This is a genomic window from Mycobacterium parmense, assembly GCF_010730575.1.
Taxonomy (GTDB): domain Bacteria; phylum Actinomycetota; class Actinomycetes; order Mycobacteriales; family Mycobacteriaceae; genus Mycobacterium; species Mycobacterium parmense.
Window position 1 is genome coordinate 342449 of the sequence record NZ_AP022614.1, and the last position, 56954, is coordinate 399402.

Here is a 56954-nt window from a genome sequence, read left to right on the forward strand (position 1 = left end):
GCGGCCATCGGATATCCACTGGTGACCGGCCCGGCCAATCACGCGGGCCCGGTCAACCACGTGCTGCCCGCCTGGGATGTCTGCTGCGGCCTGTATGCGGCCCTCGCCGTTGTCTCGTCGGTGCACCGGCGCGATCGGTCGGGGGAGGGCGCGCGGGTTACCCTCGCGCTCGAGGACGTCGCGCTGGCCACGGCCGGAAACCTCGGGTTGCTGACGGAACCGCAGGTGACCGGAACCCAGCGGGAGCGCCTGGGCAACGCGATTTACGGCCAGTATGGGCAGGACTTCACCAGCTCCGACGGCACACGTTTCATGGTGGTCATCCTGACTCCCAGGCACTTTCGCGACATGGTCAAGGTGACGGGCACCGGACCCGCGGTGGCCGCACTGGCCGAGGCACTGGGCGTGGACTTCCATGTCGAGGGCGACCGGTACCGATACCGCGACGTGCTCTCCGGCTTGTTCGCCGACTGGTTCGCCAACCACACGTCCCAAGAAGTCACCGCGGCGCTGTCCCGCACCACCGTGTTGTTCGAGCGGTACCGCACCTTCGCGGAGGTCGTGCGGGACCCGAAAGTGACTGACAATCCGTTGTTTTCCCCGTTGGACCAACCGGGTATCGGCAGCTACCTGGCCGCCGGCCTGCCGGCCGCGTTCGACGGAGTCCATCCCACCAGCCAGGCCGCGCCCACGCTCGGCCAGGACACAGCCGACGTCCTGAGCGAAAACCTCGGGTTGACCGCCGCGGACATCGCGCGTTTAGCGGACGCCAAAACGATCGCCTGAAGGGACCCAACAGCGCATGACCAGACTCGCCCAGACCCTCGGCCTGACGGAATTCCAGACCGACATCATCGCGACCGTAAGGCAATTCGTCGAGAAGGAAGTCATCCCCAACGCCGTGGAGCTCGAGCGCGGTGACACCTACCCGCAAGCACTCGTCGACCAGATGAAGGACATGGGGCTTTTCGGGCTGATGATCCCGCAGGAGTATGGCGGCCTGGGGGAGTCGCTGCTGACCTACGCGCTGTGTGTCGAGGAGCTGGCGCGGGGCTGGATGAGCGTGTCCGGGGTGCTCAACACCCACTTCATCGTGGCGTACATGCTGCGCCAGCACGGCACCGACGCCCAGCGGCAACGCTTCCTGCCGCGGATGGCGACCGGGGAGTGCCGCGGCGCCTTCTCGATGTCGGAGCCGGAGCTGGGTTCCGACGTGGCGGCGATCCGCACCCGCGCCAAGCGGAACGCCGACGGCAACTACACCATCGACGGCCAGAAGATGTGGCTGACCAACGGCGGCAGCTCGACGCTGATCGCGGTGCTGGTGCGCACCGACGAGGGCGCCGACAAGCCGCACCGCAACCTGACGGCCTTCCTGGTGGAGAAGCCGACCGGCTTCGGGGAAGTGTTGCCGGGCTTGGTGATTCCCGGCAAGATCGACAAGCTGGGCTACAAGGGCATCGACACCACCGAGCTCGTCTTCGACGGCTACCAGGCCGGCGCCGACGATGTCCTGGGCGGCGCGCCGGGGCAGGGTTTTTTCCAGATGATGGACGGCATCGAGGTCGGCCGTGTCAATGTGGCGGCCCGCGCCGTCGGCGTCGGTATCCGCGCCTTCGAGCTCGCCGTGCGTTACTCGCAGCAGCGTCACACGTTCGGCAAGCCGATCGCCGAGCATCAGGCCATCGCCTTCCAGCTCGCCGAGATGGCCACCAAAGTCGAGGCCGCGCATCTGATGATGGTCAACGCGGCGCGGTTGAAGGACTCGGGGGAGCGCAACGACGTCGCGGCCGGGATGGCCAAATACCTGTGCAGCGAGTTTTGTTCCGAGGTCACCCAGCAGAGCTTCCGCATCCATGGCGGTTACGGCTACTCGAAGGAATACGAAATCGAGCGCCTGATGCGCGACGCGCCGTTTCTGCTCATCGGTGAAGGCACCAGCGAGATCCAGAAGAACATCATCAGCAAGCGGCTGCTCGCCGAGTATCAGGTGTGATGTGATGACCGCGCCGGATTTCGCCGCACGGCCCCAACTCTCCGACGACGTCGCGCGCCTGATCCGCCAGAGGATCTTCAACGGCAGATACGTCGCGGGCTCCTACATCCGCCTGGACCAATTGGCCGCGGAGCTGGGAATCAGTGTGACGCCCGTGCGGGAAGCGCTCTTCGCGCTGCGCGCCGAAGGATTGATCAGCCAGCAGCCCCGCCGCGGCTTCGTCGTGTTGCCGGTGACGGGGCGCGACGTCACCGACGTCGCCAACGTGCAGGCGCACGTCGGCGGCGAGCTCGCGGCACGGGCGGCGGTCAACATCACCGACGAGCAGTTGCGCGAACTCAAGCAGATCCAGGCCGAACTCGAGGACGCCTACGCGGGCGACGACAACGAACGGACGGTCCTGCTCAACCATCAGTTCCACCGGGCCATCAACGTTGCCGCCGACTCGCCGAAGCTCGCCCAGCTGATGCTGCAAATCACCCGTTACGCACCGGAATCGGTATTCCCCGCCATCGAAGGCTGGCCGGAGCAGTCGATCAGGGATCACCGCCGGATTCTCTCGGCGCTCAAGAGGCACGACGACGGGCTTGCGCGGGCCGCGATGTCGCAACACCTCGCCGCGGGCGCGGTGCCGCTGATCGATCACCTCACCGCCCGCGGCGTGGTGGTGGACGCCGACCGTCCGGAGCCCCGCTGAGCCCGGCTGCATGTTGTCGCGCGGTCGCACCTGGGCCTACGCTGCCAGTGCGGGGGCGAGAAGGTGAAGGCGAAAGTCATGTCCCGAACGCTTGGCGCATCGGCCGTTTTCGTCGCAACTGTGGCGGCCGTGTCCCTCGCGCCGCCGGCCGGCGCCGACGCCCTGGACCCGATCCCCGGCAACGGAGTGTTCCAGGTGGGCACCGACGTGGCGCCGGGCCTCTACCGCACGGCCGGGTCGGCGTCGACCTTCGGGGTGTGGATCAACAATGTGCCGACACCGGAATCGATGTGCTCGTGGTTCACCTACAGCACCCCCGATGCGAACAAGGAGCACGTCGTTCAGGCGAATACCTCTGTCGGCCCGATGTTCGCGAGCATCCCCGCGACGGTCAAGGCCTTCGAGTCGCAAAACTGCCAGCCCTGGACGCGGGTGCCCTGATCGGCCGCCCGCGGTGGGCCTGTCCATACGATGTCGAGGTGACTGTCTTAGTCTTTTCATCGCACTTGGTCTCTGCATCGCGCCACAAGCGATGACCACAGCGCTGCTGGCGTCGCTTGCCGCCGTGGAACTCGGCGGCGTCATCACCCTCGGAGTGCTCCTGATCGTGTCGCGACGCCAGCTCAAGCGGGCGAGAAGCGAACTCAGGAGAAGCCGCGCACCCGAGATCGGCCGCCGACGGCGACGCCTCGGGCCGGCCCCGCTGGCGATCAGGACCGCCTGGAGGACGGCCGATTCGCTGATGACGAAAGGCATTGGCGCAACGGTCCGCAACTCGATCGAGGATCTCGCGGGATGGGCGCAGGTCGAGCGTCCGGATCTCGCCAGATTGACCGCCGACGGCGACGTCGTGATCGCGTTCTCCGATATCGAGGATTCCACCGCCCGCAACGAGGCGCTGGGCGACCGCGGATGGGTGAAGGTGCTCGAGCGGCACAATCGGCTGATCGAGAAGCAGGTGGGCGACCACAACGGCCACGTGGTCAAGAACCAGGGCGACGGGTTCATGATCGCCTTCGCCGACGCCGGCGAAGCCGTGCTGTGTGGGATCGGTGTGCAGCGGGCTCTGGCCGCCGACGCCGACAGGTGGGAAGGCGTTCGCGTGCGCATCGGCATTCATCTGGGGAGCTCGGTCAGACGCGGCGACGACCTCTTCGGACGCAACGTGGCCCTGGCCGCCCGGGTTGCCGCACAGGCCGTCGGCGGCCAGATCCTGGTCAGTGAATCGGTCCGCGATGCCGTCGACGGCCTGCCCGGCATCGAACTCTGCCCTGCCCGCGAGGTCGAACTCAAAGGTTTTCAGGGACGGCACAATCTGTATGCGGTCAGCCTATCCACTCGACAAGAAGCGAGGTTGCAATGACAACAGCGGTCGACCCGTCGGTGCCGCCCAGCGGTGCCGGCTGTGTGGAGTGTGAGGATGCGGGCGGCTGGTGGGTGCACCTGCGCAGATGTGCGGCCTGCGGCCACATCGGTTGCTGCGACGACTCGCTGTCCCGGCACGCCACCGAGCACTGGCGGCAGACCGGGCACACGATAATTCGCACGTTCGAGCCGGGCGAGGACTGGTTCTGGAATTACGAAACCCGGGACTATTACGAGGGGCCCGAACTCGCCCCGCCGCAGTGCCATCCCGAGGGCCAGACCGTGCCCGGCCCACGGGATCGGGTGCCCGCCGACTGGGCCGACCTACTCCGCCGGCGACGCGACTGAGTCCACGTGGTCGTGTGGTCGCCTACGGCGACGCGCGCCGGTCGGCGTCGGTCAGCATCTCGCGCAGTCGGCGGGTGTCGACCTTGCCGGTGCCGCCGCGCGGGACGTCGTCGTCAGTGGTCAGCAACAACCAGACCGTCGGCACCTTGAACGCGCTGAGAGACGTTCGGGCACGGCGCCTCAGCTGCTCCTCGGTGAGGCCTTCGCCGGCCACGACCGCCGCGCCCACCCGCGTCCCCGCGGCGCCGGGCACGTCGGTCACGAATGCGTTCCGAACCCCGTCGACGGTTCGCAGCGCCCGCTCCACCTCCGACGGGTAGACGGTGGCGCCGCTGACCTTGAACATGTCGTCGGACCGGCCGTGGTAGAACAGGAACCCGTCCCGGCTCAGGAGTCCGAGGTCGCCGGTGGGGTAGAAGCCGTCGTCGGTGAACACTTCCTCACGGCTGCGGCGGCAGATCCCGCGCAGGATATGCGGACCGCGGATCTGGATCATACCGGCGGTGTCCGCCGCGACCGGGTCTCCCGTGTCGGGGTCGACGATACGTATCTGGATGCCCGGGAAGGGCTTTCCGCAACTTCCCCAGGCGGCGCGCGGCATGTCGGTGTCAGCCGGATAGCCGCAGTAGGGCCCGAACGCCTCGGTCATCCCGAACAACGTGGCCCGGGCGCCGGGCTGCGCGCGATGCTCGGGCGGTAGCAGGGCGGGCAGGCTCCCCGGCCGCAACGCCGTCAGGTCGGCGCCGGCCGCGTCCGCGTGCTTCGCCAGTGCCTCGGCCTGGTCCGGCCAGCCGCGAAACAGGGTGACCCGCTCCGTCTCCAGCAGCCGCAGTGTGGTTTCGGGCCTCGGGATCTGCTCGGTGACCAGGGTGGCGCCCGACAACAGCGTCGAGAGTATCCCCGCGCCGAACCCGCCTACCCAGAAGAACGGCATCGGAAGGTACAGGCGGGTTTCGGCCGTGATGCACCGCGCCGCAAGGCCGGACCGCACGGCGCCCAACGCATTGCCGTGGGAGTGCAGGACTCCCTTGGGAGCACCGCTGCTGCCCGACGTGAACATGATCACCAGCGGGTCGGCGGCGGTGACCGTCTCGGCCATCGCGCCGACCACCCGCCGAGCCCGCTCACCCGTCATGTCGTCGAGCCGGTCGACCGTCCACACCTCGCGCAGCGCGGGCAATCCGGGTTGCGGAACGGTTCCGAGTTCGTCCAGGTACCGATGGCCGCGGAACTCCTCGACGCTCACCAGATACCGCACCGCCGCGGCCCGCAATTGCGCGGTGAGTTCGCGTGCCGTCAGCAGCGTGCTCAGCGGGACGAGCACCGCGCCGACGCGGGTGAGCGCGATGGCCACCTGGACCCAGCGGACGCCGTTGGGCATGATCAGCCCCACCGGGGTGCCTTTGCCCACGCCGGCCTCGACGAAGCGGGCGGCCAGATCCCTTGTGGTCGAGTCGAGTTCACGATAGCTGAGTCGCGACGCGGGATCGATCACCATCGGCTTGGAATGGTGCCGCGCCGCTTGCAGTGTCACCAGGCGGTCGATCGTGTCAGGCATCGAAGAGCCTCTTCAGCCGTGCTGTGTCGACCTTCCCGCTGGACAGCAGCGGGATGTCGGCGCGGCCGACGGTGAGAACCCGCCTGGGGATCTTGAATGCCGACAACTCCGTCTTGAGCCGGTCCCGCAACGTCGCTTCGTCGATGGGTGCGGCGCCGTCGGACGCGATGAGGACCGCGGCCACCGACTGCCCGCGTTCGGCGTCGTCGAGGCCGACCACGTATGCCTGGGCCCCCGTGACGCGCGTGATCGCGTCCTCGACCTCGGCGGCCGAGACGTTGGCGCCCGCGGTCTTGATGGTCGACGACAGCCGGCCGACGAAGTAGTGCAGGCCGTCGCGGTCGGCGCGCACCAGATCGCCGGTGTGGAACCAGCCGTCGGCGTCGAAGCACTCTTCGCGGCTGCGTTTGTAATAGCGCTGCATGACGAACGGCCCCCGGATGCACAGCTCCCCGGCGTCACCGACGGCCACGGGCGCTCCCGTGTCCGGATCGACGATCCGGGTTTGGAATCCGGGCGCCGGTTTGCCGAACGACCCGCGACGCTTCTCCGGTTGGTCTTCCTCGTCGTCGCCGATCAGGACCACGCCGCCACCCTCGGTCATGCCCAGCATGTTGTGGCGCAGCTGCGGGTCGGCCGGCCGGACGCCGGGCGCCATGATCGGGTACAGGTTGCCCCGTCGCATCGACGACAGGTCGCGGCGCGCGAAGCTGGGGTGCTCGGCCAGATGAGTGATGCCGGCCACGAAACCATTGGTGATGGTGGGCCTTTCGGCCTCGAGCAGATCGAGCGTCTTGCCGGCGTCGGTGGCGTTGGAGCACACCAGGGTCGAACCGGCGACCAACGTCGCCAGCAGTCCGAACGCGAAGCCGCCGATCCAGAAGAACGGCGAATTGCAGAACAGCCGGTCGTCGGGCGTCAAAGCCCGGATCCGGTTGAGATTGCGCTGGTGCCCAAGCAGCGCGGCGTGCGTGTGCACGACTCCCTTGGGGGCGCTGGTGGAGCCCGACGTATACACGATGGCCAGCGGGTCGCAGCCGTCGACGTCGTCTTCCAGCGCCTCGAGCAACCCGGCGTCAACGGAGTCGGCGAGCCGGTACGCACGGTCGATCCCGGCGCCGATCGCGACGTGACGCAGTTGCGGCGCAACGGTGGCGAAGAGAGGACCGTCGGAGCCCAGATCGACGTCCGGCACCGCGTGTGCGATCCGCGCCGCGTAGTCGTGGGAGCGAAACGACTCAGCGCTCAACAGGATCTGGGTGTCGCTGTCGACGAGCTGTTCGCGCAACTCGCGGGCCGTGACGAAGGTGGAGAACGGGATGACGACCGCGCCGAGTCGTGCGGCCGCCAGCATCGCGACGACGAACTCGGGGCCATTCGGGAAGAGAAGACCCACGTGGGTGCCCTTGCCGGCGCCGAGGGCGAGCAGTCCGCCGGCCAGCTGGGCGGACCGGCGCTCGGCGCCGGCGTAGCTGAGGCGCTCGTCGTCGCAGACCAGCAGCGGGTGCTTCCCGCGCGAGCTCGCCCGGTGCCGGATGGCCTGCGCGACGGTGCAGAAGTCAGCGGGCATGGTCGCCGTGGGCAACGGGTTTCTCGAAGAAGCGCCGCACCGCGGCGAGGTCGGCCTTGCCCGACGGCGTCCGCGGGATAGTGTCGACCATCGCTATGGTTGTGGGAATCTCGTATCCCGCCAATCGGTTTCGCAGGAAGGCCGTGAGATTGTCGGCGTCGGTGGAGCCGGGCCGGCGTAGTTCGACCATGGCGACGGGTGTCTCGCCCAGGCGTGTGTCGGGCCGGCCGACCACGGCGGCGCCGGCCACTGCCGGGTGGGCTTCCAGCGCGGCGCGCACGTCGTCGGGCATCACCTTGAACCCGCCGCGGATGATCGCCTGGTCGGCTCTGCCGGTGATCCAGAGGAATCCGTCGGCGTCCATGCGGGCCATGTCCGTGGTTCGCATCCATGGTGCCGACGGTCCCAACTGCGCCGGCCTGACCTCGAGCAGTCCGACGTTGTCGGGCCCCAGTGGCGTGCCGTCGTCGCCGACCACCCGAAGCTGCGCGCCGGGATTGGCCCGTCCGACGCTGCCGCGTTTTGCCTGCCAGTAGGTTTGGTGGTCCGGCAGTGTCCAGCCGGCGACACCACCACCGAATTCGGTTGCGGCGTAGGAGGTCAGGACCGGGATGCCGTACTTCTCGGTGAAGGCGTCGGCGTCGTCGGCCGACAGCGGAGCGGTGCCACAGGTGACGGCGCGGATGCCCGCGAGGTCGTCGCGGGTCAGGTCCGAGTGCAGCACCGTGCGCAGGGCGGCCGGAACCAGCGACACGGCACGGGGCCGGTGCTTGCGTACCGCCGCGGCCCAGGCGTCGAGCTCGAACCGCTCCAGCAGCACAAAGGGTCTCGCCTCGGTGATGCATTGCAGGACCCGGAACACGCCGCCGATGTGGACCAGCGGCGAGTTGACGATCGCGACGCCGCGGCGTATCTGGGCGGGCACCGGCGCGCGCCCGGGATCGGGGCCCATGACGCTGCGCGCCAACATGTCGTACCCCAGGTCGACTCGCTTCGGTGGACCGGTCGTGCCGCTGGTCAGCATGCGCACCGCCACATCGGGCCGGGAATCGGGCCAGCTGGTGTGGCGCGTTGGGCCGCCGACGTCGTCGCGAAGACCCGCAATCGTCAGCGTCGCAGAACCTGCGGGCACCAGCGCCGCGAGATCTTCGGACTCGCCGACGACCAACGGCAACTGTAGCGCGGCGATGTCGGCTTTGATCCGCTCGTCACGGCGCGACGGGTTGATGACGACGACGGTTCCGCCACCGAGCAGCACGCCGAGGAAGGCGGCGACGTGGCCGGGCCGGTTACGCAGCAGCATTCCGGTGCCGCGGCCCTGCTCGGCGCTCAGGGAGGCGACACGCCGCGCGAGCACCCCGACGTCGCTCCACGAAAACCATTGACCGTCATACTCGATGGCGGGCGCGTCCGGTCGCAGGTCAAGTACGTCGTTGATGCGTTGAGCCAGCGGGTGCATCAACGGATCTTCGGTGCAGGTGCGGTGGGCGCTCCGGTGCGTTCGAGGCGCTGTGCGGCGAGTTCGGCTGTGCCGAGCGGATTACCGAGACGCGTGTAGATCAGCCCTTGGTCGAGTGCCACACGATAGGGTTTGTCGAGCGATTCCCAGATCGCCTTGACGGTGCCTTGCGTTGCGGTCGGCGGTTGGGCGGCGATGGTCGCCGCGATCTCGTGGGCGCGGTCCCAGAGCCGCTCGGACGTCACCACTTCTGACACCAGCCCGATACGCAGCGCGGTGTCCGCGCCGACGCGCTCGTCATTGCCCATCAGGGCGATGCGCAGAGCCTCCCCGAGACCGACGCGTCTCATCAGGCCGATCGGCTCCAGCGCGCAGACCAGACCGGCCGACACGTGGGAGTCGAAGAACGTCGCGTCGTCGGCGCAGATGACGATGTCGGATTCGTTGACGAAGTAGAAAGCGCCGGCGGTGCACATGCCCTGGACCGCGCACACCACGGGCTTCCACATCTTCTGCCACTTGGGGCTGAGCGACTCCCCGGGATCTTCGTGGTTCCACACGTTCTCGGGCTGGCCGTAGGGGGTTTTGATGTCCAGTCCGGCGCTGAACGCGCGGGCGCCGGCGGCCCGCAGAACCACCGCGTGCACCGAGTCGTCGAGCTTGACAGTGCGCCAGGCGCGGGCCATCTCCTCGCACATCGTCCGGTTGAACGCGTTGAGCTGCTCCGGCCGGTTCAGCGTGATCGTGGCGACATGATCGGTTTCGTCGACCTCGAGCAGGATGGTCTCGAAAGAGTTCGCCGTACTCACCGGCACTGCCAATCGGGCGTGCGCTTTTCGACGAACGCCTTGGGCCCTTCGGCCGCGTCCTCGGTGCGCAAGACACGCTCGCGGAACGTCTCGGCCATGATCTCGGCCTCGTGCAGCGGCACATTGAGGCCCTTGAGAATGGCCAGGCGGGTTCCCCGGACCGCCAACGGCGCGTTGGAGTTGACGATGCCGGCGATCTCGTGGGCGCGTTCGAGCAGCCGGTCGTGCTCGACGACCTCGCTTATCAGCCCGAGCTCGTAGGCGCGGCCCGCGCTCATCCGCTCGTGCTTGCCCATCAAAGCCATCCGCAGGGCAATGGAGCGGGGCAACACGCGCGACACCCGCACCATCTCGCGCCCGGCCACCAGCCCGATGCTCACGTGCGGATCGAAGAAGGTGGCCTGCTCCGAGGCGATCACGATGTCCGACGTGGTGACCCAGTCCATGCCGGCACCACAGCACAAGCCGTTGACCGCGGTCAGCATCGGCTTGGCCGCCGCGCGAAACGGGGGAGTGCCCTCCTGCGGCGCCTCCCATTGGTCGTAGGTCGACAGGTATGGCCGCTCGTAGATCACCTTGCCGTCTCCGGGAATGGCCTTGACGTCGGCCCCGGTGCAGAACGCACGTCCGGTGCCGGTCACGATGGTCAGCCACACGTCGTCGTCATTCTCGGCTTCGTCGTAGGCGGCACGAAGCTCGGTGATCATGTGCGGACTGAGCGCGTTCAGGGCCTCCGGGCGGTTCAGCGTGATGGTGGCGGTGTGCCCGTCGACGTCGTAGTTGATGGTGTCGAACGAGTCTGTTGCCATCCGTGTTCCCTTCTCGCCGCTGCGCTCAGCGGCCATTGAATTCAGGTGGTCGGCGTTGCCGGAAGGCCTCCATGCCTTCTTTGAAATCATCTGTGCGACAGGATAATTCCAGATTGAACAGCTCCTGGTTCAGTGACTGGCTCAGTGTCGCATGCTGACCGAAACCCAAGGCCTGCTTGGCCAGCCCGATCGCGACCGTCGGGCCGTGGGACAGCCGGTCCAGCAATTTCCCGGCAGCGCCGCTCAGTTCGGGGGCGCCCACCACCTGGTGGATCAAACCCCACTCGGCCGCGTCGATCCCACTCACTTTCTCGCCGAGCAACAGCATCCTCCTGGCCCGAGCCAGGCCGACCAGGCGGGGTGCCAACCAGGTCGACCCGGAATCCGGGCTGAAGCCACGTTCTACGAAGGGTTCCCAGAACACCGCATCGGCGGCGGCCACGGTGAAGTCCGCCGCCAGCGCGAGGTTGCAGCCGAACCCGACGGCCCGTCCCTGCACGCTGCACACCACCGGCAGGTGAATGGTCGAGACGAGCTCTATCACGCGATGGGCGGCATGCGGGATTCGTCGCGTCAGATCGCCGGTCCGCGGACGGCGGCGGCTGTTGGCCCCCACCAGGTCGACGCCGGCGCAGAAGTCGTCGCCGGCGCCCTGGAGGTGAACCGCGCGCAGCGAGTCGTCGGCGGCGGCCTCTGTCAGCGCGTCGACGAGGGCACGGATCATCAATTGCGTCAATGCGTTTCGGTGAGAGGGTCGATCGAGCGTGAGCCGCAGCACCGCGTCATCCCGGTGCACCGTCACCGCGCCGTCGCCGTCCGCGCCGGCCTCCTGACTCACCGTCGCATCCGGCCTCTCTCCGCCGATATGGTTACCCATACAGTAGGCAATACGATTGATACGCTGTATAAGTTAGCAAGGAAACGGTACCGACGGAAATGGCCGGGCGGACCCGGTGCGAAGAAGGGAAGCATGGCCATCGAGGGCACACCCGCGTCGACACGCACCGGTGACGCCCGATTCGGCGAGGCGCCCCTTGCTCAAACGGTCGCCGCGGCCGGCGCGATGCGGCGCCTGAGCTCGCTGTTGCTCTCCCTCGAGCACCCCCACCCCGCGGTGGAGGCCATGTTGGGCAAGTTCGGCGAGTGGGAGGCCGAGCTGGCAGCGTCCGCCCCCCGGGACAATGCCCCGCGAATCGGCGAGATCCACGACGATCCCCGGCGGGTGTACCTCAACCACGCCACCGACATCGGCGCGTACAACCCCTGCTTTCCCGAGTACTCTTTCGATGACCTCGATCCCGACCAGGCGACCGGACGCGTATCCTTTCCCCTGGTCTACGAAGGACCGCCGGGCCTGGTGCACGGCGGTTTTCTCGGGGTGTTCTTCGACTGCGTGATCCAGCACCACAATTGCCGCACGGGGCTGTCCGGCAAGACGCGATCGCTGACGGTCAAATTCCGCCGTCCGACGCCGCTGCTGACCGAGCTACGATTCGACATCACCCGGTCACAGGTCGAGCGGGGCATCACGTCCACGGCGCGATTGCTGCTCGACGACGAAGTGCTGTGCGCCGGCGAGGTCACCACCTTGGCTTCGCCACCGGAAAAGCTGGCCGGGACCAAATTCGGCCGGCGACGAAAGGGGTCCGGCTCATGACCGCCTCGGACGATCGGGTGCTCTACGAGGCCGACCGCGACCGCCGCATCGCGACGATCACGCTCAACAACGCCGAACAGCGCAACTCCTACGATGCCGCAATGCGCGAAGAGGTCGCCCGCTGCCTGGATCGCGTCGCCGACGACGACGACCTCACCGTGGTGCTGCTTCGCGGCGCCGGCGGGGTTTTCAGCACCGGGGCCGACATGAACAACGCCTACGCCTGGTACGGCGAGAAGCCAGACGGCGGTCGCGATGAGTCGGCGGCCAGGCGCCGGCCCAGTCAGCGGCGACGACTTACGGTGGACCGCAAGTCGTTTGGGTTCTATCACAATTTCATGGGCTTTCCGAAGGTGACGGTGGGCGAGATCGCCGGATATGCCCTCGGCGGCGGTTTCGAGATGGCCCTGATGACCGACATCTCCGTGATCGCACGCGACACCAGGATCGGCATGCCTGCCACCCGTTTCCTCGGGCCGGCGCTCGGCAGCCTGCACATGTTCTTCCACCGGCTGGGACCGGTGTTGGCCAGGCGGCTGCTGCTCACCGGAGACATCGTCGACGCGGGAGAGCTCGAACACCTCGGAATATTCACCGAAACGTGCGATTCCGGCTCGGTCACCGCCCGCGCTCGATACTGGGCCGAGAAGGCGGCCAAGATGCCGGCCGACGGGGTGGTGATCGCCAAGGAGGCCTTCCGCCTCGTTGAACAAACCCAGGCGTATAACGGTGAAGAAGTCGCGAGCTATCTGTTCCACGCGTTCGGCACCAACTTGCAGTTCGGGCCGGGGGAGTTCAACTTCGTCAAAGCGCGCGCTCAGCACGGCACCAAGGAAGCGTTTCGGCTACGCGACGCGCACTTTCACGTGCCGGATCCCGACGCGTGACAAGATGTTCGCGATGCCGGTCAGCGGGTGACCGTGGTCCCGGTCCGCGCGCGCTGACCGGATGATTTGACCGCCTTGCTCTGCCGCGACGGTGTCGCCTTGTCGCCCTTGGCCTCCGCGCCTTGCTCGATCAGCCGGCCGGCGTGGTCGAGGATGCAGGTGAGGCCGTACTCGAAGTTGGTCTCGTCGGGCGCCCCGATCCGGTGACCAATCCCCGTCACTTGCGCCAGCAGCGGAGTCATCTCGGGATCGATGGCGACGGCGTCCTCGATGGCGCGGGGCCCGACGTCCGACGATTGGTTCTTCTCGTAAAGCCGTTGCAGCACCACTGAACCGCGTACGTGAACCGAAACCGCGGAATACGTATCGAAGGCGTCCTCCGGAGACAGGCCGGCCTCCACCAGGTTGGCGATCGCGCGCTCCATCTCCTGAGCGCCCATGCGCGCGGCCTTGGGGCTCAGAGCCGCGCGAATCAGGATCAGGTCACACAGAATCGGATTGCCCATGAACGTCTTACGCATCAGGCGCGCGTGGTTGCGCAGCGTCTCCCGCCAGTCGCTGGCTTCGACGTAGGGGGTGGCGAACACATATTTGCTCAACGCCCGGTCGGTCATCGCGTTCAGCAGATCGTCCTTCTTGCGGAAGTACCAGTAGATGCTGGTGACGCCGACGCCGAGATGCTTGCCGAGCAGCGGCATGCTCAGGTTGTCGATCGAGACCTGCTCGGCGAGTTCGAAAGCGCCGCTGATGATGTCGTCAGGATTGATGGAACCGCGTTCGCGTCGTTGACGCTTGTCGGCGGTCGCCTGCTTTGCCACTACGGGCACCTCCATCAAGATCTGTCCTGTGTGCGCGGTCGTTCGGCGGTGACCATCAAGCTTACCGGTGGCCATCCGATCGGTCGGTCAGGCAGTCATTCCGGGCGGCTGTCGTGCGCTTTTCTTCTGCTACTGTAATACCTATCGTAGGCTTTGTGGTAACCGAAGCCGAACGGGTGATGATGACGTAATCGGCCGTGAGGGCGACTCGCCGGCCGGGTCAGGGGCCACGCCATGGACCCAGGGCCGGCGAATTCCGTGGCGGTGCTGGGCCGCAGCCACCGTCAATTCGACGGTGGTTCGGACGTCACCTGAGCAGATCGATGAAAATCCCTGGGCGACAGAAGGAGTGAGCCATGGCCACGGCCGGCGAGGCGCGTGCGTGGGCACGCGAGGCACTGCGGGGAATCGGCGATTCCCTCTACACCCCCTTCTGCGGCCGCGACGGGGACGACATCGACTGGGACGCCTACCGGAGTTTGGTGCGGTACTGCGTCGGCGCCCTCGGACACCAGATGTTGTGGTGCACCAGCGGCATCGCCGAGTTCTGGTCGTTGACGCTCGACGAGCGAAAGCGGTTGCTGGAGGTCGCGATCGAGGAGGGCCGCCGCGCCGATCCGGACGTGGTGATACAAGCATGCACGGCGGCCACCTCGGCCAAGGACTGCGTGGACCTGACCCTGCACGCCCAGCAGGCCGGCGCCGACATCGCCTATATCCAGACGCCCATGATGGAGGCCCACGGGGGCGAAGGCGTGCTGCGCTTCTTCGCCTATGTCGCCTCCCGCACGGACCTCGCCCTGGGCATGTTCAACTCGCCCTCGTCGGGATATGTGCTGACGCCGGCCGAGGGCGCGCGCATCTACGACGAGGTGCCCGCGGTGTGCGCCACCAAGGAGGGTGCGTTCAGGCCCGGCAGCAGCCGGTTGCTGCACCGGCTCGCGCCCGATCTGGTGATCTGGGAATGCGACAAGACGGTGTATCGCGCCGGATGGCTGCGTGACGGGATCGTCTGCCCGGCTCAGCTGGGCACATCCGGTTACCTGTTCGAGACTCCGCAGCGGCGACTGTTCTCCGAGTACTGGGATCTGGTGTACGACGGCAAGCTCGTCGAGGCCATGGAATACGCGCGCCATTCCGGCCTGGACCAGTTCGACCTGGACATCGGGTCGTGGTGGACCTGCTATCCGGGACGATCCGATTACTTCACCCACTGGGGTGGTGCGTTCAAGTACGCCGCGTCGCTGCTCGGTCTGCCGGTGGGCGACCACCCCGATTCCCGGCCTCCCCAAGCGCTATTGCCGCCCGAGGCCAAGGCCCAGATCGAAGAGGCCTACCTCCGCCTCGGCCTGATCGATGCGAGGCGCCCCACCGAACTCGTTGTGCCACAGGCGTAAGGCAGGGTTGCGGACAACGGCAGAAGGCCCGGCCACCCACGGTGACCGGGCCCTCGCTGGGATCGGAGTCGTTACTGCTCGGCCTTCTGGCGAGCCTCCTCGACCTTGGCTTTGCCGCGAGCCTTCTCGGCCTCGGCTTCCTTCTTCGCGGCGCTGCGCTGGGCGTCCGCCTTGTCCTGCTGGGCCTTGCCCTCGTTGACCAGGTCGTTGCGGCCCGTTACCGTGCCGATGACCTCTTTGACGCGGCCCTTGACCTCTTCGACGACGCCCTTGACGGCTTCGGCCACTCCGCTCGGGATGTCAACCATCGCTTTCTCCTCCTACTGGCTCCTACTGGGTGCGTGCTGTAATGGGTTCCCGATCCACGCGGCGAAAGAAACGCGATCGCGACGTGTCGCTCGCCACAGGCCGTTCGCTGAACGCCGCTGCCCCGGCTCGTAAACACGGCGAATGAGTCGGCGCGGGCTTAGCTTCGCTGAGCGGATCAAAGGATTATCCGCATCTCAGCGGGGGCATACCGGACGCAGGCGGCGGCCCGCTTGCTCGGCTGGAAAGCGGCCTGACCGGGAGCCGCAGTGATCGAAGTGATCGAAAGGACGAGCATGCTCACACTCGGCGTCATCGGATGGATCGTCATCGGCGGCCTTGCCGGCTGGATCGGCAGCAAGATCATGGGAACCGACGCGCAGATGGGCGTGGTCCTCAACATCGTCGTCGGAATCCTCGGCGGACTGATCGGCGGCTTCCTGCTCCGGGGCCTGGGCGTCGAGGTGGCCGGCGGCGGGTTGCTGTTCTCGTTTCTGACATGTCTGCTCGGCGCGGTCATCCTCCTGGCGATCGTCAAACTGATCACCCGCGGCCGGGCGTCGCGGTAGGAGACCGAACCGCCCGCTGCGCTGCGCCCAGCGCCCCGAAATTCGCTGTTCCACCACCGTTCCCCCGCCCGTGACGGCAGTTGTGGAATGCAGTACCGATAGGTATACAGTATGCGTACTAAGAGGCTGATTCTCCTCGGACGGGCGTGAGGGAGGTGGCGGGGCGTATGTCCGCCAGCGACGGTGCTTCCGACGATGCGGTGCTGTACGAGGTGACGGCGACCGGCGTCGCGATCATCAGTTTCAATCGCCCGGAGCGCCTCAACGCGTGGGGGCCCGACATCGCCGCCGGGTTCTATGCCGCGGTCGACCGTGCCGAGGAAGACCCCGCCATCCGGGTCATCGTGTTGACGGGCCGGGGACGGGGCTTCTGCGCGGGCGCCTACCTCGGGCCGCCGAGTTCGGCGGCCACCTACGACGAAAAGATGGAGAAGGCCGGTCAAACCGACCTGGCGGACCTGGTCGGGGAGCGCCCCCCGCATTTCGTGACGCAACTGCGCAAGCCGGTGGTCGCGGCCATCAACGGTGCCTGCGTCGGCATCGGATTGACCCAGGCGCTCATGTGCGACGTCCGGTTCGCGGCCTCCGGCGCGAAATTCGCCGCGGTGTTCGCGCGCCGCGGCCTGATCGCTGAGTTCGGCATCTCGTGGATACTTCCGCGCTTGACCACCTGGGGCGTCGCGCTCGATTTGTTGTTGAGCGGCCGCACCTTTCTCGCCGAGGAGGCTGCCCAGCTCGGCCTCGTCAAAGAGGTTGTGGCGCCGCAGGACGTGATGAGGCGTGCCCTGGACTACGCCGAGGACATCGCCCGGAACTGCTCACCGGCCTCGATGGCGGTTATCAAGCAACAGGTGTACGGAGACGCCGCGCGCGACGTCGCCGATGCGACGTCACGCGCCGAGGTGCTGCTGCGCGAGGCGATGCCGCGGCCGGATGTGGTTGAGGGGATCACCAGTTTCCTCGAGAAGCGGCCGCCGCAATTTCCGGCGCTACCTTCCCAGCCTCCAGTTAGTTCGAGTCCCGCGCTGACTTCCACCGACGCTTAGCGTTCGCCGGTGGCACCGGAAAGGATGACCATGGCCGGTTTGGGCTATAAGGCGATTGACGTCGACAACCATTACTACGAACCGCTGGACGCCTTCACCCGCCACCTGGACAAGAAGTTCAGGCGGCGCGGCGTGCAGATGCTCAGCGACGGGAAGCGGACCTGGGCGGTGATCGGGGACCGGGTCAACCACTTCATCCCCAACCCCACCTTCGACCCGATCATCGTGCCCGGGTGCCTGGACCTGTTGTTCCGCGGCGAGATCCCCGAAGGCGTCGACCCGGCCTCGCTGATGAAGGTCGAGCGGCTGGCCGGCCACCCCGAATACCAGAACCGTGACGCGCGGATCGAGGTGATGGACACCCAGGACATCGAGACCGTCTTCATGTTGCCGACCTTCGGATGCGGCGTCGAAGAGGCGCTCAAGCACGACATCGACGCGACGATGGCGTCGGTGCACGCATTCAACCTGTGGCTCGACGAGGACTGGGGCTTCGACCGGCCCGATCACCGAATCATCGCGGCGCCGATCGTCTCGCTGGCCGATCCGGCGAAGGCGGTCGACGAGGTCGAGTTCGTGCTGGGCCGCGGCGCCAAGCTGGTGTTGGTGCGGCCTGCGCCGGTGCCCGGCGTCGTCAAGCCGAGGTCGCTGGGCGATCCCAGTCACGACCCGGTGTGGGCCAGGCTGGCCGAGGCGGGGGTGCCGGTGGGCTTCCATCTCAGCGACAGCGGCTATCTGCACATTGCCGCGCAGTGGGGCGGCAAGGCGACCTTCGAAGGTTTCGGGGAAAAGGATCCATTGGATCAGGTGCTTCTCGACGACCGCGCCATCCACGACACGATGGCCTCGATGATCGTGCACGGTGTCTTCACCCGTCACCCGAAACTCAAGGCGGTCAGCATCGAAAACGGTTCCTACTTCGTGCACCGCCTGGTCAAGCGCCTCAAGAAGGTGGCCAACACCTATCCGCGCCATTTCCCCGAGGACCCGGTGGAGCAGTTACGCAACCACGTGTGGATCGCCCCGTACTACGAGGACGACCTGCCCGAGCTGGCCGCAGTGATCGGCGTCGAGAAGATTCTGTTCGGATCGGACTGGCCGCACGGCGAGGGCCTGGAGTCGCCCGTGTCGTTCACCGAGGAGCTCAGCGGCTTCAGCGAAGCCGACATCCGGAAAGTGATGCGCGACAACGCCCTTGACCTGCTGGGCGTCCAGGTTGGGTCGGCCGCTTGATTATCCGGGCTGGGTTGCGCCAGTGAGCGAATGGACCATAGGCGCGGTTCTCGACGCCATCGCCGACGTCATCCCGGACCGGACGATGACCGTGTGCGGCGGCCGCCGCAGCACCTTCGCCGAATCGGCAGAACGCACCCGGCGCGTCGCGAACTTCCTGTCCGGCAGGGGGTTGGGAGCCTACCAAGAGCGCGCGGCGCTGCAGAATTGGGAGTGCGGGCAGGACCGTGTCGCGCTGTTGATGCACAACGATCTCTATCCCGACATGGTCATCGGCTGTCTGAAGGCCCGGACCGTGCCGGTCAACATCAACTATCACTACACGCCGCGCGAGGTCGGTGAACTCCTCGACTATGTCACGCCGCGGGCGGTCATCTACCACCGGGCGTTGGGCGCGAAGTTCGCCGATGTGCTCACCCGTGACCGCGCCGAGGTGTTGCTGGCGGTCGACGATGACAGCGCGGCCCCGGACCTGCCGGGTGCGGTGTCACTCGATGATGCACTGGCGGAGGGGAGTTCCGACCGGAACGTGGCGGCCTCCCCGGACGACCTGCTGATGATCTGCACCGGCGGGACGACCGGGCGGCCCAAGGGTGTGCTGTGGCGACAGTCCGACATCTACGTGTCGTCGATGGTGGGCGCGGACCACGCCTCCGCCTCGGAGATCCACGACAAGGTCCGCGGCAACTCCGGGGCCCCATGGTTCGCCGTCTCGCCGCTGATGCACGCGGCCGGCATGTGGACCGCGTTCTCGGCGATCATGGCGGGCACCACCGTGGTGCTCTATGACACCGGCAAAAAGCTCGAGCCCCGGTCGGTGTGGGAGACGGCGCAGCGCGAGAAGGTCGGCCTGATGACGATGGTCGGCGACGCGTACGCCGCGCCGTTGGTAGAGGAATTGCAGCGCGGCCGATACGATCTGTCGTCGCTGTACGCTATCGGCACCGGCGGCGCCGCGACGAATCCGAAGTATCAGCGTGCCCTGCTGGAACTGCTGCCGCAGATCACCCTCATCAACGGCTACGGCTCGTCGGAAACCGGGAACATGGGGTTCGGGCACAGTCGTCGGGGCACCCGCAGCGACACGTTCACCCTGCGCGACGGGGGACTGGTGCTCTCCGAGGACTACAGCCACTTCCTGGCCCCCGGCGAGCGCGAGGTGGGATGGGTGGCCCGAGAGGGGCGAATCCCGTTGGGCTACTTGGACGATCGCGACGCCACGCGCAAGACCTTCCCGGAGATCGACGGCAAGCGGGTGGTGATCTCGGGCGACCGTGCCGGACTGGACGAGGACGGCACGTTGCGGCTGTTCGGCCGAGATTCGCTGGTGGTCAACACCGGCGGCGAGAAGGTGTTCGTCGAGGAGGTCGAGGAGGTGCTGCGCGCGCACCCGGTCATCGCCGATGCGCTGGTGGTCGGCCGCCCGAGTGAGCGGTGGGGCGAAGAGCTTGTCGCCCTGGTCGAACTCCGGCACGGTCACCCCGAAGCCGACACCGCTACCCCCGAGGAGTTCCGCGCGCTGTGCACGTCGCGACTGGCACGGTTCAAGGCGCCCAAGGAGTTCATCTTCGTCGACCACGTCCACCGTCTGGGCAACGGCAAGGCCGACTACCGTTGGGCGAAAAGCGAAGCCTCCAGACAAGCCACAGCGAAGGCGCCGATGTCGACATGAAAGCAATCGATTGCCTGGTCAACGTGCACTTCGGCGAAACCGACAAGCAGCCGACGTGGATGCTCAAGGTGCGTGACGACTACTTCAAGGGTCCCGAGTCGATGTTCGCGCCGGTCGACCTGTCGGAGCTGCTCGACGAGATGGACGCCCACGACGTGCGCAGGGCCATCCTGATGGACAACCTCGCCAAGCCGTCGATGACCGCGCGCAAGTTCGTCGAGGAGAAGCCGGAGCGCTTCGCGTTGGCGATCGGCGGTGTGGACCTGCTGCGTCCGATGCCGTCGCTGCGCGAACTCAGCGCCGCCGTCAAGGACCTCCCCGTTGCGTATGCGGCTGTGGGGCCGAGCTTTTGGGGCGATGGCCAATACCCGCCGAGCGACGCCGTCTACTACCCGCTCTACACCAAATGCGCCGAGCTGGAGCTGCCGCTGTGTGTCAACACCGGCATTCCCGGACCGCCGATCCCCGGGGAGGTACAGAACCCGATCCACCTCGACCGGGTCTGCGTGCGCTTCCCCGAACTGAAGCTATGCATGATCCACGGCGCGGACCCCTGGTGGGACGTCGCGGTAAGGCTGTTGATCAAGTACGCCAACCTGCGCCTGATGACGTCGGCGTGGTCGCCGAAGCGGTTGCCGGAAAGCCTGCTGCACTACATGCGAACCCGCGGACCCGACAAGGTGATCTTCGCGTCCGACTGGCCGGTGTTGAAGATGCGCCGCGTCGTGCCCGAAGCCGCGGGACTGGACCTGCCCGCCGGCGTGCTCGAAAACTATCTCTACAACAACGCAAACGAATTCTTCTTCGGTGGCCAGGAGGAACGCTGAGCATGGACCGCTACGAACTGCGCAGGCTCGACTACAGCCTCACTCCGGATCACGAGGCCTTACAGGCCGCCTATCGCGACTTCTTCAAGACGCATTGCCCGATCGAGACCGTGCGAGCGGCAGAGGAAACCGGTTTCGACAAGAACCTATGGGAGCGCCTGTGCGCCATGGGAGCCACGACGATGGCGCTGCCGGAATCGGCGGGCGGGGACGGGGCCACACTGGTCGACCTGACGCTGGTGGCCGAGGAGATCGGGCGCTCGCTCGCGCCGGTGCCGTGGATCGACCAGGTCTGCGCGGCGCGGCTGTTGTCCCGGCTCGGCTCGTCGGAACCCGATGTGGTGCATGGCAAGCGGCTCGCGGCGCTCGACCCCCAGCACGACAGCGTATCCGGGACGCGGCTTGTTCCCGCGGGGTCGATCGCCGATCAGATCACCGTCCGTGACGGCGCCGATGTGGTGCGGCTGACCTTCGACACCCGCCCGACGAAGGTCGACAACATCGGCAGGCTGCCGATGGCGTGGGTGGACCCCGCCGCCGCCGACAGTCGCGTCGTGCTGGCAAGTGGAGCCGATGCCTTGGCGCAATATCAACGGGCGCTGGACGAGTGGCGGGTGCTGACCGCGTCGGCGCTGGTGGGTCTGGTGGAGGAGGCCATGACGATCGCGGCCGAGTTCGCCAAGACCCGTTACACGCTGGGCGTGCCGATCTCGACGCTGCAGGGCATCTCGCATCCGCTGGCCAACATCGCGATCACGGTGCAGGGAGGCCGCAACCTGGCGCGGCGTGCGGCGTGGTTCTTGGACAACGAGCCCGACGAGCGCCCGGAGCTGGCGCCCTCGGCCTTCGTGTTCATGGCGGAGGAGGCGGCGAAGGCCGCGACCATGGCGGTGCATGTGCAAGGCGGTCTTGGTGTTTCGTCGGAGGCGGCCGCGACGGCGTATCTTGTGCGAGCGCGTGGTTGGGCTCTGGCCGGGGGGGACCCCGGCGCCAGCGCCAAATACATCGGCGGGCTGGTCGCCGCGCGCGAAAGTGGAAGGGGCGCTTGAGTGGATTTCTCGCAAGTCACCCTGTCCGGTGACGACCACGCTTTCCTGCAGGAGGCCCGCGAGTTCCTGCGCACGCATGTCACGGATGAGGTCAAGCGCCGCGACCGTGAGACCGGCGACAACTTCGACGAAGGGGTGCACCTGGCGCTGGGCGCCGCCGGCTATCTGGAGCGCGAGTGGAAGTCCGAGTCCGAGGGTGGCTTCAGCCGGGTGCGCCGTCGGATCTGGGAGCTGGAGAAGCGGCGCGCACATGTTCCCTGGGTGACCTGGGGTACCACCGCCATGGTGGCCCGCTCGGTGGCGAGGTTCGGATCGCCGGAACTGCGGGACGAGGTGATGCCGGGCGTCTTCAGCGGACATGTCCGGCTGTGCCTGGGCTACACCGAGCCAGAGGGCGGCTCGGACATCGCCACCTGCAAGACCCGCGCGGTGCGGGAGGCGGACGGATCGAGCTGGGTCGTCAACGGCTCGAAAATGTTCACCACCGGGGCACACAACTGCCAGTACGTCTTTCTGATCACCAACACGGACCCAGGGGCGCCGAAGCACAAGAGCCTGACGATGTTCCTGGTCCCCTTGGACTCACCCGGGATCGAGATCCAGGGCATCCGTACCGTCGACGGCGACCGCACCAACATCGTGTACTACAGCGACGTGCGGGTGGACGACAAATATCGGCTGGGCGATGTCAATGCCGGGTGGACGGTGCTGCGCGAGCCCCTCAACACCGAGCACGGCGCGGTGGCGGCCGCCCCTGACGGGCTGCAGGACGTGTCGATCATGATGCACCAGGCCGGTTTCATGGCCGACGCGCTGGACAAGGCGGCGGGCAAGGCGACAGAGCGGAATCACAACGGCGTCAGGCTGATCGACGACGCGTCGGTGGCCTACCGGTTGGGACGCAGTGCCGCCCGGATGGAAGCGGCGCTGAGCGCCCCCGGCATCTTCGGGCGGGTCGCCCTCGCCCAGACGATGCGCGACATCTCGCCGGAATTGATGGATATCCTGGGCACGGCGTCCGCGCTGCCGCTCGGCACCGACGGTGCGGCCGACGACGGCGCCTCGGAATACTCGTTCCGTTTCGCGCCGCTGGTCGGAATCTACGGCGGCACCCTGGAAGTGTTCCGCAACATGATCGCGCAGTATGCGCTCGGTCTGGGTAAGCCCAACTACTCACCGCCGCTGACGAAGACGCCCTGACGCCTCAGCCGCGCGCTCAGGTCGTCAGGATCGTCGCCGCGGCCGTGCCCGGCGCACCGTAGAGCTGTGCGAACCCGACGCGTGGCTCGCCCGGCACCTGACGATCGCCGGCCTCGCCGCGCAGTTGCCGCACCAGTTCGTGGATCTGACGCAGGCCGGACGCCCCGATGGGCTCGCCGTTGGCGATGAGGCCGCCGTCGGTGTTGACCGGCATCGGGCCGCCGATCTCGGTGGCGCCGTCGGCCAGCAGCTTCTCCTGGTCGCCGTCGGGACAGAAGCCGCACTCGGCCATGTGGATGATCTCGGCGCCGGCGTCGGTGTCCTGCAGCTGGATCACGTCGACGTCGTGCGGTGAGACGCCTGCCCTTTCGAATGCCGAACGCGCGGCGTATACCGTCGGCGCGACATCCTCGTCGACCGGCGCGAAGGTGGTGTTGACCTCGTAGGCGCCGTAGCGCCGGGTGCGGACCTCCACGGCCCGCAGGTAGATCGGCCTGGACGTGTAGCGGTGGGCGATGTCGCCCCTGCACATCACCACCGCCGCCGCGCCCTCGTCGGGCGCGCAGAACATGTATTGGGTGAGTGGGTAATTCAGCATCGCCGAGTTGAGGATGTCCTCTTCGGCCATCGGCTTGCGCCGAAAAGCGTTCGGGTTCAGCGCGCCATTGCGGAAGTTCTTCGCCGCCACCTTGGCGAGCGTCCGCTGGGAGATGCCGTGGTCGTGCAGGTAACGGTTGGCCTTCATGCCGAAGAACTTCGTCGTGAGATATTGCCCGTTCTCGGCGTACCAGCGCGGCATTCCCACCAGCGCGGGATCCTCGGTGAAGGCGCCGCGCGGATGCTTGTCCAGGCCCACGGCTATCCCGATGTCGTAGTCGCCCAGCCGGATGCCGTCGGCGCAGGCTTTGGCGGCGCTGGCCGCCGTCGCGCACGCGTTGAACACGTTGGTGAACGGGATGCCCGACAACCCCACCATGGCGACGATCGCGTCGGGATTGGCCACCGTCCAGCTGCCGCCCGTGGCGGCTTGGATGTCCTTCCAGCTGATGCCGGCGTCGGCGACCGCGAGCTGGATTGCTTCGGCGCCCATCGCCATCGCCGACTTGCCTTCGAACCGGCCGAACGGGTGCAGCCCCACCCCGATGATGGCGACGTCGTTCATGGGCGTCGCTCTCCCTCACAGGCGGGAGGTTCCGCCTCATCCCTACGTAGTGCGTCGTCGGCGGCGCGGTTCACGCTATGGCTCCGCTGTTCTTGAGTTCCTCGATGCGGTCCCAGTCCATCCCGAGCTCCATCAGCACGATCTCGGTGTGTTCGGATGCCTGCGGCGCCCGCGTCGTCACCAACGGCTCGTGGTTGAACTGGACGGGGCCGCGCACGACGCGGAAAGGCTTTCCGCCGCCGGCGAGTTCGATCTCGCTGATCATGTCGTTGGCGATGGCCTGCTCGTCGTCGACGAGGTCGAGGAGGCTCTGGAACGGCGCCCATTGCCCCTTCATCGCCTTCAGGTGCTGCCGCCAATACTCGAAAGTCTTGTCCGCAAAGGCTTTCGCGATGAGTTCGGCCGCCGCGTCAGCGTTCTGGATCAGCGGCAGCACGTCGCAGAAGCGCGGGTCGTCGGCCGCCTCGGGGATACCGAGGTGCTCGAACGTGTCACGGATCAACCCGGTCGGGCTGATGATGCACAGGTTGATCGTCCCGCCGTCGGAGGTTTCGTAGTTGCCCATGAAGGGATTGACCGAGGGGTTGCCGGAACCGGGCATGGGCGTGCGCATGACCTCACCGGTCTCCATGCCCTGCGTGACGCTCGCGCCGGCCGCCCACCAGGCCGTGCTGAGCAGCGACACGTCGAGCTCGAGGGCCTCGCCGGTGCGCTCGCGGTGCAGCAGCGCCGCCGAGATGCCGCCCGCGATGAACATGCCGCCGATGGAGTCGCCGAACGCGGGGATGCCTTGTCCCAGTGCGCCGCCCAACTCTTCCGGCGTCAGCGCGTACCCAACGCCGCTGCGCGTCCAGAACGCCGTCCCGTCATAGCCGCCGACGTCACGCTCGGGGCCCTTGTCTCCGTACGCCGAGCCACGGGCGTAGACGATGTCGGGGTTCGCCGCGCGGATGTGCTCCACGTCGAACTTGTGCCTCTGCCGCTGGGCGGGCATGTAATTGGTGAGGAACACATCCGCGGTCTTGGCCAGTTCGTAGATGACCTCCTGGCCGCCCGGGGTGGAGACGTCGATCCCGACGCTTCGCTTGCCCCGGTTGGGGTGCTCCATCAGCGGATGGCGCTCCGGGTCGACCTGGATGCCACCCATGTTGACGAAGCCGCGCTGGGTGTCGCCGCGCACCGGGTGTTCGACCTTGATCACGTCGGCTCCCCAGTCCGCGAGAATGGCTCCCGCCGCGGGCACGAACGTGAATTGCGCGAGCTCGAGGACCCGAAATCCCCTCATGACCTTCACCATTTGTCCCGACCCTACTTGGCGTCGAATGTCACGGGAAGGGCTGTCGGCGACCGGAAGGGCTGCCCATGGATGTGGGGGTCACCGTCGGTCAGCAGGGTGATATTCGTCAGCCGGCTCAGCAGGCACTGCACCGCGACGCGGGTCTCCATCCGAGACAGGTGCAGACCCAGGCACGTGTGTTCACCGGCGGCGAAGGAGATGTGCGGCACGGCCTTGCGGAAGATGTCGAATTGCTCCGCGCGCTCCCAGCGCCGCTCGTCGCGATTCGCCGAACCGATGCACACTCCGACAACGGCGCGCGCCGGAATCGTGATCCCGTCCATTTCGGTCTCCTCGGTCGTGAAGCGCTGCACGGTGGTCAGGGGGGTCTCGTAGCGCAGAGCTTCCTCGATCGCCTGGGGAATCAGCTCGTGGTCGTCTTGCACCGCTGCGAACTGGTCCCGATGGGTCAACAGCAGATACAGAAGGTTGCCTGACGAGCGGTAGGTGGTCTCCAGCCCGGCGGGCAACAGCAGCCGCAGAAAGGAGTAAATGGCTTCATCGCCGAGCTTTTCGCCGTCGATCTCCGCGGTGACCAGGTCGCCGATGATGTCCTCGGTCGGCGTGGATCTGCGACGCTCGATCTGTAAGAGAAAGTAGTCCTTGAGCGCCGCCGACGCCTCGAAGGCGCGCTCGTAGTCGATGTGGTAGCTGATCAACTGCACGGCACGCTTGCGGAACATCGGCAGGTCCTCGGCCGGCAGCCCCAGCAGCTCGGCGATGACGCGGGTGGGGAATTCGAAGGTGAACTTGCGCACCAGATCGGCTTCGCCGCTGTCGATGAACTCATCGATCAACCTGTCACAGATCGGTCGCACGGTCGCCGGCTCCCAGCGGGCCAGCGCCTTGGACTTGAAGGCAGCGGACACCAGGTTGCGGTGGTCGCGATGCTTCTTCCCCCCCATGGCCAGAATGGTCGGCCCCATGAACAGGCCGATCGTCTTGTCGTACGGCGCCGAGCTGAACACCCGGCCGTCGCGTAAGACCCTGTTGACCGCGTCGAAAGATACCGCGGAGTACTCGCGCTTGGGCATCAGCGTCTCGGGTGTCTTCGAGTAGTCCATGACGCTTCCGCGGAATACGCCGGACTGCCGCCGCTTGTGGGCGAAGAAGGGGTAGGGGTCGCGGAGGCTGACGGTCTGCTCGTCGGTACCGGCGGCGGCGTGCACGTTGGTCGTCACCTGGATCCCCACCATCTTCAGCGTGAACGGCATGTCCTTGCGCGTAAGATCGTACTGTAATTCTTACAGTAGACAATATGGGGCGTGCTGGCCGGTCCGCGCGCGGCGGCGCGCGCTTCACCGGAGGCCGTGAGCGTCTCGTCGGTGGAGCAAGGCGATGATCAGCCGTTTACCGCCTGCTCACGCGCCCACCGGTAATCGGCCTTGCCCGACGGGCTGCGCTCGATTACGGGACGGAACACGATCGCCTTCGGGAGTTTGTAGCGGGCCAGCGATCGAGCGGCGTGGGCCACCAGCTCGTCGGCTCCGGCGTCACCGCCTTCCGTCAGCGCGACGACGGCGACGACCTCCTGGCCCCACCGTTCGCTGGGCCGTCCGGCGACCACCACGTCGGCAACGGCCGGATGCGACGCGATCGCGGTCTCGACCTCCTCGACGAAGATCTTCTCGCCGCCGGAATTGATGGTGACCGAGTCGCGGCCCAGCAATTCGACGTTGCCGTCGGCGCGTTGGCGCGCGCGGTCGCCCGGGATCGCGTAGCGCACCCCGTCGATCACCGGGAACGTCTTGGCCGTCTTGGCCGCATCGCCCTTGTACCCCAACGGAACATAGCCGCGCTGTGCCAGCCAGCCCATGCCGTCGTGGCCCGGCTGCAGGATCGCGGCGAGGTCATCGGAGGCCACGAAGGTGTCCGGGCCGGCGTTGAAGGTGCCGGTCGACACCGACCCAGCGGTCGACATGTGGTGCATCTGCGCGCCGGTCTCGGAGGATCCGACGCCGTCGACGACGACGGCGTTGGGCAGCACCTCGATCAGGCGTTGCTTGACGTACGGGGTGAGCAACGCTCCGCCGTTGGCGATCACGGCCAGCGACGACACGTCCGCGATTCCCTCCTCGATGGCGGCCACCAACGGGCGGGCCATCGCGTCACCGACCACCGTCACCACCATCACTCGCTCGCGCTCGATGGTGCGGACGACCTCCTCGGCATCGAAATGGTCTACCACCGAAGGGAATACGACGGTCTGCCCGGTGGTGATGGCCGTCATGACGCTCCACTGGGCCGCGCCGTGGATCAGGGGAGGCAAGATCATCAGCTTAGTGCCCGGGCCGGCGGCCGCCCTGTCCACGATCTCCTCGAGGGAGCTCGAGGGCTCACCGGTCATGAGATTGCGTCCGCCGAAGGAGGTCATGAAGATGTCGTGCTGTCGCCAGAGCACGCCTTTCGGCATCCCCGTCGTCCCGCCGGTGTACAGAACGTACAGATCGTCGGGCGAACTCTGCGCCGGCGCTTGCCCGGGTGGGCTGGCCGCGATGATGCTCTCGTAATCGACTGCGCCGTCAAGCAAGTCGTTGCCCGAGTCGTCGGCGATCTGAATCAGGACGCGCAGCTGTGGGAGCTCTGGCAGGATCTCGGCGACCCGCGGCGCGAACACGGCGTGGTAGATGAGCGCCGTCGCGCCGGAATCCGCGAGCAGGTAGCGCAACTCGGCTTTGACATAGCGGAAGTTGACGTTGAACGGGGCAACCCGCGCCTGGAAGGCGCCGAGCAACACCTCGACGAATTCGTTCCCGTTATAGGCATAGATGCCGAGCAGATCTTGGCCCACCTCGTGGCCGGCCAGTGCGGAGCGCTCCGTGTGACACCCCAGCCCCTGCGCATGCAGGTATGCGGCGAGGCGGTTCGACCGTTGGATGATCTGCGCGTAACTGAATCGCCGGTCGCCCTGGATCAGCAGCTCGCGATCGGGGATGGCGGCCGCGACGGCCTTGGCGACGGCGGGCACCGTGAATGCTGTTGCGGTGTGGGACATCAGGCCTCTCACGGCTGGTGGGGTAGCAGGCGGACCATCAAGCCGTTGGCCTCGCTCAGCAGCGTGCCGTTGGCCGCCGCCATGGTAGCCGAGATGAAAATCTTCCTGCCGTCGATACCGGTGATCCGGCCGTGGGCGGTCAGCGTTTCGTCGATCGGCGTGATGTTGCGATAGTCGACGTGAAGGAAAGCGGTCCGGGTCGGGGGAGAGCCCGCGGTCGAGACCACCATCCCGAAGAGCCAGTCGTAGAACAGCGGAATCATGCCGCCGTGCACGGCCCTGTTGCCGCCGACATGGGACCGGGTGAAGCGCCCCTGCATGGTGACGCCGTCGGGCCCGGATCCGGTGAGGCTCCACGGCGGCATCAGCGGGTGGCCCAACCCGGGCAGGTCGAGGAGCCGGCCGGCCGGCGCCATGCCTTCCGGCACCTGATGGCCATCGAGGAGGGCGCAGGCCTTGTCCACGTGCCGGGCCGCCTCGGCCCACGCCGAGGAATCCGGGTTGGTCGACACGGTGAGGTCTTGCAGGCGGCGCACCGCGGCAACGAAGCGCTCGAGGCCCGGCGGCATGTCCTCGGCCGGCCTGATGTCCGGAAAGCCGCCGCGCATGGGGTGCTCGGTATCGGTCACGGCCGCTTCCACGCCCGCAGCAGATCGTCGGTGGTGGTGATGGTCGCGAGCAGCGACAGCGTGTTGGCGATGACGGCCTCTCCGTACTCGGTGGGTACGCCGGCGACGGCGTCACGCGGCACGACCACGCGATAGGCCGCGTTGACGGCGTCCATCACGATATTGGGTATCGCGATGTTGAGGGAGACGCCGACGACCACGATGGTCGCCACCGAGAGGTTGCGCAGCACCGAGTCCAGGTCGGTGCCCCCCATCGGCCCGACACCATGCCAGCGACGGAGAACCAGATCCGTGGGCTCGGGGCCCAATTCGGGCAGGAGGGCGGCCCCGGCCGTGCCGGGGGCGATGTCGACCATGCCCTTGGCGGGCCCGCGGCGCGGACCGAAGATCCTGGCGTTGTGATTCGACCCGAGCCCGTCGGGCCGTCGCTGCACCAGGCAGTGCACGACCCGCACCCCGGCGGCACGGGCGGCGGGCAGCATCCGGACGATGTTGGGCAGAGCGACGCGGCGCGCCTCCTCGGCCAGCGCGGCGAGGCCGGCGTGCGGGCCCATGACCGCGCCCTGGCACTCCTGGGTGACGATCGCGGTGTGGGCGGGCGCCGCGATCTCGGCGAGTTCGAGTGTCATGCCGATGCGGACACTTCGGGCGGGACGTCGTAGAACTGCGTGGCCCACTTCCGCAGGGCCATATACCCTTTGGCGTCCACCTTGGACAGGGCCGGACGCTCCACGTATTTCTGGTAGCGCCAGATCTGCAGATCGTCGAAAACGGTGGACAGGAACTGCCTCTGGATGAGATCGCGCAGCTTGCCCTCCGGCACGTCGGCGGTGTCGCCGGGAACGCGCGGCCACCAAATCGAGTAGAACAGGTCGGAACATTTGTCGTCGACGGGTGTGCAGGTGAAGATCAGCCGATGGTTCTGGGCGCCCTCGAAGACGCTGATGGCTCCACCGAGGCCGAACAGGTGGCTGTGGAACCGCAGCGCGAGGTCATCGGGGTTGTCGCTGCGCGCGTCGGGCCAGCCCGCGACGAAGTGCCATTCCTGGTCGACGATCTCCCATTCCAGCACCCGGGGCGTCACCGTGGCGTGGTGCACGTATTCGAAATGCGCGCTGTCCGGGGCGTTCTCCGCGACGATCTGCGGGTGGACCGGTTCGCGGTCCGCTCTCCGGGAGAACTCGGGGTAAGCGCGGTAATAGGCCGTGGGGTCGGTCTCGAACTGCGGGAACTTCTCGAAGATGTCGGGCATCTCCCAGTGCGGCTCCTTGCCCGCCGGATGGTGCCAGATGAACACGCAGTCGTATTGCTCGCGGACCGGATAGACCCGAAGTGTGAGGGCCCGGTTGGGCCGGTCCGGCTGGTAGGGGATGTATCGATTGGTGCCGTCGGGTCCCCAGCGCCAGCCGTGGAACGGGCACTGCACGCAGTCGCCCACCACCGTGCCGCCGTGACCGATGTGCGCGCCGAGGTGTTTGCAGTGCGCCTCGAGGACGTGCAGGTCGCCGGAGTCATCGCGATAGGCGACCAGGTCCTCGCCGAAGTACCGCAGGGGCCGCACCTCGCCGACCGGAAACTCGGGCGACCACCCGATCATGAACCAGCCGGTGACCTTCCAGGTGAAGGGGACTTTCACGTCGGCGCCTCTCGTTTCATTGATACTAAGTCCGTTACAGTATAGATTTCAGCAGTCATGCCCGTGCGCGGCAAGGAGCGAAATGACCGAGGCGGCCCGGCACCGCCGGCGAACACGGCCGTGTCGTCAGATCCGTGCTGACGCCGAGCGCCCGGCCCCGACCATTCTGGAACGGAGCGCTGACGATGACTGAGGCCGATACCTCCTTCGAAGCCATCGTGATCGGCGCCGGATTCTCCGGGCTCTATATGCTGCATCGGCTGCGGCACCTCGGCATCCGGACCCGGGTCCTGGAGAAAGCGCACGACGTTGGCGGCACCTGGCTCTTCAACCGATATCCCGGGGCACGGTGCGACATCGAGAGCATCGAATACTCGTACAGCTTCTCCGAAGAGATTCAGCAGGAATGGGTTTGGACGGAGTCGATGCCGGCCCAGCCCGAGATCGAGGCATACCTGAACTTCGTCGCCGACCGGCTCGATCTGCGCCGCGACATCCAGTTCGGCACCAAGGTCGTCGCGATGGTCTTCGACGAGGAAGCCGCTGCGTGGGCCGTCAGAACCGAGGCCGGCGAGACCTTCCAGGCCCCGTTTGTCGTCGCCGCCACGGGCATCTTGTCCGTGCCGCTGGAACCCGGCATTCCCGGGATGAGCGCTTTCGCCGGAACGTCGCTGTTCACCAGCCGATGGCCGAAGGAGGGCTTCTACCTGACCGGAAAGCGGGTCGGCGTCATCGGCACCGGCTCGACCGGTGTTCAGCTGATTCCCGTCGCGGCACGGGAGGCATTGCATCTCAGTGTCTTTCAGCGTTCACCCACCTACACCTTGCCGTGGCGCGTGCACCGGTTCGAGCCGGGCGAGCTCGAGGAGATGAAGGCTCGATACGGTGAAATCCGTGCGGCCCAACGCGAGCATCCGATCGGCGCGGCACGGTTGAGCGCATTCTCGGTGCTGCTCGAGATGCTCGGCAAGCCGCCGTTGAAGTCGGCGTCGCGCGAGGAACAACTGCGCGCCGTCGAGCAGAACGGCGTGTTGGGGGCGCTCAACTGGGGCGACATCTTCTTCGACATCGACGCCAACCGGATGGCTGCCAAACTCTACGGAGAGGCGGTGGCCCGAATCGTCAAGGACCCGCAAACGGCGGCCTCGTTGGTGCCCACGCATCCGTTCGCGTGCAAGCGGCCGATCATCGACCAGGGTTATTACGAGACGTTCAACCGGGACAACGTCACGCTGGTCGACCTCCGGAAGTCGCCGATCCGCGAGGTGACTCAGACCGGCATCCGGACCGAGCACGAGTTTCACGAGCTGGACGTCATCGTCTACGCCACCGGATTCGACGCGATGACCGGTGCGCTCAGCAGAATCGATATACGCGGTCGCGACGCGGTGTCGCTCGGCGAATTCTGGGCCGGCGAAGGTCCGCTGTCTTATCTGGGGCTGGCTGTTGCCGGCTTTCCCAACCTGTTCACGGTGCAGGGACCGGGCAGCCCCAGCCCAGCCACCAATTTCGTCCCCGCGCTGGAACAGCATGTGGAGTGGATCGGTGACTGCATCGCGCACATGCGCGCCAACAAGATTCGGACCATCGAGGCGCTCGCGGCCGCGCAGCAGGAGTGGATGGACCACACCACCTCGCTGGTCGCGTCGACCGTGCTGGTTCATCCGACCTGTAACTCGTGGTACAACGGCGGCAACGTTCCCGGGAAGAAACGGATGTACATGGGCTATACCGGTGGAATCCCCGAGTACCGGCGCCGCTGCGATGAAGTCGCGGCGGGTGGCTACACCGGTTTCAAGTTGGCCTAGGTGAGCGGCATGTCTGAGCTGACACGCGGCCTGGGCTTCGCCAGAGAAGTCACCCGCGAGCTGACCATGTTGGTGCCGCGCACGGTGGCCGGCCTTCGTGAATCGACCGGCTGGGCCGTGGCGTCACCGCGCGGTGTGCGTCAGTTCGGCGAGGTCATGCTGGACGAGGCGGTGCTGAGCGGCTTTTCGCTGCTGGCCGGCCGTCCGGCCGGAAGGCGGCCGCTCGAGGCGTGCGCGGCGGCGGCCGACCAGCTGTCGCAGCTCGGTGTCGACGGCGCGCATGCCGAGCCGAATCCGTTGCGGGTGAAGGAGATACAGCGGTATCGCATAGCGGGCCTGACCTATGAGCGGCTGAGTTTCGAGCACGATCCGGCGCTGCCGTCCACGCTGGAGGCCGACGGCCTGGGCGGCCCGGCCCGGGCGGTGGTGCATCTGTGTCGCCACCCGGGCGCCCCGAGGCCGTGGCTTGTCTGGGTGCACGGCGCCGGTCAGGGCGGCGCCGAGGACCTGTTGTTGTCCCGAATCGGCCGGATTCATCACACGCTGGGCTTCAACGTGGCCATGCCGGTGCAGCCCGGCCACGGTTGCCGCCGCCGCGAATGGCCGGCCTACCCCGATGTCGATCCGTTGGGCAACGTCGCCGGGATGATGCGCTCGGTGTCGGAGGTGCGTGCCGTCGTGCGTTGGGCGCAGCCCACATCGACTGCGACAGTGGTGGCGGGAATCTCGATGGGCAGCCCGGTGGCCGCGCTGGTTTCCCATCTGGAGAAGCGGGTCGGCGCGGTCGCGCTGTACACCCCGATCCTGGGTCTGAACGCACAGATCGCCCGGCACATGAAGCGCTTCGGATCGTCTCGCGACGGGTATGGGGAGTTACTGGAATCCCCGGAGGTCTCGAAGCTGACGTCGGTGATCGACCCCCTCGCCGTCACCCCGGCGCCGCCACCGAACCGCCGGCTGATCGTCGGGGCTTGGCATGACCGGATGGCAATGCGCGACCCCGCGGAATCGCTGCAGGAGCGCTGGGGCGGCCAGTTGTACTGGTACGACGGCGGCCATGTCGGTCATGTCTTTTCGCGGCGCGTCCACGGAGTCACCGAACGGTTCCTCCGCGAAGTCGCCGAGGCAGCCGCGGTGCGGCACTGATGGCGGCCACGTGGACGGCGCGCGCAGTCGTCGAACTCTACAACCTCGTGGTCTGGAACGAACGCGACATCGGGCTGGCCGAGGAGTTGATCGCTGACACCGTGATCCGGCACGAGGTCGGCGGGGCACGCACACTGACTCGTGCGCAGGCCGTGCAACGGGTGACGGACATGTGGGGGCTGGTCGACTCGCTGCGCTTCGACCTCAACGTCGTCATCGCGGGTGACGACGGCGAGCACGTCGCGATCGTCTACGACTCGACCATCATCGCCCGCGACGGCACACCGACGAACGTCGCCAGCATCGAGGTCTTCCGCGTCGTCGACGGCAAGATCACCGAGGTCTGGAACGCCGGCTACCAGCAAGGGGTTTGGAATTGAGCAGCGACCGCACGTGTGACGAACTCGGCTACTACCTCTTGGCCGGGGCGGGTGGCGAGGGGCCGGCGACGTTGATGGATGAGGCGCGCCGCGGCGAGGAGTTGGGTTTTGGCACCGCTTTCATCTCCGAGCGCTGGAACGTCAAGGAGGCGTCGTCGCTGACGGGGGCCGCGTGTGCCGTGACGTCGCGCATGCAAATTGCCACCGCCGCAACGAATCACAACACTCGTCATCCCCTGATCACCGGGTCGTGGGCGACTACGATGCACCGGTTGTCCCGGGGCCGGTTCACGCTGGGCATCGGTCGCGGCATCGCGGCAATCTACGGGGCCTTCGGCATCCCGGCGGTCACGACCGCGCAGATGGAGGATTGGGCGAACGTCATGCGCCGCCTGTGGCACGGCGAGCTGATTTTCAACCATGACGGCCCGATGGGCAAGTATCCGGTCCTGTTCCTCGACCCGGACTTCAACGAAGACATCCGGCTGGCACTGGTGGCCTTCGGGCCCAACACGCTGGCGCTCGGGGGGCGGGTGTTCGACGACGTCATCCTGCACACCTACTTCACTCCGGAGACGTTGCAGCGTTGCGTCAAGACGGTGAAGTCCGCCGCGGAGAAGGCCGGCCGCGACCCGGACGCCGTGCGGGTGTGGTCGTGCTTCGCCACGGTCGGCGACCACCTGCCCGAGGAGTTGCGGCTGAAGAAGACGGTCGCCAGGCTGGCGACCTACCTGCAGGGCTACGGCGACCTGATGGTGCGGACCAATGACTGGGATCCCGCTGTGCTGCAACGCTTCCGAGGGGACCCGGTGGTGACGTCGATCGCCGGTGGCATCGACCACAAGGCGACGGCGAAGCAGATCGAGCACATCGCGACGCTGATTCCCGACGAATGGCTGGAGCCCTCGGCCACCGGTTCGGCGCGGCACTGTGCCGATCGCATTCGCAAGGAATTCGACTACGGGGCCGATGCGGTGATCATGCACGGTGCGACGCCCGACGAGCTCGAGCCCGTCGTCGAGGCTTACCGGGCAGGCCGATAGGGAGCCGCGGGCGGGCGCAGGTGCTGGTTCAGGGCATGATGACGGTGCGTGACACCGGTTCGGCGGCGGCCTGCCGGCTGGACAGCCCCCGCGTCAAGGAGGCCAGCAGCGCGTCACGTGTTTCGCGGGGATCGATGAGTTCGTCGAATCCCATGTGCTCGGCCGACCGGTAGGACGCCTGCAACTCGGCGTCCCGCAGCTTCGCCGTCAGGTCGTCGCCGGCATGGGAGGCCCTGCTCAGCGCGGCCGCGCTCATCGCGCCCATCGTCGCCCCTGGGTAGGCGAACGTCGCGACCTGATGGTCGAAACCCAACAGCGACATGACCATAGACCCGAAACCGTACGCCTTCCGCAGCGTGAGGTGCAGCTTCAGCGTGGTGGCCGCGGTCTGCGCGGCGAACATCCGCGCGCCGGCGCGCAGCACCCCGCTGCGCTCCGACCGGCTGCCGGGCAGCATGCCCGGGTTGTCGGCGAGGAAGACCAGGGGCAGGTGAAACGAGTCTGCGACCGTGATGAAATGCGCTGCCTTGTCCGCGGCGTCGGCGTCGATGGAGCCGGCCAGCACCGCAGGCTGGTTGGCCACCACCGCGACGGGATGCCCACCGAGGTGAGCGAGCGCGCAGATGATCGCCTTGCCGAACTGTGGCTGTACTTCGAACCAGTCCGGCCTGTCGAAGATCACGTCGAGGACGGCGCGCATGTCGTAGACGCGGCGGTTGTCACGCGAGACGATGTCGAGCAGCTCGGGCGTGGGCCGCGGGGCGGCTGCCTCGCCCGGCGACTGCGAAGGCGGGTACGACCATGCGCTCGGCGGGAAATACGAGAGGTACCGCCGGATGTCGTCGAGCACGGCCTCGTCGTCCTCGGCGACGTTGTGGATCACCCCACTGGGCAGGGCGACGTCGGGACCACCAAGGTCTTCCTTCGAAATATCCTCTCCGGTCGACTCTTTGACGACGGGAGGGCCGGCGGTGAAGATGGCTCCCTGCCGGCTCATGATCCGGAAGTCGCATACCGGCGCCACCAGGGCGCCATGTCCGGCCGACGGACCGAGCACCCCGGCCACGGTCGGGACCCGGCCCGAGCACTGCGTCTGGGCGAGCAGGTCGGTCGGGGTGCGCCCGTAATGCCCGCCGGTAGGACGGAAGCCCGCGCCCTCGAGGAGCATCACCAGCGGAACCTTGTCCCGCAGCGCCATTTCGGCGATCCGGTACCGCTTCGAGTTGCCTCCGGGGCCGATGCTTCCGGCCAAGGTCGTGAAGTCTTCGGCGCCCAGCAGCACCGGCGAGCCGTTGATCTCACCCGAGCCGACGACGAGCCCGTCGGCCGCGACGTCGCCGCCGACGAGCGTTCCGAACTCGCGGAACGTCCCCGCGTCCAGCAGCCGCCCGATTCGGGCGCGCGCGTCGAGCTTGCCTTTGCGGTGGTGCTTGTCGAGCCGCTCCGGCCCGCCCATGCTCCACGCGTGCCGGCGGCGACGCTCGAGATCGTCGAGCGTTTCACCCCAGTCCTGGGCTTTCGTCATGCGTCTTTCCTACCTCGAAGTCGGATGTCATGGGAGATTTCGTCGCGCGCCTGCATCAGCAGGGTCACATACTGGATCGCTTACTGTAAAGTTACCCACATGGCTGACGCCTCCCGGCTCAAGATCGACGGGGGCATTCCCAATCGACTCGCTCGGGTGGCGGATGCGGCCGGTGCACTGGAACGAGACGGGTATGACGGGGGCTGGACCGCCGAAACCAGCCACGACCCCTTCCTGCCGCTGCTGCTGGCGGCCGAGCACACGTCCCGGATCGAGCTCGGCACCAATATCGCGGTGGCGTTCGCGCGCAGCCCGATGACCGTCGCCAACGTCGCCTGGGACCTCCAGGCGTACTCGAAGGGCCGGTTCATCCTCGGCCTGGGAACCCAGATCCAGGCCCACATCGAGAAGCGATTCGGTATGCCGTGGAGCCATCCGGCGCGGCGGATGCGCGAGTTCGTCGCTGCGCTGCACGCGATCTGGTCGGCGTGGAACGACGGCACCCCGCTGCGCTTCGAAGGCGACTTCTACACCCACAAGATCATGACCCCGATGTTCACGCCCGAACCGCAGCCCTATTCGGCGCCGAAGGTATTCCTCGCCGCCGTCGGTGAGGCGATGACCGAGACGTGCGGCGAGGTCGCCGACGGGCATCTGGGTCACCCCATGGTCTCCCGGCGTTACCTCGACGAGGTGACCATGCCGGCGTTGCAGCGCGGCATCGAGCGCGCCGGCCGCGACCGCTCGCAGGTCGAGGTGTCCTGCGAGGTGCTGGTCGCCACCGGCGACAACGACGCCGAGCTGGCTCGCGCCACGGCCGCCGTGCGCAAGCAGATCGCCTTCTATGGGTCGACCCCTGCGTACCGCCGAGTCCTCGACCTGCACGGCTGGGGTGATCTGCACACCGAATTGCACCGCCTGTCGCTGGAAGGGAAGTGGGACGCGATGGGCTCCCTGGTCGACGACGAGATGCTTTCGGCGTTCGCCGTGGTGGGTCCGGCGCAGACGGTCGCCGATGGCCTGCGGGCCCGCTGCGCCGGTCGGGTCGACCGGGTCCTGCCGATCTTTGCGACCGCTTCACCATCCTGTATCACCGCCGCACTGAAGGAGTTTCGCGAGTGAGCGTGCCGACCATAAACGAGTCCGCCAAGCTGTTGGCAGACCCGGTGGCCTACACCGACGAGCGACGGCTGCACGCCGCGCTCGCCCGGCTGCGCGCCGAGGCGCCCGTGTCGTGGGTCGAGGTGCCCAACTACCGGCCTTTCTGGGCCATCACCAGGCACGCCGACATCATGGACATCGAGCGTGACAACGCGTTGTTCACCAACTGGCCCCGCCCGGTGCTGACCACCGCAGAGGGCGACGAACTGCAGGCCGCGGCAGGGGTCCGCACGTTGATCCACCTCGACGACCCGCAACACCGGGTGGTGCGCGCGATCGGCTCGGACTGGTTTCGCCCAAAGGCGATGCGCGCGTTGAAGATGCGAGTCGACGAACTCGCCAAGATCTACGTCGACAAGATGCTGGCCGTGGGGCCGGAATGCGACTTCGTCCAGCAGGTCGCGGTGAACTACCCGCTCTATGTGATCATGTCGTTGCTGGGCATCCCTGAGGCCGACTTCGCCCGCATGCTCAAGCTCACCCAGGAGCTGTTCGGCAGCGACGACTCCGAATTCAAGCGTGGCAGCTCGAACGAGGATCAGATACCGGCGTTGCTGGACATGTTCGGCTACTTCAACGGTGTGACCGCCGCGCGCCGTGCCCAGCCAACCGAGGATCTCGCGTCAGCGATCGCCAACGCCCGCGTCGACGGCGAACCGTTGTCGGACATCGACACCGTGTCCTACTACCTGATCGTCGCCACCGCCGGTCACGACACGACCAGCGCGACCATCTCCGGTGGCCTGCACGCACTGATCGACAACCCCGACCAGCTCGAGCGCCTGCGCGACAACCTCGGCCTCATGCCGCTGGCCACCGAGGAGATGATCCGCTGGGTCACCCCGGTCAAGGAGTTCATGCGCACGGCCGGCAAGGACACCACGGTGCGTGGCGTGCCCATCGCCGCGGGTGATTCGTTGCTGCTGTCGTATGTGTCGGGCAATCGGGACGAGGACGTGTTCGACGGTCCGTTCCGTTTCGACGTCGGGCGCGAGCCCAACAAACATTTGGCGTTCGGCTACGGCGTGCACTTCTGCATGGGGGCGGCGCTCGCGCGGATGGAAGTCAACAGCTTCTTCTCCGAATTGCTGCCGCGGCTGAAGTCGATCGAGCTGACCGGCGAGCCGGAATTTACGGCGACCACGTTCGTGGGAGGGCTCAAACACCTGCCGGTTCGCTACTCCCTCGCGTGACGGCGACGGCGCCCCGCAGTTCCCGCATCGCCTCAGCGATCCGCTTAATTGTCGTGCTGCACAATTGTTGTCGGATCATCGACGAGGTCCTCGTGCGCTCCGTGTGAAGGATTGGGCAATGAATCGCAGGACGATTGTCATCACCGGCGCCAGCGACGGCATCGAGGCCGCGGCGGCCCGCCGTTTGCGGCGAGGCCGCGAGAACCTTGTGTTGGTGGGGCGCGCGGAAGGCAAGACCACCGCCGTGGCCACGGAGTTGGACGCCGACTATTTCGTCGCCGACTTCGCCGATCTCTCTCAGGTGCGAGCGCTGGCGGACAAGATCCGGTCGCAGTATCCACGCATCGATGTGTTGGCCAACAACGCCGGCGCGGTGTTCAGCAAGCTGCACAAGACAACCGACGGTCACGAGATCACCTATCAGGTCAACTATCTGGCGCCCTTCCTGCTCACCACGCGTCTGATCCAGGTCCTCGTCGACTCGCGTGCCACCGTCATCAACACCTCCAGCTCGTCACAGAAGCTGCTCCGCAACGTCGCCACAGCCGACTTCGAGACCACCGAGCGCCGCCGGCCCAGCGGCGCCTATGCGCTGGCAAAACTGGCGAACATTCTGTTCACCAAGGAACTGCACCGTCGCCATCACGCCGACGGCCTGTGCGCCGCGGTGGTCCATCCCGGATTCGTCAACACCAACATCGGTGCGTCCTCGGGGTCGCGATTCCTGACGATCATGCAGCGCACGCCGGTGATCCGGCTGATCAAGACCCCCGATCAGGGAGCCGAGCAGCTCGTCCGGCTGGTGTCGGGCGTACCCGGCGTCGATTGGGCACCGGGCGAATACTATGCGAACGGCAAGGTCGCCAAGTGCAATCGTGCGGCCCACAATCGGGTCCTTGCCCGCGAACTGTGGGAACGGAGTTTGGCCGCCACCGGGTAGGTCCTCGACCGGCTGCGCGCGCTCCTGGGAGGGCGCAAAAGTGTCCATCGGCGATCAATCCGGGGCCCAAAGGCCCTAGGAAGCGCGACACGTCGCCGTAAGCTCGAATCGGCAGTCTGACAGTCTGATTCAAGAGAGCACCGCATGCACCGTAGCGCTCATCATCCGGATTCCGCACTCCCGGTCGTCACGTTGGCGATCGAAGAACGCCATGGCAGGACATTCGCCAGGGCCGAGTTGGATTGGAAAGGATCGCATCTGGCCGCGACCGGCGTCGCCTACAGACATCCTTCGGACAACTGGCCGCGCGAATCGGGTCAGGGGCTGGCGACCGCACGTGCGCTGTCTGACTTGGCGAAACAGGTCACCGCTTTGTCCCCGGCCACCAGCTAAGCGAGTCCTCAAAGCGTGAAGTCGATGATGCCCCTGATGATGCTGCCGCTGCGTAGGTCGTCGTAGGCGTCGTTGATCTGGTCGAGGCGATAACGCCTGGTGATCATGTCGTCGAGCTGTAGTTGTCCGGTCCGGTAAAGCCCGGCCAGCCGGGCGATGTCCGCTCTCGGGTTGCACGAGCCGAATATGGTGCCGGCCAACGTTTTGTTCATCAGGATGAAGTCCTGCAGGTCGATCTTCACCGACCGGGTCAACTGCGAGGTCATGCCGGTGAGCACGCAGGTGCCGCCCTTGCGGGTGAGTTGCAACGCGTCGCGGACGTCGGCGGCGGTGATCAACGATGGCGAGACCACTACGGCGTCGGCCATGACGCCGTACGTCAGACCCCGCACCAGGTCCAGCGCCTCGGCGACCGTCGCGACGCCATGGGTCGCGCCGAACTGCAATGCCGATTTCTGTTTGAAGTCGACCGGGTCGACGGCGACGATGCGTGCCGCGCCGTTGATCCGGGCGCCCTGGATCGCGCCCGTCCCGATCCCGCCGGCGCCGATCACCACCACGGTGTCTCCCGCGCGCATGTTCGATCGGTTCGCGACCGAACCGTAGCCGGTCGGAATGGCGCACGAAAGTAGGGCGATCGGCACCAGGGGCATATCAGGCTCGACCTTCACGAGCGAATCCGTTGATACGACAGTGTGTTTCGCGAATGCGCCGACCTTGGCCAGGTGTCCCAGGGAGCGGCCGTCGGTCGTGTGGTGGCGGAAGGTGCCGTCGGTGGGCATGCCGGGGATCATGGTGCCGATGCCGACGTCGCACAGGTACTCCATGCCGGTCGCACACCAGCGGCACTGTCCGCAAACCGCCACGAACGACATCACTACATGGTCGCCGGGAGCGAAATCGGTGACGCCCGCGCCGACTTCGCGCACGATGCCGGAGCCTTCGTGGCCGCCGATCGTCGGGAACATGGTGGGCAGCCCCAGGGATCGCATCACTTCGTTGGGCGCGGACATGTCGCCGTTGAGGATGTGCTCGTCGGAATGGCACAAGCCGGCGGCCGCCATCTCGACCATGACCTCGCCGGCTTGCGGCGGGTCCAGCTCGAAGTCCTCGACGGACCATGGGCCGCCGACGTCGTGCAGGATCGCAGCGCGACTTCTCATGCGGCCGGGCTGAAGCTGACCGGAAGCTTGTTGGGTGAACGGAAGGTCAGGCCGACGATCTTGGATTCCTCGCCGGTCCCGTCGTCGGCGACGAACGTCAAATCGTTGACGCGGTCCAACAGGCTGTTCAGCATGACCCGCGTTTCGAGTCGCGCCAGGTGCATGCCGAGGCACATGTGGATGCCGCCGGCGAAGGCGATGTGGCCCCGGCGCGGCCGGCGAATGTCGAAGACGTCGGGATCGGTCCAGCGGGTCTCGTCCCGGTTGGCCGAGCCCATGCACATGTCGACCTGCGCGCCCGCGGGAATCGTCTTGCCGCCGATCTCGACGTCTTCGGTCGTGGTGCGCATGACCATGGTCAGTGGCGTCTCCACGCGCAGGCCTTCCTCGATGGCCGTCGGTATCAACGACCGGTCTTCGTAGACCGCGGCCAGCTGCTCGGGGTGCGTCAACAGCAGGTACAGCAGATTGCCCGACGAGCGGTAGGTGGTCTCCAGCCCGGCAGGCAGCAGCAGGCGCAGAAAGGCGATGATGGCCTCGTCGGTGAGCCTCTCGCCGTCGATCTCGGCGGCGACCAGGTCGCCGATGATGTCGTCGGTGCGCGTGCGGCGCCGCCGCTCGACCTGTTCCAGGAAGTAGCCGTGCAGTTCGGTCGCCGCGTTGAGCCCGGCGACGATGTCGGTGGGGATCGAGATGAGGTCGAGGGACAGGCGGCGGAACATGTCGAGGTCTTCCGGCGGCAACCCGAGCAGCGTCGAGATGATGCGGGTGGGAAACTCGAACGTGAGCGCTTTGACCAGGTCGGCGTGACCGTCGTTCTTGATCTCGTCGATCAACTGGTCGCAGACCGGCCCCACCACCGACGGCTCCCAGCGTTCCAGCGCAGTGGCGCGGAAGGCCTTGGCCACCAGGCTGCGGTGATCGTGGTGTTCCTTGCCGCCCATCGCCAGGATGGTGTGACCCATGACCAGGCCGATGGTTTTGTCGTAGGCGGCCGACGTGAAGACACGGTCGTCGCGGAAGGCCTGGAATACGCCGTCGTAGCCGAACAACACCCACTCGTCGCTGGGCCGCAGTTCCTCCGGCATCTGTTCGACGTCCATCAGGGCTCCATGCCAGACCGGATCGGTGCGCCGCATGTATTCGAAGAAGGGGTAGGGGCTGGTTTGCCCGGTGGTGTCGAGGGTGACGGGCCGGCCGTCGGATTCGGTGCGCAGCGTCATTGCCGCTCCTTCGAAAGGTGCTGGGGAATTTCGCTATCATAGTATAAATAGCAACCAAACCCAACGTCCGCGCCGGTCACTGCGGTGACGATGGTCTTCGCGCCTCTGCGCATCGCGCGGACCGGGCGGGTTCGACTCGCTGGCATCGGACTGGATTGTCCGAGAACACAACCGGGCGCTGGATGCGCAGTCGCAGCCGCATCAGCGCTATCCGGGGCGCGTCACACCGGGTTGAACTTGGTGATCAGCCAGTTGCCGTTGATCCGGTTCATGTGCACCAGCACACTGCTCAACGCCATCGACGGCTGAGGGTTGTCCTTGATGGTGGTGGTCTGGTCGACGAAGACCAGCACGACGGCCGAGTCGGGGTGCAGCTCGGACACCGCCGCACCCGTGACGTGAGCCGTCGTCTTCAGCGACTTCTGTTTGGCCGCCGGGGTGACGACCTGCTGGGTGAAATCGTTGTAGTAGTTCAGAAAGTCCCCGGCCAGGTGCGACCGAGCGTTGGCGAAGTCCTGGTCCAGCGAGTCGGACGAGTAGGAAAGGACCGCGACCGTACCGTCCGAAGCGGCGCCGGCCACCGTCGCCGCGACTCCGGAATTGGTTTGCTGGTCGGGCCGGTACTCCTTGAAGTACAGCCACGTCGCAACCCCGGCGGTGATCAGCAGGAGGGCGATCAGGATGACCGACACGGCCTTGCCGCCCCCGCGCACGCGCCGCAGGCCGCGTCGTACGCGCCCGACCGGCGCGGGTCGCTCCTCATCTTCTTCGGCATCTTCTTCGGCTTCTAGGGCGAACTCCTCTTCGGGGTCGTCGGCCGTCTCCTCCGGCGCCGCTTCGTCGACGTCGCTGAGGGCGTCGGGGTCAACCTCGTCGGGCGAGGGTACGGATGTCTCACGCAGGTCGTCAGTCACGCCACGTACTCAACTTTCGACATCTTGTACTGCCCATCGACGTCGGTAACGGTGACGCGCAGCCGCCAACTCTTGGGCGGTTCGTCCTTCCCGGGTGGGGAATTGGTGACGTGCGATGTCGCCGAGACGAGCACTACCGCGGAATCGTCGTTCATCGTTTCCACCGCGGCGGCGTTCACGGTGCCCTCGGTGATCGCTTTCGACTGCTCGACGACGGTGATGAAATCGTTGGCCTTCTGCTCGAAGTCTTCTTTGAACCTGCCGGTCGCGCTGTCGACCACACGCTGGAAGTCCTCTTTGGCCTTCGTGAAATCAAGCGAGATCATATACGTGACGCCCTGTTTGGCGCCGGCGGCGAACGCGGCCTCCCGCCTATGCTGCCGGGTGCTGTCACGGTGCTCCAGCACCATGTACGCGCTGAGGCCTGCCAACACGCAGATGAGAACCAGCGCGCCCACTTTCGACATCAAGGAGATCGACGGCAGCCGGCTCCGGGATCCGTCCGGCTCGAGTTCGTACTCCGGCTCCTCGGCTTCGTCGTACTCGTCGGCGCTGCCCTCGCCGTAATATTCGTCGTATTCCTCGGCGGCGGGCTCGTCGTGTTCCGCGCCGTATCCCTCGGAGTAGTAGTCGGTGGGTTCCACATCGGCGGCCGCAGCGGCCGCGTCGCCGTAATCCTCGGCGGCCTCGGCCAGGGTGAGAGCCTCGCGTCGCAGCCGGGCGGCGCGGGCGCGGGCGCGGGCCGCCGCCGCCATGGCCTCGGCCTCGGCGGCCTCGGCCTCCGCCTGCTCGATCATGGCCAACGCGTCGGCCTTGGACACGACCGGCTGCAGCGGCTCTTCGTGGTCGTCAGCCATCGTGCTCACCGCTGGTCGGTTTCATTATCGAGTGAACTCCGGTATCTCTTACCGTATTGGCCGTTGCTAATATCGGAGTCCCCAGCGAACCCCGACGAGGACCGATCAGGCGGATGATCCACCACCCAGACTGTCTCCCTTGCATCCTTCGCAGCTGCGATCGAATGCCCGATCGAACTCCGCCGGCGTCATGACCGCTGTCGACTCACCCGAAAAGATACTCTTCACCTCCACGACCCAAGCGTTTCTCCACAAAGAAGCGCCGTTGCGTCACGTCCGGGAACTGCACGCGGCCGGCCTGTCCTTCGACCCGGCGTGGTGGCGGCGCGCCGCGGAACTCGGCTGGACCGGCCTGCTCGTTCCGGAGGACCTCGGTGGCGGCAGCGTCTCGGACAGCGGCCTGGCGGACCTGGCCATGGTCGCCGAGCAGCTCGGCAGGACCGTGGCACCCGGTCCGCTGTATCCGGTCAGCGTCGTGCTGGCGGCGCTCGTCGACAGCGAGGGCGCGCAGGCGCACGCTGCGACCATCGAGTCGCTGATGTCGGGGGAGACGGTCGCGTCGTGGGCGGTGTGCGAGCCCGGCCGGGGCTGGACGCCGTTGGCCCCGTCGGTGACGGCCACCCGAACCGAGTCCGGCTACCGGCTCGACGGCGTCAAGGACCGCGTCGAGGCGGCCACCCAGAGCGCGCTGCTGCTGGTGACGGCGCGGTGCGGCCCGGACGCCGCCGAGATCCGCCAGTTCCTGGTGCCGACGGACGCGCCGGGTGTGCGTATCACCCCTCAGCAATCGGTAGACATGGTCAAGCAGTACGGCCGGGTGGAGCTCGACGGTGTGGTCGTGGAGCCGTCCGCCGCTGTCGGCACCGCGGGCGAAACCGCCGCGCTTGTTGCCCGGCAGGGCCAGATCGCCCAGGTGCTGCAGTGTGCGGAGGTGGTCGGCATCCTGGCGACAGTCTTCGACTTCACTGTCAGATGGGCCCTGGACCGGCACACGTTCGGTCGACCGCTCGCGTCCTACCAGGCGCTCAAGCACAAATTCGCCGACATGAAGCTGTGGCTGGAAGCCTGCCGTGCCACCACCGCCGCGGCGGTGGCCGACGTCGCCTACCGCTCACCCGCGGCCGGCCTGTCGGCCAGCATCGCCAAGTCCTACGTCGGTGAGATGGCCGGCCAGGTGGTCCAGGGCTGCGTGCAGATGCACGGCGGCATCGGCGTGACCTGGGAACACGACCTCCACCTGTACCTGCGCCGGGTTGCGTTGTACCGCTCGATGTTCGGCACGCCGGAAGAACACAACCTGTGCGTGTACGAATACGAGAAGTCGGGCCGCTGAGGCGAAATGACCGAAACCGTAGCACAATTCGCTGCCCGCGCACGGTCCTGGCTGGCCGACAACATGCCCGCCATCGATCCGCAGGCGCCGCCGCCCGCCCCTCGCGACGACGAACGATCCTGGAACAGGGCCCGGGAATTGCAAAAACGGCTCTACGAGGCGGGTTTCGCCGGCATCTGCTTCCCGCGCGAGTACGGCGGCCTGGGGCTGGACTACGAATACCAGCGGGCATTCGACGCGGAAACGCTGACCTACGAGATGCCGCTCATTCTCAACACCCCGACCTTCACCATCTGCTGTGCCACGTTGCTCGACACCGGCAGCGAAGAGCAGAAGAAGCAGCACATCGCCGCCGCGCTGCGCGGTGACGAAGTGCTGGTGCAGCTGTTGTCCGAACCCAGCGGCGGGTCCGATCTGGCCGGGGTCCTCACGCGGGCCGAGCGGCGCGGTGATCGCTGGGTGCTCAACGGCGCCAAGACCTGGAGCACCAGCGCGTTCGCCGCCGACTACGGACTGTGCCTGGCGCGCACCGACTGGAACGTGCCCAAGCACGAGGGCCTGACCATGTTTCTGGTGCCGATCGACCACCCCGGAATCACGTTGCGCCGCATCACCATGCTCAGCGGCTCCACCGAGTTCTGCGAGGAGTTCCTCGACGGGGTGGACGTCGGCGACGACGCGGTGGTCGGGGAGGTCAACGGCGGCTGGGCGGTGGCCTCCCGCCAGCTCTACCACGAGCGGCGCGCGGTCGGCCAGGGCTCGGAGTTCGCCAGCGGCAGCGGAAGCGAGGGCGGCAACGCGAATCCCGTTGACTACGTTGCCCTCGCCGAGAAGACGGGGCAGGCCGACGACCGGCGGGTCCAGGAGATGGCGGGCCGGGCTTTGGTGCGGCGCGCCGTCGCCGAGCAACTCATCGCCCACGTCTACCGCAGCGTCAGGGACGGTGACCTGCCGCCGACCGCGGGAACGCTGATCAGGCTGTTCCATGCCGAGACGGTGACGCTGGACGTCGATACGGCTCTGGCGATCGCGGGAAGTGCGGGCGTCGTCGGTGAGCGCGGCGACGGGCTGGAAACCGGGCTGCGCTACCTGTCCCGGCAGACGGTCGCGATCGGCGGCGGCACGACCGAGATGGCGCGCAACGTGATCGGCGAGCGCGTGCTGGGCTTCCCACGCGAATACGCCGCTGATCGCGGGGTGCCGTTCAATCAGGTGCGGCACGGGCAGACGCGTTAGGTGCGGTCCGCGCCTTCGACGGACACGGTGTCCGCGTCGCCATTGCCGACCGGCATCTGGACGAGGGAAAGCACGTGGTGCGCCGGGCTTCCTGGCGGGGCCACCAGCAGGCATTCGCCGCCCTGTCTGCGGGCGCGGTCCAGGGCGTCCGCCAGCGCACTCACGCCCGCCGAACCCAGGTGGGTCACCCCGGTCAGGTCGATCGTCAAAGGGGCGATGCCCGAACGGCTTTCGACCGCGATCTGACGATCGAGGGTCGGCGCACTGGTGGAGTCGACATCGCCGCTGACCACGATGCGGCCGTCCTCGGTGATCAGCGAGGCGAATTCGGACCCCGCGGCCTGCTGACGGGGTGCCCGGCCGATCATCGAGTCGGTCACGAACTTCGCCGGTCGCGTCAGCCGGTGCACCACGCTGGCCGTCGTGCCGGCGGGGTCGTGGGTGACCTGCGCATGGGTCACCAGGGCTTCGGCCATCGCGAGCCCGCGCCCCCGGCCCCTCTCGCCCTCCCGGTGGTCCTTCCACTGCCCCTGGTCGATCACCGACGCGTAGAGGTTGCCGTCACCGGCCAGCGAGGCCTCGACGACGATCCCGCCGGAGGTTTCGTCGGCGTACCCGTGTTCGACCGCGTTCTCGACGAATTCGGAGATCGCGTGCACGACGTCGCAGATGTCGTCGGAGTCGGCGCCGACCGCCGTCAGCCAGTCCCGGATGTGGGCACGAACCTCGCGCGCGGTGTGGATCGTCGCATCCAGCGCCAGGTGCAACGGCACCGGCGGAATACGCCGCTGCGCCGCAAGCAAAGTCACGTCGTCGCTGTACCCGGTGGAGCGCAACAGCAGTTCGAGGGTCTCCGAACAGATGCGGTCGACGGGGCGCTCCGCGGTTTCGATGACGAAACCGCCCTGGCCGCCGGCGATCCGTGCGGCCAATTCGGCGAATTCGGTCGTGCTGGCCCCCAGCGGCCGGCCGGGCCGTTCGATCAGCCCGTCGGTGTAGAGGAGCACCGCGTCGCCCACCGCGAGAACCTCGGTGCGCACCGGGAAACCGGTGCCGCTGCCGAAGGGGCCACCGCCGGACGGCTCCATGTAGCGGGCGGTTGCGCCGTGGCTCACCAGCAGGGGCGGCGGGTGGCCGGCGGTGCAGTAGTCGAATCGGCCCGTGGCGAAGTCCAGCGAACCGACGCACACGGTGGCCGATTTGGATCCGGGTACGTGTTCGTGGAAGCGGTCGACCGCCTCGAGCGCCTCGGAAATCGGTTGTCCCGCCAAGATCTGCATCCGCAAAGCCGTGCGCAATTGCGACATCACCGCCGCAGCTTCAACCCCGTGGCCGACGACGTCGCCGACGATGAGGACCACACGCTCGCCGAGCGCGATCGCGTCGAACCAGTCGCCGCCGGCGGCGGTGTCCTCCGCGGCGACCAGATACTCCGCGGTGATATCGGCCCCGGGGACGACGGGCACCGACGGCGCCAGCAAAGCCTGCTGCATGACCGTCGCGGAATCGCGCACGTTGCGGTATTTCTCGGAAAGCTCCTCCAACCGCCTTTCGGCGGCCTGCCGCCCCCGCACCCGGTCGGTGACGTCGTCGAAAAGTAACTGGACGCCTTCGACCGAGCCGTCCTCCGCACGGCGTGGAGTCACGACGAAGTCGAAGAACCTCTCCTGAATGCCCGAGCCGTCGTAGTCGGCCTGCAGTCGCCACTCGGTGCCGGTCTGTGCCTGGCCCGTTTGATAAACGCGGTCGAACATCTCGTAGATCTGCTGGCTGGTGAGCTCGGGATAGATCTCGCGCGCGGGCTGGCCGATCGAAGCTCGCGTCGGACTGAATGCGCGGTAGGCGGCGTTGACAGCAATGAACCGGTGGTCGGGCCCTTCCAGGCCGACCAGCATCGCGGGGACGTTCTCGAAGATCCGGCGCGCGTCCTGCGCCGTACCGACGTATCGGTCCCAGTCCTTGCCGGCCACCATTCGGCCGAACCTCCTTAGGAGTCTTCCCGAGCAGAGTCACATCACCCGACCGAATACACCGTCGTATCCGACTCGCCGGAGAACCGGAATTCACATTATCAATGAGTGTCCAGTGTGCGATGAAAGGAGGCAGGATCGACCGCTACGCCGCCCTCGGCGGCGCGGGGGCGCCGTTTGCGGGTCTGGTCGTAAAGCGTGGCGCCGCGCTCATTTCGCCCCCATCCTGATGTCTCTTGCCGCGGGTACCCCCGACCATTCCGGCTACACGCGCGTGCGTTCCACGGTCGGAGTAGGGACGCGGCTATCGCAGCGAATCGCCAGGAAACAATCGGAGTTTCGTCAGGTTAGCTCGGGTCGGCAGGGGAACCCGAAGCTCGTCAACAAGCCGCTGCCGGCGCGAGTCAGCGGCCCGCAGGATGGCGATCACAACAGCTCCACGTCGGAGGTGCTGCGTGGCAATAGATTTCGGAGTACTCCCGCCGGAGGTCAACTCGGCTCGCATGTACACCGGCCCCGGGTCCGGCCCGATGCTGGCCGCGGCGGCGGCCTGGGATGAGCTGGCCACGGAATTGCACGCCGCGGCGGCGTCCTACTCCTCGGTGATTTCAGGGTTGACGGTCGGCTGGCGCGGCCCCGCCTCGGCGACGATGGCGGCCGCGGCCACACCGTACCGGGCATGGATCACCGCCACCGCCGGTCAGGCCGAGCAGACGGCCAACCAGGCCAGGGCAGCGGCGGCCGCATTCGAGACCGCCTTCGCGGCAACGGTTCCGCCCGGAGCGGTCGCGGCCAACCGCGCACGTTTGCTCGCGCTCGTTGCGACGAACTTCTTCGGGCAGAACACTCCGGCGATCATGGCCACCCAGGCGGAGTACATCGAGATGTGGGCCCAGGATGCGGCGGCGATGTACGGCTACGCCGGCTCGTCGGCGACCGCCTCACAGGTGATGCCGTTCAATGCGCCACCGCAAACCACGAATCCGGCCGCGGCCACGGGCCAGGCGGGCGCCGTGTCGCAGGCCACGGCCACGGCGACCGGCGCGCAGACACAGGCCCTTCCGCAGCTGATGGCCACGGTGCCTTCGTCGTTGCAGCAGCTGGCTACTCCGGCCGCGACGGCGGCCGCGGCGGACCCGTCGGCTCCGTCGTCGCTCGCGACCTCGACGAACACCCTCATCAGCCTGATCACAGGACCGTCATCGCCGTTGTCGTTGTTCACCGTTCCCGGTGTGCCATTCCTGTTCGGGATCCAGAGTTACCTGTTGCCCCAGGCCGGGCTCAACGCGGCCAGCGCGGCGAGCAAAGCCGCGGCTGCCGCGGGCAGCAGCGGGTTGGCAGCCCTGAGTTCGAATACAAGCACCCTGGGCTCGGCGGTGTCGGCGGGAGTCGGCCGCGCGGGTTTGATCGGGGGATTGTCCGTACCGCAAGGCTGGGCGATGGCCGCCCCGGCGGTCAAGCCGGTCGCCGCGGTGTTCGCCGACGGCGGACCGGCCGGCGTCCCGGCGGCGATCGCGGCACCGGGCGAGGGCCCGCTGTTCGGCAACATGGCGCTGTCGAGTCTTGCGGGGCGGGCGATGCTCGGCGGGGGCGCAACCGCTGCCCGGACGACAGGTGCGGCCGAGGCGACCGCGGCGGGCCAGGCCAGCGGTCCCGTCAACATCTTCATCGTTCCGGCGGTTCCGCAGTGAGCGCCGACGCGGAAATCGGCCTGCGCCGCCCCGACTCGTGTCGTCGCCGCATCCGGCGAATGGCAGAGACGGCCGACACGTTCACCGGGGCGCGTCGCGCCGCGCCCGTCGAAGCCAGTGCGGCGACCTGAGGAGCAGTGCGGTGTACTTCGGATTACTACCCCCAGAGGTCAACTCCGGCCGGATGTATGCCGGTCCGGGTTCGGCGTCGATGCTGACCGCCGCGCAGGCGTGGGACGCCCTGGCGGCTCAACTGCACGCCACAGCGGCGTCGTATGCCTCGGTGATCTCGGGTCTCACCACGGCGTGGCAAGGCCCTTCGTCGATCGCCATGGCGGGCGCGGCCGCGCCCTACCTCGCGTGGATGAGCGCCACGGCCGCACAAGCAGAACAGACCGCGGCTCAGGCGCGGGCCGCCGCGGTGGCGTACGAGACGGCATTCGCGGCGACAGTGCCGCCGGCGGTGGTCGCGGCGAACCGCAGCGAACTGGTGTCGTTGGTGGCCACGAACCTCTTCGGGCAGAACACACCCGCCATTGCGGCCAACGAGGCCCAGTACAGCAGGATGTGGGCCCAAGATGCGACGGCGATGGACAGCTACGCCGGTCAATCCGCCGCAGCCACGACGGTGACACCGTTCGCCGCGCCGGCCGCCACCGCGGACCCCGCGGGACTGGTCGGTCAATTGGCGACGATCGCGACGACCTATGTCACCCAGGCGCTCAGCACCGCCCAGGCGCAGATTTCGAGCCTGTTCAGCGCGATACCCACCGCCCTGCAAAGCTTTGCGACGATTGTCACCGGGCCAAGCCCGATTTCGGGGCTCCTCACGGCCGCCCAGGATTTCGCCGGCTTACAGAGCATCAATTCCCTCACCGGCGACCTGGAAGTGATTCCCAAAGTCATCCTGCCGGTGAACGACATCTTCATCTCCACGATCATGGGCCTGGTGATCGAGGCGAAGTATTTCGGCGGCCTGGCGAGCGCGGGCGCCGGGGCCGCCGCGGCAGGCAGCGGCTCGGTCCTGGCGGCGGGGCTGGGCTCGGGGGTGAACCTGGCGAGTTCGGCGCTGGGCGGGTCGGTGGCCGCCGGCGCCGGCCACGCCGGCTTGGTGGGCGCGATGTCGGTTCCGCCGAGCTGGGCGACCGCCACTCCGGCGATCAGAACGGTCGCCTCCGTCCTGTCCGGTACGGGTGCGAACGCCGTGCCCGCGGGCGCCGTGAGCGAGGGGACGCTGCTCAGCGGGGTGGCCGTGGCAGGCATGGCCGGAACCGCCCTGGGCGCCGCCGGCTCGCGTGCCATCGGTGGTGCCGGTGCCCGGCTCCGGTCGACCTCACTGAAAGACGGCACGTCCACAGACGGCGAGTCGTCACCGGGTGACCTCCAGCGAATCGTTGCGGAAATGGCTGACAAACCCGACGCCGTTCAACACTGGCATACCGATTCGGCGCAGCTCGACGCCCTCATCGCGAAGCTCAGGACCAAACCGGGCATCCATGCGGTGCACTTGACCGATGGTGATGCGAGCAGCGTAGCCCTGCCGAAGTCGGTTTCCTGAGCTTACGGGGGGCAGTGCGGCACAACCCTCCAATTGAATCAGAAGACCCTCCAATTGAATCAAAAGCCAAGCAGTGCAACCGTTATGGCGTTCGCGCCGGGTGGGTCGAGGATGCAGGCGTGAGACGGCGACTGTCGATTGGTGGCGCCGCGTCGTGTACGCCTCTGGACCGCGCGTCGTGTCCTATGCTAAGAATGACGACGAGTGTCATGTTCTCTGTGCCTGCTTGCGCAACTCTTCGCGGCCCCGGTGCCGCGTAAACCGCCGTATGCCCATGAACTCCAACAGCGTCGGACGTCGAGCTGAGGTAAACGGCCGCGCGACTTCGCATCTCGGTGGCGTGCCGACGACCCCTGCGCTGCTCCTGCCGACCCGCGCCGGGCACAACACAGGCCACCGGTGCCGCCATCGATGCGGTGCGGATCGCAACGGGCGACTCTCGGGATATATGCAACGCCGCAGGCATCGGCCCTGGCGCAGTCGCGGGTCCTAGCCGACGTCTCATCGTTCGCGGACACGATGTTCGCCGACGGCGACGGATCGTGTAACGGTGATTTGCCGAGATGTGTTGAGCTGCATGATATTCCGCGAGCCAGCGGCGGTGATCGAGTCCGTATTCCGGTTCGGCTCGAGGGGCGGCGGTACCTATTCCGCCGTCGCCGCCCGGAGCTGAGGAGACGAGCCAGTGACTTTCATGCAAATCAGAAGCGCCGATCAGGTCGGGGCGGTGAGCTATTAATGCATTGGACCGAGGTTGTCGCCATCGAGAGGCGGTTGCGGATAAAGCCGGGGGGCCGACTGGCCGTCGTCAACGGACCGCCGGAGAGCGACTCCATGTTTCCGATGGCCAGCGGCGTCGACCCCGATTCGGCAAGTGCCGTAATCGGTTTCGCGGCATGTCGGGAGGACCTAGGCCTGCTCGACGCGGTCTATGCGGCCGCGCACACGGCGGCAAAGGTCGCTTGGGTCGGTTACCCCAACCCCGGCCGGATGGTCAGCGACGTACATCGAGACTGGGTTGCCGGTGCGGTGCGCAGATTCGGTGTGGAGCCGGTCAGACACGTGTCAGTCGACCACAATTGGTCAGCGGTGCTGCTGCATCCGGCGGGCAGCAGCACTCCGTCACAGCGCTGAATAGTGTCGCGTCAAATGGGCATGCTGCGGGTACGTCCGCATCGGGGCGTCGGTCTATCCGACGCGATAGCAAAGGAGCAACCATATGAGTGAGCCGGATGCGATCGTGCAGGATCTGCGCGATCTCCTCGATAAGGAAGAGAAACTGGCCGGTTCGCTGACGCGCTCGCTGGTAGCGGCTCGCCGAAAAGCCGAGAGGGAACTGAGCGCCGATTTGTTCGCGGCGCTCGATTGGCCCGAGACCCTCGGTCAGTACGAAAACTACCTGCGGGGCTTCATCAGATGGATGCCCCGGCAATCCAATGCAAAGGCCTGGCAGGGCCTTGAACCGCAGGAGCGGCATGCTAAGGAGGTCAGCGACAGGGTCGCCCACTTCTTCTTCCTGGTCGACCAGGACGTCGATGACGGTGCGCCGCAGGACAATGAGGTCTTTCGCGCTTGGATGACCGACTTCACGCGGCGCTGGGGCAGTTTCCTGGACACACCGGAATCATTCAGCCGGGAAATCCTGCAGTCCTTCATCGACTACGCGCCGGAATACCGCGTCTTCGAATCGCTGGTCGAAGGCTCGCCGAACGAGCCGAGCGGCTGGCTAACGTTCAACCAGTTCTTCGGGCGCCGCCTCAACGGGGGGCTACGGCCGATCGCCGAACCCGGCAGCAACCTGGTGGCCACTTCGCCGGCCGATTGCGTCTTCCAGCACGCCTACGACATCGACGACGACTCCAACATTCCCGCCACCTCGATCAAGAACACGCACAAGTACGGCAACATCAAGCAGCTGCTCGAGGGCAGTCAATACAGCGAAAGCTTCGCGCGCGGCACCTTCGTCCACTACATGCTCCAGCCGTCGTCTTATCACCGCTACCACCTGCCGGTATCGGGTCTTGTCAAGGAATGCTTCCGGCTCAGCGGAACGGTTTACATGCATGTCGACGTCAAGGACAGCCAGTTCGTCTCCAGCGACAGCACGACCACCGGCTTCGAATTCACCCAGAACCGAGGTGTTGTGACAATCGATACCGCCGCATCGACCGGTGGTGACATCGGGATCGTCGCCGTGGTCCCGGTCGGGATGGCGCATGTGTCGTCGGTGACGCTGACGGCGGTCGACGGCACGCACATGGCCAAAGGCGAAGAGTTCGGCTACTTCCAATTCGGCGGCTCCGACATCATCGTCCTATTCCAGGAGGGCGCCGATGCGCAGATCGATGACAGCGGCGATTACCGGCTGTTCGGCACGCCCATAGCCCGCTGCAAACCCCTGAAGAGTTGATACGCTCAATTGCCCTGAGCATCAGGACATTACAGTGCGGGCAGACCAGGGGTCACTGACGAGATGCGCCGCAAACATCTCCTATGACAATTGTTTGTCGGGGTGAACGACGGGCATCCGGTCACCATGTCGCACTCGCACGACCTGTGGACCTTCCTGGTGTTCTACGTCGGGTTCGCGATCCTGACCTGGGCCGTGTACGTGCGCGGCAAGTAGTCACCACGGTGACCGAAGGTATGGTGCGGATACCAATTGGCGTGCTCTCCGACGGGTGATGGTGATGAGGGATCTGCTACTGCAATTCTTCGACGGCTGGCGACCGGCCGCCTACGCCGCTGTGAAGGCGTTTGCGTTATTCGTCACCGCCGCAACGGCATTCCGGCTCACGCTACGGCGAACTATCGCCGAGTTCACGCCGTTCGACTGGGTGACCGGCGTGGCGGTCGGCGCAATAGTGGGACGTACCGCCACGGCCCCCCACACGTCGTGGTTCACCGGCGCCGCCGCGCTGGTGGCGTTGATCGCCGCGCACGACATAGTCGCTCGCCTGCGCTACTTCCCCTGGGTGCGGCGGCTGGTCGACCCGCCGGTGCGGGTGCTCATCCGGGACGGCGAACTCGACGTAACGAACCTGAAGCGCTGCAGGCTCACTCGAGAGGATCTCGACGCGATCCTGCGCCAGCACGGTCACCTGACGCCTGCGAGCGTGCGCCTGGCGCTGTTCGAGACCAAAGGCGTGGTATCCGTCCTCGCCGATGCGCAAGCGCCCGCGACGGCGAACCCCGCTGACCCGTGCGACCGTTCAGCGGGGGATGCCGCCGGCGGTTGATCAGGCCGAGACGGGCTTCTTGGCCGGTGCCGAGACCTTCATCAGCTTCATCAGGTTGCCGCCCATGATCTTGGCGACGTCCTGCTCGTCGAAGTCGGTGAGCTCGTCTACAAAGGAGATCGGGTCCTTCAGGCCTTCGGGGTGCGGCCAGTCCGAGCCGAACAACACCCGGTCGGTGCCGACCATCTTGACGATCTCGGTGAACCGGTCCTCCCAGAACGGGGTGATGTAGACGCAGCGCTTGAACGCCTCCACCGGGTCCTCGCTGAAGGCCTGCGGCATCTTCTTGTACACGCCCTTGAGGCCCCTGAACAGGTCCGGCACCCAGTCGGCGCCGTTCTCGATCGACAGGATCCGCAGCTCCGGGTTGCGGGACAGCGCGCCGTGGCACACCAGCGCGCCCATCGCGTCCAGGATCGGGCGGTGCCCCATCACAAAGCTGCGGAACGGGGTGGGCTTGAACGGCAGGAACTCGTCGCCGGGCTCCCATACGTTCGCGAACTCGGCATAGCCGCTGTCCGAGGCGTGCATCGACACCGGGATCTCGGCCCTGATGCAGGCCTGCCAGAACGGGTCGAACTCCTCGAGGCCGAACGACCGGCTGCCCTTGAAGCCGGGCACCGGGGCCGGGCGCACGAGCACAGTGCGGGCGCCGCGCTCCAGACACCACTCGAGCTCCTCGAGGGCACGCTCGACGATCGGCAGGGTGATCACCGGGGTGGCGAAGATGCGGTCTTGGTAGTTGAACGACCACTGCTCGTACATCCACTGGTTGAGCGCGTGAATGACGTCGTGGGTCATCTCCGGGTCGTCCTTCATGCGCTCTTCGACCAGGCTGGCCAGCGTGGGGAACATCAGCGCGTAGTCGATGCCGAGTTCGTCCATCACCTCCAGGCGCGCGGCCGGTTCGCGGAAGGCGGGGATGGCCTTCATCGGCTCACCGAGGATCTCGCGGTAGCTCTTGCCCTGGGCGCCGTTGCGGAAGTAGTCCTCCTGGGCGCCCGGCCTGGCGACCACCTCGAAGGTGGGGTTGGGGATGTACTCGCTGATGTGGCCGCGAACCACGATCTTGGTGCGGCCGCGGACCTGAACGTAGTCGATGACGCGCTTGCGGTTCTCCGGCAGGAACTTGGTCAGCGCCTCCTGCGGCT

Annotated in this window: 53 protein-coding genes (2 of these 53 running past the window's edge); 31 read left to right on the forward strand and 22 right to left on the reverse strand. The window is 67.0% G+C overall.

Features of this window, described 5'->3' with window-relative positions:
• From G6N48_RS01560 to G6N48_RS01585, 6 genes are all read left to right on the forward strand, one after another.
• Window positions 1–786, forward strand: the 3' portion of a protein-coding gene (locus tag G6N48_RS01560; protein WP_085268924.1) for a CoA transferase. Its footprint begins 399 nt before the window's first position; the window shows 786 of its 1185 coding nt (coding positions 400–1185); the start codon falls outside the window, past its left edge; it ends in the stop codon at window positions 784–786.
• Between the two features lie 16 nt (window positions 787–802).
• The gene (locus tag G6N48_RS01565) at window positions 803–1996 is read left to right on the forward strand and encodes an acyl-CoA dehydrogenase family protein (RefSeq protein WP_085268923.1); all 1194 of its coding nucleotides are present in this window, start codon (window positions 803–805) and stop codon (window positions 1994–1996) included.
• A gap of 4 nt (window positions 1997–2000) precedes the next feature.
• A complete protein-coding gene (locus tag G6N48_RS01570; protein WP_085269042.1) occupies window positions 2001–2693 on the forward strand; it encodes a GntR family transcriptional regulator in 693 nt (230 codons plus the stop codon).
• A 78-nt stretch (window positions 2694–2771) separates the two neighbouring features.
• Window positions 2772–3134 carry a hypothetical protein gene (locus tag G6N48_RS01575; RefSeq protein WP_085269041.1) on the forward strand — a complete coding sequence of 121 codons (363 nt, stop codon included), beginning with the start codon at window positions 2772–2774 and terminating at the stop codon, window positions 3132–3134.
• A gap of 91 nt (window positions 3135–3225) precedes the next feature.
• Window positions 3226–4056 carry an adenylate/guanylate cyclase domain-containing protein gene (locus G6N48_RS01580; RefSeq protein ID WP_085268922.1) on the forward strand — a complete coding sequence of 277 codons (831 nt, stop codon included), beginning with the start codon at window positions 3226–3228 and terminating at the stop codon, window positions 4054–4056.
• Window positions 4053–4406, forward strand: a complete 354-nt coding sequence (locus G6N48_RS01585) for a UBP-type zinc finger domain-containing protein (protein ID WP_085268921.1) — start codon at window positions 4053–4055, stop codon at window positions 4404–4406. Before G6N48_RS01580 ends, G6N48_RS01585 begins: the two co-directional genes overlap by 4 nt.
• A 22-nt stretch (window positions 4407–4428) precedes the next feature.
• Here the strand turns inward: G6N48_RS01585 and G6N48_RS01590 are convergent, their stop codons facing one another.
• The 6 genes from G6N48_RS01590 to G6N48_RS01615 are packed head-to-tail and all read right to left on the reverse strand — an operon-like array spanning window position 4429 to window position 11488.
• Window positions 4429–5964 carry a class I adenylate-forming enzyme family protein gene (locus G6N48_RS01590; RefSeq protein WP_085268920.1) on the reverse strand — a complete coding sequence of 512 codons (1536 nt, stop codon included), beginning with the start codon at window positions 5962–5964 and terminating at the stop codon, window positions 4429–4431.
• Window positions 5957–7534, reverse strand: a complete 1578-nt coding sequence (locus G6N48_RS01595) for a class I adenylate-forming enzyme family protein (RefSeq protein ID WP_085268919.1) — start codon at window positions 7532–7534, stop codon at window positions 5957–5959. Before G6N48_RS01595 ends, G6N48_RS01590 begins: the two co-directional genes overlap by 8 nt.
• Window positions 7524–8993, reverse strand: a complete 1470-nt coding sequence (locus G6N48_RS01600; RefSeq protein ID WP_085268918.1) for a class I adenylate-forming enzyme family protein — start codon at window positions 8991–8993, stop codon at window positions 7524–7526. Before G6N48_RS01600 ends, G6N48_RS01595 begins: the two co-directional genes overlap by 11 nt.
• The gene (locus G6N48_RS01605; protein WP_085268917.1) at window positions 8993–9808 is read right to left on the reverse strand and encodes an enoyl-CoA hydratase/isomerase family protein; all 816 of its coding nucleotides are present in this window, start codon (window positions 9806–9808) and stop codon (window positions 8993–8995) included. The genes G6N48_RS01600 and G6N48_RS01605 overlap by 1 nt, the downstream gene beginning before the upstream one ends.
• A complete protein-coding gene (locus G6N48_RS01610; protein ID WP_085269040.1) occupies window positions 9799–10611 on the reverse strand; it encodes an enoyl-CoA hydratase/isomerase family protein in 813 nt (270 codons plus the stop codon). Before G6N48_RS01610 ends, G6N48_RS01605 begins: the two co-directional genes overlap by 10 nt.
• Window positions 10612–10636: 25 nt before the next feature.
• Window positions 10637–11488, reverse strand: coding sequence for an enoyl-CoA hydratase/isomerase family protein (locus G6N48_RS01615; protein ID WP_276080261.1), 852 nt, complete (start codon window positions 11486–11488; stop codon window positions 10637–10639).
• Between the two features lie 93 nt (window positions 11489–11581).
• Between G6N48_RS01615 and G6N48_RS01620 the strand changes: the two genes are divergently transcribed.
• Together G6N48_RS01620 and G6N48_RS01625 are read left to right on the forward strand one after the other, a co-directional pair.
• On the forward strand, window positions 11582–12268 hold the full coding sequence (locus G6N48_RS01620; RefSeq protein WP_085268915.1) for a hotdog family protein: 687 nt from the start codon (window positions 11582–11584) through the stop codon (window positions 12266–12268).
• The gene (locus G6N48_RS01625) at window positions 12265–13155 is read left to right on the forward strand and encodes an enoyl-CoA hydratase/isomerase family protein (protein ID WP_085268914.1); all 891 of its coding nucleotides are present in this window, start codon (window positions 12265–12267) and stop codon (window positions 13153–13155) included. Before G6N48_RS01620 ends, G6N48_RS01625 begins: the two co-directional genes overlap by 4 nt.
• A gap of 20 nt (window positions 13156–13175) precedes the next feature.
• On the opposite strand, the gene G6N48_RS01630 is transcribed toward G6N48_RS01625, so the two are convergent.
• On the reverse strand, window positions 13176–13988 hold the full coding sequence (locus tag G6N48_RS01630) for a TetR/AcrR family transcriptional regulator (protein ID WP_085268913.1): 813 nt from the start codon (window positions 13986–13988) through the stop codon (window positions 13176–13178).
• A 341-nt stretch (window positions 13989–14329) separates the two neighbouring features.
• Between G6N48_RS01630 and G6N48_RS01635 the strand changes: the two genes are divergently transcribed.
• Window positions 14330–15370 carry a dihydrodipicolinate synthase family protein gene (locus G6N48_RS01635; protein ID WP_085268912.1) on the forward strand — a complete coding sequence of 347 codons (1041 nt, stop codon included), beginning with the start codon at window positions 14330–14332 and terminating at the stop codon, window positions 15368–15370.
• Between the two features lie 71 nt (window positions 15371–15441).
• Here the strand turns inward: G6N48_RS01635 and mbp1 are convergent, their stop codons facing one another.
• Window positions 15442–15678, reverse strand: a complete 237-nt coding sequence (mbp1, locus tag G6N48_RS01640) for a microaggregate-binding protein 1 (RefSeq protein ID WP_085268911.1) — start codon at window positions 15676–15678, stop codon at window positions 15442–15444.
• Between the two features lie 294 nt (window positions 15679–15972).
• Between mbp1 and G6N48_RS01645 the strand changes: the two genes are divergently transcribed.
• From G6N48_RS01645 to G6N48_RS01675, 7 genes are all read left to right on the forward strand, one after another.
• Complete coding sequence (locus G6N48_RS01645) at window positions 15973–16245, forward strand: GlsB/YeaQ/YmgE family stress response membrane protein (protein WP_085268910.1); 273 nt, start codon at window positions 15973–15975, stop codon at window positions 16243–16245.
• Window positions 16246–16412: 167 nt separating this feature from the next.
• Window positions 16413–17291 (forward strand): enoyl-CoA hydratase, encoded by an 879-nt coding sequence (locus G6N48_RS01650; RefSeq protein WP_085268909.1) that lies wholly within the window; start codon window positions 16413–16415, stop codon window positions 17289–17291.
• A gap of 30 nt (window positions 17292–17321) precedes the next feature.
• Complete coding sequence (locus G6N48_RS01655) at window positions 17322–18524, forward strand: amidohydrolase family protein (RefSeq protein ID WP_085269039.1); 1203 nt, start codon at window positions 17322–17324, stop codon at window positions 18522–18524.
• A 22-nt stretch (window positions 18525–18546) separates the two neighbouring features.
• The gene (locus G6N48_RS01660) at window positions 18547–20196 is read left to right on the forward strand and encodes an acyl-CoA synthetase (RefSeq protein WP_085268908.1); all 1650 of its coding nucleotides are present in this window, start codon (window positions 18547–18549) and stop codon (window positions 20194–20196) included.
• Complete coding sequence (locus G6N48_RS01665; RefSeq protein WP_085268907.1) at window positions 20193–21023, forward strand: amidohydrolase family protein; 831 nt, start codon at window positions 20193–20195, stop codon at window positions 21021–21023. The genes G6N48_RS01660 and G6N48_RS01665 overlap by 4 nt, the downstream gene beginning before the upstream one ends.
• A 2-nt stretch (window positions 21024–21025) precedes the next feature.
• The gene (locus G6N48_RS01670) at window positions 21026–22072 is read left to right on the forward strand and encodes an acyl-CoA dehydrogenase family protein (RefSeq protein ID WP_085268906.1); all 1047 of its coding nucleotides are present in this window, start codon (window positions 21026–21028) and stop codon (window positions 22070–22072) included.
• A complete protein-coding gene (locus G6N48_RS01675) occupies window positions 22073–23272 on the forward strand; it encodes an acyl-CoA dehydrogenase family protein (RefSeq protein ID WP_085268905.1) in 1200 nt (399 codons plus the stop codon).
• Window positions 23273–23288: 16 nt separating this feature from the next.
• On the opposite strand, the gene G6N48_RS01680 is transcribed toward G6N48_RS01675, so the two are convergent.
• From G6N48_RS01680 to G6N48_RS01710, 7 genes are all read right to left on the reverse strand, one after another.
• Window positions 23289–24434 carry a thiolase family protein gene (locus G6N48_RS01680; protein ID WP_085268904.1) on the reverse strand — a complete coding sequence of 382 codons (1146 nt, stop codon included), beginning with the start codon at window positions 24432–24434 and terminating at the stop codon, window positions 23289–23291.
• A gap of 70 nt (window positions 24435–24504) precedes the next feature.
• Entirely contained in the window at window positions 24505–25719 is a 1215-nt protein-coding gene (locus G6N48_RS01685; RefSeq protein ID WP_085269038.1) for a CaiB/BaiF CoA transferase family protein, read from the reverse strand.
• A 23-nt stretch (window positions 25720–25742) separates the two neighbouring features.
• The gene (locus tag G6N48_RS01690) at window positions 25743–26966 is read right to left on the reverse strand and encodes a cytochrome P450 (RefSeq protein ID WP_085269037.1); all 1224 of its coding nucleotides are present in this window, start codon (window positions 26964–26966) and stop codon (window positions 25743–25745) included.
• 146 nt (window positions 26967–27112) lie between these two features.
• The gene (locus G6N48_RS01695) at window positions 27113–28765 is read right to left on the reverse strand and encodes an acyl-CoA synthetase (protein WP_085268903.1); all 1653 of its coding nucleotides are present in this window, start codon (window positions 28763–28765) and stop codon (window positions 27113–27115) included.
• An 8-nt stretch (window positions 28766–28773) separates the two neighbouring features.
• Window positions 28774–29373: a PaaI family thioesterase gene (locus tag G6N48_RS01700; RefSeq protein WP_139825748.1), complete on the reverse strand. Its 600-nt coding sequence runs from the start codon at window positions 29371–29373 to the stop codon at window positions 28774–28776.
• A gap of 17 nt (window positions 29374–29390) precedes the next feature.
• Window positions 29391–30023: a cysteine hydrolase gene (locus G6N48_RS01705; RefSeq protein ID WP_085268902.1), complete on the reverse strand. Its 633-nt coding sequence runs from the start codon at window positions 30021–30023 to the stop codon at window positions 29391–29393.
• Entirely contained in the window at window positions 30020–31030 is a 1011-nt protein-coding gene (locus tag G6N48_RS01710; RefSeq protein WP_085268901.1) for a Rieske 2Fe-2S domain-containing protein, read from the reverse strand. Before G6N48_RS01710 ends, G6N48_RS01705 begins: the two co-directional genes overlap by 4 nt.
• A 185-nt stretch (window positions 31031–31215) precedes the next feature.
• On the opposite strand from G6N48_RS01710, the gene G6N48_RS01715 reads away from it, so the two are divergent.
• The 4 genes from G6N48_RS01715 to G6N48_RS01730 are packed head-to-tail and all read left to right on the forward strand — an operon-like array spanning window position 31216 to window position 35407.
• Window positions 31216–32838, forward strand: coding sequence for a flavin-containing monooxygenase (locus tag G6N48_RS01715; RefSeq protein ID WP_085268900.1), 1623 nt, complete (start codon window positions 31216–31218; stop codon window positions 32836–32838).
• Between the two features lie 9 nt (window positions 32839–32847).
• A complete protein-coding gene (locus tag G6N48_RS01720) occupies window positions 32848–33984 on the forward strand; it encodes a PHB depolymerase family esterase (RefSeq protein WP_085269035.1) in 1137 nt (378 codons plus the stop codon).
• Window positions 33984–34364 carry a nuclear transport factor 2 family protein gene (locus G6N48_RS01725; protein ID WP_085268899.1) on the forward strand — a complete coding sequence of 127 codons (381 nt, stop codon included), beginning with the start codon at window positions 33984–33986 and terminating at the stop codon, window positions 34362–34364. The genes G6N48_RS01720 and G6N48_RS01725 overlap by 1 nt, the downstream gene beginning before the upstream one ends.
• Entirely contained in the window at window positions 34328–35407 is a 1080-nt protein-coding gene (locus G6N48_RS01730) for a TIGR03857 family LLM class F420-dependent oxidoreductase (protein ID WP_085268898.1), read from the forward strand. The genes G6N48_RS01725 and G6N48_RS01730 overlap by 37 nt, the downstream gene beginning before the upstream one ends.
• A gap of 28 nt (window positions 35408–35435) precedes the next feature.
• Here the strand turns inward: G6N48_RS01730 and G6N48_RS01735 are convergent, their stop codons facing one another.
• Window positions 35436–36932, reverse strand: a complete 1497-nt coding sequence (locus tag G6N48_RS01735) for an acyl-CoA carboxylase subunit beta (protein WP_085268897.1) — start codon at window positions 36930–36932, stop codon at window positions 35436–35438.
• A 99-nt stretch (window positions 36933–37031) separates the two neighbouring features.
• Here G6N48_RS01735 and G6N48_RS01740 point away from each other — a divergent pair, with 99 nt between their 5' ends.
• The 4 genes from G6N48_RS01740 to G6N48_RS28865 all read left to right on the forward strand — a co-directional run bounded on the left by G6N48_RS01740 (window position 37032) and on the right by G6N48_RS28865 (window position 40619).
• Window positions 37032–38054, forward strand: a complete 1023-nt coding sequence (locus G6N48_RS01740) for an LLM class F420-dependent oxidoreductase (RefSeq protein ID WP_085268896.1) — start codon at window positions 37032–37034, stop codon at window positions 38052–38054.
• Between the two features lie 11 nt (window positions 38055–38065).
• Window positions 38066–39286 carry a cytochrome P450 gene (locus G6N48_RS01745; protein WP_085269034.1) on the forward strand — a complete coding sequence of 407 codons (1221 nt, stop codon included), beginning with the start codon at window positions 38066–38068 and terminating at the stop codon, window positions 39284–39286.
• A gap of 118 nt (window positions 39287–39404) precedes the next feature.
• The gene (locus G6N48_RS01750) at window positions 39405–40226 is read left to right on the forward strand and encodes an SDR family NAD(P)-dependent oxidoreductase (protein ID WP_085269033.1); all 822 of its coding nucleotides are present in this window, start codon (window positions 39405–39407) and stop codon (window positions 40224–40226) included.
• A 144-nt stretch (window positions 40227–40370) separates the two neighbouring features.
• Window positions 40371–40619, forward strand: a complete 249-nt coding sequence (locus G6N48_RS28865) for a dsRBD fold-containing protein (RefSeq protein WP_085268895.1) — start codon at window positions 40371–40373, stop codon at window positions 40617–40619.
• Between the two features lie 8 nt (window positions 40620–40627).
• Here G6N48_RS28865 and G6N48_RS01760 read toward each other — a convergent pair whose 3' ends face one another.
• The 4 genes from G6N48_RS01760 to G6N48_RS01775 all read right to left on the reverse strand — a co-directional run bounded on the left by G6N48_RS01760 (window position 40628) and on the right by G6N48_RS01775 (window position 44776).
• Entirely contained in the window at window positions 40628–41782 is a 1155-nt protein-coding gene (locus tag G6N48_RS01760) for a Zn-dependent alcohol dehydrogenase (protein ID WP_085268894.1), read from the reverse strand.
• Complete coding sequence (locus tag G6N48_RS01765) at window positions 41779–43005, reverse strand: cytochrome P450 (RefSeq protein ID WP_085268893.1); 1227 nt, start codon at window positions 43003–43005, stop codon at window positions 41779–41781. Before G6N48_RS01765 ends, G6N48_RS01760 begins: the two co-directional genes overlap by 4 nt.
• Before the next feature lie 221 nt (window positions 43006–43226).
• Entirely contained in the window at window positions 43227–43919 is a 693-nt protein-coding gene (locus G6N48_RS01770; RefSeq protein WP_085268892.1) for a hypothetical protein, read from the reverse strand.
• Window positions 43916–44776: a hypothetical protein gene (locus tag G6N48_RS01775; protein ID WP_085269032.1), complete on the reverse strand. Its 861-nt coding sequence runs from the start codon at window positions 44774–44776 to the stop codon at window positions 43916–43918. The genes G6N48_RS01770 and G6N48_RS01775 overlap by 4 nt, the downstream gene beginning before the upstream one ends.
• A gap of 190 nt (window positions 44777–44966) precedes the next feature.
• Here G6N48_RS01775 and G6N48_RS01780 point away from each other — a divergent pair, with 190 nt between their 5' ends.
• Window positions 44967–46109 (forward strand): acyl-CoA dehydrogenase family protein, encoded by a 1143-nt coding sequence (locus tag G6N48_RS01780; RefSeq protein WP_085268891.1) that lies wholly within the window; start codon window positions 44967–44969, stop codon window positions 46107–46109.
• A 6-nt stretch (window positions 46110–46115) separates the two neighbouring features.
• On the forward strand, window positions 46116–47345 hold the full coding sequence (locus tag G6N48_RS01785) for an acyl-CoA dehydrogenase family protein (RefSeq protein ID WP_085268890.1): 1230 nt from the start codon (window positions 46116–46118) through the stop codon (window positions 47343–47345).
• Here the strand turns inward: G6N48_RS01785 and G6N48_RS01790 are convergent.
• Window positions 47342–49318 (reverse strand): SpoIIE family protein phosphatase, encoded by a 1977-nt coding sequence (locus tag G6N48_RS01790; RefSeq protein WP_085268889.1) that lies wholly within the window; start codon window positions 49316–49318, stop codon window positions 47342–47344. The two genes, G6N48_RS01785 and G6N48_RS01790, sit on opposite strands and share 4 nt — an antisense overlap.
• Window positions 49319–49776: 458 nt before the next feature.
• Between G6N48_RS01790 and G6N48_RS01795 the strand changes: the two genes are divergently transcribed.
• The 5 genes from G6N48_RS01795 to G6N48_RS01815 all read left to right on the forward strand — a co-directional run bounded on the left by G6N48_RS01795 (window position 49777) and on the right by G6N48_RS01815 (window position 55803).
• Window positions 49777–51006, forward strand: coding sequence for a PPE family protein (locus G6N48_RS01795; RefSeq protein ID WP_085269031.1), 1230 nt, complete (start codon window positions 49777–49779; stop codon window positions 51004–51006).
• Window positions 51007–51148: 142 nt separating this feature from the next.
• Window positions 51149–52564 (forward strand): PPE family protein, encoded by a 1416-nt coding sequence (locus tag G6N48_RS01800; protein ID WP_085268888.1) that lies wholly within the window; start codon window positions 51149–51151, stop codon window positions 52562–52564.
• A 738-nt stretch (window positions 52565–53302) separates the two neighbouring features.
• Window positions 53303–53698, forward strand: coding sequence for a hypothetical protein (locus tag G6N48_RS01805; protein ID WP_085268887.1), 396 nt, complete (start codon window positions 53303–53305; stop codon window positions 53696–53698).
• Between the two features lie 85 nt (window positions 53699–53783).
• Window positions 53784–54974: a phosphatidylserine decarboxylase gene (locus tag G6N48_RS01810; protein WP_085268886.1), complete on the forward strand. Its 1191-nt coding sequence runs from the start codon at window positions 53784–53786 to the stop codon at window positions 54972–54974.
• A 280-nt stretch (window positions 54975–55254) separates the two neighbouring features.
• A complete protein-coding gene (locus G6N48_RS01815) occupies window positions 55255–55803 on the forward strand; it encodes a DUF421 domain-containing protein (RefSeq protein ID WP_085269030.1) in 549 nt (182 codons plus the stop codon).
• On the opposite strand, the gene G6N48_RS01820 is transcribed toward G6N48_RS01815, so the two are convergent.
• Window positions 55804–56954, reverse strand: the 3' portion of a protein-coding gene (locus G6N48_RS01820) for an amidohydrolase family protein (protein WP_085268885.1). Its footprint extends 55 nt past the window's final position; only the last 1151 of its 1206 coding nucleotides appear in the window; the start codon falls outside the window, past its right edge; it ends in the stop codon at window positions 55804–55806.

Coding starts and splice junctions, on each gene's coding strand:
- G6N48_RS01580 (WP_085268922.1), top strand. CDS start 3,226: ATGACCACAGCGCTGCTGGCGTCGCTTGCCGCCGTGGAACTCGGCGGC.
- G6N48_RS01680 (WP_085268904.1), bottom strand. CDS start 24,434: ATGAACGACGTCGCCATCATCGGGGTGGGGCTGCACCCGTTCGGCCGG.
- G6N48_RS01630 (WP_085268913.1), bottom strand. CDS start 13,988: ATGGAGGTGCCCGTAGTGGCAAAGCAGGCGACCGCCGACAAGCGTCAA.
- G6N48_RS01735 (WP_085268897.1), bottom strand. CDS start 36,932: ATGACGAAAGCCCAGGACTGGGGTGAAACGCTCGACGATCTCGAGCGT.
- G6N48_RS01750 (WP_085269033.1), top strand. CDS start 39,405: ATGAATCGCAGGACGATTGTCATCACCGGCGCCAGCGACGGCATCGAG.
- G6N48_RS01645 (WP_085268910.1), top strand. CDS start 15,973: ATGCTCACACTCGGCGTCATCGGATGGATCGTCATCGGCGGCCTTGCC.
- G6N48_RS01720 (WP_085269035.1), top strand. CDS start 32,848: ATGTCTGAGCTGACACGCGGCCTGGGCTTCGCCAGAGAAGTCACCCGC.
- G6N48_RS01590 (WP_085268920.1), bottom strand. CDS start 5,964: ATGCCTGACACGATCGACCGCCTGGTGACACTGCAAGCGGCGCGGCAC.
- G6N48_RS01700 (WP_139825748.1), bottom strand. CDS start 29,373: ATGCGCGGCGGCTTTCCGGACATCAGGCCGGCCGAGGACATGCCGCCG.
- G6N48_RS01695 (WP_085268903.1), bottom strand. CDS start 28,765: ATGTCCCACACCGCAACAGCATTCACGGTGCCCGCCGTCGCCAAGGCC.
- G6N48_RS01625 (WP_085268914.1), top strand. CDS start 12,265: ATGACCGCCTCGGACGATCGGGTGCTCTACGAGGCCGACCGCGACCGC.
- G6N48_RS01600 (WP_085268918.1), bottom strand. CDS start 8,993: ATGCACCCGCTGGCTCAACGCATCAACGACGTACTTGACCTGCGACCG.
- G6N48_RS01595 (WP_085268919.1), bottom strand. CDS start 7,534: ATGCCCGCTGACTTCTGCACCGTCGCGCAGGCCATCCGGCACCGGGCG.
- G6N48_RS01670 (WP_085268906.1), top strand. CDS start 21,026: ATGGACCGCTACGAACTGCGCAGGCTCGACTACAGCCTCACTCCGGAT.
- mbp1 (WP_085268911.1), bottom strand. CDS start 15,678: ATGGTTGACATCCCGAGCGGAGTGGCCGAAGCCGTCAAGGGCGTCGTC.
- G6N48_RS01740 (WP_085268896.1), top strand. CDS start 37,032: ATGGCTGACGCCTCCCGGCTCAAGATCGACGGGGGCATTCCCAATCGA.
- G6N48_RS01685 (WP_085269038.1), bottom strand. CDS start 25,719: ATGAGGGGATTTCGGGTCCTCGAGCTCGCGCAATTCACGTTCGTGCCC.
- G6N48_RS01715 (WP_085268900.1), top strand. CDS start 31,216: ATGACTGAGGCCGATACCTCCTTCGAAGCCATCGTGATCGGCGCCGGA.
- G6N48_RS01650 (WP_085268909.1), top strand. CDS start 16,413: ATGTCCGCCAGCGACGGTGCTTCCGACGATGCGGTGCTGTACGAGGTG.
- G6N48_RS01725 (WP_085268899.1), top strand. CDS start 33,984: ATGGCGGCCACGTGGACGGCGCGCGCAGTCGTCGAACTCTACAACCTC.
- G6N48_RS01705 (WP_085268902.1), bottom strand. CDS start 30,023: ATGACACTCGAACTCGCCGAGATCGCGGCGCCCGCCCACACCGCGATC.
- G6N48_RS01620 (WP_085268915.1), top strand. CDS start 11,582: ATGGCCATCGAGGGCACACCCGCGTCGACACGCACCGGTGACGCCCGA.
- G6N48_RS01815 (WP_085269030.1), top strand. CDS start 55,255: ATGAGGGATCTGCTACTGCAATTCTTCGACGGCTGGCGACCGGCCGCC.
- G6N48_RS01565 (WP_085268923.1), top strand. CDS start 803: ATGACCAGACTCGCCCAGACCCTCGGCCTGACGGAATTCCAGACCGAC.
- G6N48_RS01780 (WP_085268891.1), top strand. CDS start 44,967: ATGACCGCTGTCGACTCACCCGAAAAGATACTCTTCACCTCCACGACC.
- G6N48_RS01760 (WP_085268894.1), bottom strand. CDS start 41,782: ATGAGAAGTCGCGCTGCGATCCTGCACGACGTCGGCGGCCCATGGTCC.
- G6N48_RS01570 (WP_085269042.1), top strand. CDS start 2,001: ATGACCGCGCCGGATTTCGCCGCACGGCCCCAACTCTCCGACGACGTC.
- G6N48_RS01575 (WP_085269041.1), top strand. CDS start 2,772: ATGTCCCGAACGCTTGGCGCATCGGCCGTTTTCGTCGCAACTGTGGCG.
- G6N48_RS01665 (WP_085268907.1), top strand. CDS start 20,193: ATGAAAGCAATCGATTGCCTGGTCAACGTGCACTTCGGCGAAACCGAC.
- G6N48_RS28865 (WP_085268895.1), top strand. CDS start 40,371: ATGCACCGTAGCGCTCATCATCCGGATTCCGCACTCCCGGTCGTCACG.
- G6N48_RS01775 (WP_085269032.1), bottom strand. CDS start 44,776: ATGGCTGACGACCACGAAGAGCCGCTGCAGCCGGTCGTGTCCAAGGCC.
- G6N48_RS01610 (WP_085269040.1), bottom strand. CDS start 10,611: ATGGCAACAGACTCGTTCGACACCATCAACTACGACGTCGACGGGCAC.
- G6N48_RS01810 (WP_085268886.1), top strand. CDS start 53,784: ATGAGTGAGCCGGATGCGATCGTGCAGGATCTGCGCGATCTCCTCGAT.
- G6N48_RS01635 (WP_085268912.1), top strand. CDS start 14,330: ATGGCCACGGCCGGCGAGGCGCGTGCGTGGGCACGCGAGGCACTGCGG.
- G6N48_RS01585 (WP_085268921.1), top strand. CDS start 4,053: ATGACAACAGCGGTCGACCCGTCGGTGCCGCCCAGCGGTGCCGGCTGT.
- G6N48_RS01765 (WP_085268893.1), bottom strand. CDS start 43,005: ATGACGCTGCGCACCGAATCCGACGGCCGGCCCGTCACCCTCGACACC.
- G6N48_RS01655 (WP_085269039.1), top strand. CDS start 17,322: ATGGCCGGTTTGGGCTATAAGGCGATTGACGTCGACAACCATTACTAC.
- G6N48_RS01790 (WP_085268889.1), bottom strand. CDS start 49,318: ATGGTGGCCGGCAAGGACTGGGACCGATACGTCGGTACGGCGCAGGAC.
- G6N48_RS01690 (WP_085269037.1), bottom strand. CDS start 26,966: ATGGTGGGGATCCAGGTGACGACCAACGTGCACGCCGCCGCCGGTACC.
- G6N48_RS01805 (WP_085268887.1), top strand. CDS start 53,303: ATGCATTGGACCGAGGTTGTCGCCATCGAGAGGCGGTTGCGGATAAAG.
- G6N48_RS01615 (WP_276080261.1), bottom strand. CDS start 11,488: ATGGGTAACCATATCGGCGGAGAGAGGCCGGATGCGACGGTGAGTCAG.
- G6N48_RS01785 (WP_085268890.1), top strand. CDS start 46,116: ATGACCGAAACCGTAGCACAATTCGCTGCCCGCGCACGGTCCTGGCTG.